Origin of the sequence: Pseudomaricurvus alkylphenolicus (genome assembly GCF_011683955.1) — a bacterium.
In the GTDB taxonomy this organism is placed as follows: Bacteria; Pseudomonadota; Gammaproteobacteria; order Pseudomonadales; family Cellvibrionaceae; genus Pseudomaricurvus; species Pseudomaricurvus alkylphenolicus.
The window spans coordinates 57,672-115,342 of sequence record NZ_JAAQPI010000018.1 but is presented as its reverse complement, the minus strand read 5'-3'; the positions used below and the strand labels follow the sequence as shown (position 1 = coordinate 115,342).

54 protein-coding genes are annotated in these 57,671 nt (G+C 51.1%); 17 read left to right on the top strand and 37 right to left on the bottom strand.

Translation table 11 applies throughout. The annotated features are described in order from the left end of the window. The first annotated feature begins 349 nt into the window (after nt 1–349). The 5 genes from HBA55_RS31320 to HBA55_RS31300 all read left to right on the top strand — a co-directional run bounded on the left by HBA55_RS31320 (nt 350) and on the right by HBA55_RS31300 (nt 5,025). On the top strand, nt 350–625 hold the full coding sequence (locus HBA55_RS31320) for a type II toxin-antitoxin system Phd/YefM family antitoxin (protein ID WP_166999682.1): 276 nt from the start codon (nt 350–352) through the stop codon (nt 623–625). Continuing rightward, a complete protein-coding gene (locus HBA55_RS31315) occupies nt 625–951 on the top strand; it encodes a type II toxin-antitoxin system RelE/ParE family toxin (RefSeq protein ID WP_166999681.1) in 327 nt (108 codons plus the stop codon). Before HBA55_RS31320 ends, HBA55_RS31315 begins: the two co-directional genes overlap by 1 nt. 82 nt (nt 952–1,033) lie before the next feature. After that, a complete protein-coding gene (locus HBA55_RS31310; RefSeq protein ID WP_166999680.1) occupies nt 1,034–2,119 on the top strand; it encodes an integrase core domain-containing protein in 1,086 nt (361 codons plus the stop codon). Nucleotides 2,120–2,148: 29 nt separating this feature from the next. After that, nucleotides 2,149–2,514, top strand: a complete 366-nt coding sequence (locus HBA55_RS31305) for an alpha/beta hydrolase (protein ID WP_166999679.1) — start codon at nt 2,149–2,151, stop codon at nt 2,512–2,514. Nucleotides 2,515–2,577: 63 nt separating this feature from the next. Continuing rightward, the gene (locus tag HBA55_RS31300; protein ID WP_166999678.1) at nt 2,578–5,025 is read left to right on the top strand and encodes a TonB-dependent receptor; all 2,448 of its coding nucleotides are present in this window, start codon (nt 2,578–2,580) and stop codon (nt 5,023–5,025) included. Nucleotides 5,026–5,161: 136 nt separating this feature from the next. Here the strand turns inward: HBA55_RS31300 and HBA55_RS31295 are convergent, their stop codons facing one another. After that, a complete protein-coding gene (locus tag HBA55_RS31295) occupies nt 5,162–5,926 on the bottom strand; it encodes a helix-turn-helix transcriptional regulator (RefSeq protein ID WP_166999677.1) in 765 nt (254 codons plus the stop codon). A 240-nt stretch (nt 5,927–6,166) separates the two neighbouring features. On the opposite strand from HBA55_RS31295, the gene HBA55_RS31290 reads away from it, so the two are divergent. Then, on the top strand, nt 6,167–7,189 hold the full coding sequence (locus HBA55_RS31290; RefSeq protein ID WP_166999676.1) for an AraC family transcriptional regulator: 1,023 nt from the start codon (nt 6,167–6,169) through the stop codon (nt 7,187–7,189). Nucleotides 7,190–7,474: 285 nt separating this feature from the next. Here HBA55_RS31290 and HBA55_RS31285 read toward each other — a convergent pair whose 3' ends face one another. The 3 genes from HBA55_RS31285 to HBA55_RS31275 all read right to left on the bottom strand — a co-directional run bounded on the left by HBA55_RS31285 (nt 7,475) and on the right by HBA55_RS31275 (nt 10,090). Further along, the gene (locus tag HBA55_RS31285) at nt 7,475–8,479 is read right to left on the bottom strand and encodes an IS5 family transposase (RefSeq protein WP_338109494.1); all 1,005 of its coding nucleotides are present in this window, start codon (nt 8,477–8,479) and stop codon (nt 7,475–7,477) included. 301 nt (nt 8,480–8,780) lie between these two features. Continuing rightward, entirely contained in the window at nt 8,781–9,320 is a 540-nt protein-coding gene (gene folE, locus HBA55_RS31280) for a GTP cyclohydrolase I FolE (protein ID WP_166999675.1), read from the bottom strand. Between the two features lie 59 nt (nt 9,321–9,379). After that, nucleotides 9,380–10,090: an SDR family oxidoreductase gene (locus HBA55_RS31275; protein WP_166999674.1), complete on the bottom strand. Its 711-nt coding sequence runs from the start codon at nt 10,088–10,090 to the stop codon at nt 9,380–9,382. A 482-nt stretch (nt 10,091–10,572) separates the two neighbouring features. Here HBA55_RS31275 and HBA55_RS31270 point away from each other — a divergent pair, with 482 nt between their 5' ends. After that, nucleotides 10,573–11,085, top strand: a complete 513-nt coding sequence (locus HBA55_RS31270; RefSeq protein ID WP_166999673.1) for a flavin reductase family protein — start codon at nt 10,573–10,575, stop codon at nt 11,083–11,085. Nucleotides 11,086–11,091: 6 nt separating this feature from the next. Here the strand turns inward: HBA55_RS31270 and HBA55_RS31265 are convergent, their stop codons facing one another. The 5 genes from HBA55_RS31265 to HBA55_RS31245 all read right to left on the bottom strand — a co-directional run bounded on the left by HBA55_RS31265 (nt 11,092) and on the right by HBA55_RS31245 (nt 16,935). Next, nucleotides 11,092–12,351: an MFS transporter gene (locus HBA55_RS31265; RefSeq protein WP_166999672.1), complete on the bottom strand. Its 1,260-nt coding sequence runs from the start codon at nt 12,349–12,351 to the stop codon at nt 11,092–11,094. Next, entirely contained in the window at nt 12,348–14,033 is a 1,686-nt protein-coding gene (locus HBA55_RS31260) for an FAD-dependent oxidoreductase (RefSeq protein ID WP_166999671.1), read from the bottom strand. Before HBA55_RS31260 ends, HBA55_RS31265 begins: the two co-directional genes overlap by 4 nt. Nucleotides 14,034–14,058: 25 nt before the next feature. Further along, nucleotides 14,059–14,748, bottom strand: a complete 690-nt coding sequence (locus tag HBA55_RS31255) for an SDR family NAD(P)-dependent oxidoreductase (RefSeq protein WP_166999670.1) — start codon at nt 14,746–14,748, stop codon at nt 14,059–14,061. 105 nt (nt 14,749–14,853) lie between these two features. Continuing rightward, nucleotides 14,854–15,465, bottom strand: a complete 612-nt coding sequence (locus HBA55_RS31250; protein ID WP_166999666.1) for a 3-phenylpropionate/cinnamic acid dioxygenase subunit beta — start codon at nt 15,463–15,465, stop codon at nt 14,854–14,856. 84 nt (nt 15,466–15,549) lie between these two features. Beyond that, nucleotides 15,550–16,935 carry an aromatic ring-hydroxylating dioxygenase subunit alpha gene (locus HBA55_RS31245; protein WP_166999664.1) on the bottom strand — a complete coding sequence of 462 codons (1,386 nt, stop codon included), beginning with the start codon at nt 16,933–16,935 and terminating at the stop codon, nt 15,550–15,552. Between the two features lie 336 nt (nt 16,936–17,271). On the opposite strand from HBA55_RS31245, the gene HBA55_RS31240 reads away from it, so the two are divergent. Then, the gene (locus tag HBA55_RS31240) at nt 17,272–18,102 is read left to right on the top strand and encodes an SDR family NAD(P)-dependent oxidoreductase (RefSeq protein ID WP_166999662.1); all 831 of its coding nucleotides are present in this window, start codon (nt 17,272–17,274) and stop codon (nt 18,100–18,102) included. A 96-nt stretch (nt 18,103–18,198) separates the two neighbouring features. Here the strand turns inward: HBA55_RS31240 and HBA55_RS31235 are convergent, their stop codons facing one another. From HBA55_RS31235 to HBA55_RS31200, 8 genes are all read right to left on the bottom strand, one after another. Next, the gene (locus HBA55_RS31235) at nt 18,199–19,011 is read right to left on the bottom strand and encodes an enoyl-CoA hydratase/isomerase family protein (protein ID WP_166999691.1); all 813 of its coding nucleotides are present in this window, start codon (nt 19,009–19,011) and stop codon (nt 18,199–18,201) included. Nucleotides 19,012–19,019: 8 nt separating this feature from the next. After that, nucleotides 19,020–19,982, bottom strand: coding sequence for a VOC family protein (locus tag HBA55_RS31230; protein WP_166999660.1), 963 nt, complete (start codon nt 19,980–19,982; stop codon nt 19,020–19,022). A 44-nt stretch (nt 19,983–20,026) separates the two neighbouring features. After that, nucleotides 20,027–20,872 carry an SDR family oxidoreductase gene (locus tag HBA55_RS31225; RefSeq protein WP_166999659.1) on the bottom strand — a complete coding sequence of 282 codons (846 nt, stop codon included), beginning with the start codon at nt 20,870–20,872 and terminating at the stop codon, nt 20,027–20,029. 105 nt (nt 20,873–20,977) lie between these two features. Then, nucleotides 20,978–22,153 carry an acetyl-CoA C-acyltransferase gene (locus tag HBA55_RS31220; RefSeq protein WP_166999657.1) on the bottom strand — a complete coding sequence of 392 codons (1,176 nt, stop codon included), beginning with the start codon at nt 22,151–22,153 and terminating at the stop codon, nt 20,978–20,980. After that, on the bottom strand, nt 22,150–23,055 hold the full coding sequence (locus HBA55_RS31215; protein ID WP_206020062.1) for a 3-hydroxyacyl-CoA dehydrogenase: 906 nt from the start codon (nt 23,053–23,055) through the stop codon (nt 22,150–22,152). The genes HBA55_RS31220 and HBA55_RS31215 overlap by 4 nt, the downstream gene beginning before the upstream one ends. 85 nt (nt 23,056–23,140) lie before the next feature. Then, on the bottom strand, nt 23,141–24,013 hold the full coding sequence (locus tag HBA55_RS31210) for a fumarylacetoacetate hydrolase family protein (RefSeq protein WP_166999655.1): 873 nt from the start codon (nt 24,011–24,013) through the stop codon (nt 23,141–23,143). A 2-nt stretch (nt 24,014–24,015) separates the two neighbouring features. Beyond that, complete coding sequence (locus tag HBA55_RS31205; protein WP_166999653.1) at nt 24,016–25,098, bottom strand: amidohydrolase family protein; 1,083 nt, start codon at nt 25,096–25,098, stop codon at nt 24,016–24,018. Nucleotides 25,099–25,231: 133 nt separating this feature from the next. Next, on the bottom strand, nt 25,232–26,056 hold the full coding sequence (locus HBA55_RS31200) for an SDR family NAD(P)-dependent oxidoreductase (RefSeq protein ID WP_166999651.1): 825 nt from the start codon (nt 26,054–26,056) through the stop codon (nt 25,232–25,234). Nucleotides 26,057–26,175: 119 nt separating this feature from the next. Here HBA55_RS31200 and HBA55_RS31195 point away from each other — a divergent pair, with 119 nt between their 5' ends. Beyond that, nucleotides 26,176–26,952: a hypothetical protein gene (locus HBA55_RS31195; RefSeq protein ID WP_166999650.1), complete on the top strand. Its 777-nt coding sequence runs from the start codon at nt 26,176–26,178 to the stop codon at nt 26,950–26,952. 77 nt (nt 26,953–27,029) lie between these two features. Here the strand turns inward: HBA55_RS31195 and HBA55_RS31190 are convergent, their stop codons facing one another. From HBA55_RS31190 to HBA55_RS31180, 3 genes are all read right to left on the bottom strand, one after another. Continuing rightward, complete coding sequence (locus HBA55_RS31190; RefSeq protein ID WP_166999648.1) at nt 27,030–27,581, bottom strand: aromatic-ring-hydroxylating dioxygenase subunit beta; 552 nt, start codon at nt 27,579–27,581, stop codon at nt 27,030–27,032. 65 nt (nt 27,582–27,646) lie between these two features. Next, the gene (locus HBA55_RS31185; RefSeq protein WP_166999646.1) at nt 27,647–29,047 is read right to left on the bottom strand and encodes an aromatic ring-hydroxylating dioxygenase subunit alpha; all 1,401 of its coding nucleotides are present in this window, start codon (nt 29,045–29,047) and stop codon (nt 27,647–27,649) included. A 110-nt stretch (nt 29,048–29,157) separates the two neighbouring features. Next, nucleotides 29,158–30,147, bottom strand: a complete 990-nt coding sequence (locus HBA55_RS31180; protein WP_166999644.1) for a fumarylacetoacetate hydrolase family protein — start codon at nt 30,145–30,147, stop codon at nt 29,158–29,160. Nucleotides 30,148–30,350: 203 nt separating this feature from the next. Here HBA55_RS31180 and HBA55_RS31175 point away from each other — a divergent pair, with 203 nt between their 5' ends. Genes HBA55_RS31175 through HBA55_RS31160 form a run of 4 tightly spaced genes read left to right on the top strand, consistent with a single transcriptional unit; the run spans nt 30,351 to nt 33,586 of the window. Then, complete coding sequence (locus tag HBA55_RS31175; protein WP_166999642.1) at nt 30,351–30,749, top strand: Zn-ribbon domain-containing OB-fold protein; 399 nt, start codon at nt 30,351–30,353, stop codon at nt 30,747–30,749. Further along, on the top strand, nt 30,746–31,942 hold the full coding sequence (locus HBA55_RS31170) for a thiolase family protein (protein WP_166999640.1): 1,197 nt from the start codon (nt 30,746–30,748) through the stop codon (nt 31,940–31,942). Before HBA55_RS31175 ends, HBA55_RS31170 begins: the two co-directional genes overlap by 4 nt. 18 nt (nt 31,943–31,960) lie before the next feature. Continuing rightward, nucleotides 31,961–32,803: an SDR family NAD(P)-dependent oxidoreductase gene (locus tag HBA55_RS31165; RefSeq protein WP_166999638.1), complete on the top strand. Its 843-nt coding sequence runs from the start codon at nt 31,961–31,963 to the stop codon at nt 32,801–32,803. A gap of 33 nt (nt 32,804–32,836) precedes the next feature. Next, a complete protein-coding gene (locus tag HBA55_RS31160; protein WP_166999636.1) occupies nt 32,837–33,586 on the top strand; it encodes an alpha/beta fold hydrolase in 750 nt (249 codons plus the stop codon). A gap of 60 nt (nt 33,587–33,646) precedes the next feature. On the opposite strand, the gene HBA55_RS31155 is transcribed toward HBA55_RS31160, so the two are convergent. Together HBA55_RS31155 and HBA55_RS31150 are read right to left on the bottom strand one after the other, a co-directional pair. Next, nucleotides 33,647–34,996, bottom strand: coding sequence for a phosphotransferase family protein (locus HBA55_RS31155; RefSeq protein ID WP_166999634.1), 1,350 nt, complete (start codon nt 34,994–34,996; stop codon nt 33,647–33,649). Between the two features lie 101 nt (nt 34,997–35,097). Next, complete coding sequence (locus HBA55_RS31150) at nt 35,098–37,458, bottom strand: TonB-dependent receptor (protein WP_166999632.1); 2,361 nt, start codon at nt 37,456–37,458, stop codon at nt 35,098–35,100. A 414-nt stretch (nt 37,459–37,872) separates the two neighbouring features. Here HBA55_RS31150 and HBA55_RS31145 point away from each other — a divergent pair, with 414 nt between their 5' ends. From HBA55_RS31145 to HBA55_RS31135, 3 genes are all read left to right on the top strand, one after another. Continuing rightward, on the top strand, nt 37,873–38,103 hold the full coding sequence (locus tag HBA55_RS31145; protein ID WP_166999630.1) for a ferredoxin: 231 nt from the start codon (nt 37,873–37,875) through the stop codon (nt 38,101–38,103). Nucleotides 38,104–38,168: 65 nt separating this feature from the next. Next, nucleotides 38,169–38,924, top strand: a complete 756-nt coding sequence (locus tag HBA55_RS31140; RefSeq protein ID WP_166999628.1) for an SDR family NAD(P)-dependent oxidoreductase — start codon at nt 38,169–38,171, stop codon at nt 38,922–38,924. Nucleotides 38,925–38,985: 61 nt separating this feature from the next. After that, a complete protein-coding gene (locus HBA55_RS31135) occupies nt 38,986–39,921 on the top strand; it encodes a VOC family protein (RefSeq protein WP_166999627.1) in 936 nt (311 codons plus the stop codon). Nucleotides 39,922–40,056: 135 nt separating this feature from the next. Here the strand turns inward: HBA55_RS31135 and HBA55_RS31130 are convergent, their stop codons facing one another. The 10 genes from HBA55_RS31130 to HBA55_RS31085 all read right to left on the bottom strand — a co-directional run bounded on the left by HBA55_RS31130 (nt 40,057) and on the right by HBA55_RS31085 (nt 50,265). Beyond that, entirely contained in the window at nt 40,057–41,181 is a 1,125-nt protein-coding gene (locus HBA55_RS31130; protein WP_166999625.1) for an acyl-CoA dehydrogenase family protein, read from the bottom strand. A 16-nt stretch (nt 41,182–41,197) separates the two neighbouring features. After that, on the bottom strand, nt 41,198–41,998 hold the full coding sequence (locus HBA55_RS31125) for a crotonase/enoyl-CoA hydratase family protein (protein ID WP_166999623.1): 801 nt from the start codon (nt 41,996–41,998) through the stop codon (nt 41,198–41,200). Continuing rightward, the gene (locus HBA55_RS31120; protein ID WP_166999621.1) at nt 41,995–43,050 is read right to left on the bottom strand and encodes an acyl-CoA dehydrogenase family protein; all 1,056 of its coding nucleotides are present in this window, start codon (nt 43,048–43,050) and stop codon (nt 41,995–41,997) included. The genes HBA55_RS31125 and HBA55_RS31120 overlap by 4 nt, the downstream gene beginning before the upstream one ends. A gap of 2 nt (nt 43,051–43,052) precedes the next feature. Beyond that, on the bottom strand, nt 43,053–44,198 hold the full coding sequence (locus HBA55_RS31115; protein ID WP_166999619.1) for an acyl-CoA dehydrogenase family protein: 1,146 nt from the start codon (nt 44,196–44,198) through the stop codon (nt 43,053–43,055). A gap of 69 nt (nt 44,199–44,267) precedes the next feature. After that, on the bottom strand, nt 44,268–45,575 hold the full coding sequence (locus HBA55_RS31110; RefSeq protein WP_166999616.1) for an amidohydrolase family protein: 1,308 nt from the start codon (nt 45,573–45,575) through the stop codon (nt 44,268–44,270). 153 nt (nt 45,576–45,728) lie between these two features. Next, nucleotides 45,729–47,006 (bottom strand): cytochrome P450, encoded by a 1,278-nt coding sequence (locus HBA55_RS31105; protein ID WP_166999614.1) that lies wholly within the window; start codon nt 47,004–47,006, stop codon nt 45,729–45,731. Then, a complete protein-coding gene (locus HBA55_RS31100) occupies nt 46,999–48,237 on the bottom strand; it encodes an MFS transporter (RefSeq protein ID WP_166999612.1) in 1,239 nt (412 codons plus the stop codon). The genes HBA55_RS31105 and HBA55_RS31100 overlap by 8 nt, the downstream gene beginning before the upstream one ends. Next, nucleotides 48,218–48,721, bottom strand: coding sequence for a carboxymuconolactone decarboxylase family protein (locus HBA55_RS31095; RefSeq protein WP_166999610.1), 504 nt, complete (start codon nt 48,719–48,721; stop codon nt 48,218–48,220). Before HBA55_RS31095 ends, HBA55_RS31100 begins: the two co-directional genes overlap by 20 nt. A 95-nt stretch (nt 48,722–48,816) precedes the next feature. Further along, on the bottom strand, nt 48,817–49,182 hold the full coding sequence (locus tag HBA55_RS31090; RefSeq protein ID WP_166999608.1) for a nuclear transport factor 2 family protein: 366 nt from the start codon (nt 49,180–49,182) through the stop codon (nt 48,817–48,819). 48 nt (nt 49,183–49,230) lie between these two features. Next, nucleotides 49,231–50,265, bottom strand: a complete 1,035-nt coding sequence (locus HBA55_RS31085; protein ID WP_166999606.1) for a hypothetical protein — start codon at nt 50,263–50,265, stop codon at nt 49,231–49,233. A gap of 396 nt (nt 50,266–50,661) precedes the next feature. On the opposite strand from HBA55_RS31085, the gene HBA55_RS31080 reads away from it, so the two are divergent. Beyond that, complete coding sequence (locus HBA55_RS31080) at nt 50,662–51,321, top strand: TetR/AcrR family transcriptional regulator (RefSeq protein ID WP_166999604.1); 660 nt, start codon at nt 50,662–50,664, stop codon at nt 51,319–51,321. A gap of 142 nt (nt 51,322–51,463) precedes the next feature. Here HBA55_RS31080 and HBA55_RS31075 read toward each other — a convergent pair whose 3' ends face one another. The 5 genes from HBA55_RS31075 to HBA55_RS31055 form a co-directional block, all read right to left on the bottom strand. Further along, the gene (locus tag HBA55_RS31075; RefSeq protein ID WP_166999601.1) at nt 51,464–53,050 is read right to left on the bottom strand and encodes a phytoene desaturase family protein; all 1,587 of its coding nucleotides are present in this window, start codon (nt 53,048–53,050) and stop codon (nt 51,464–51,466) included. A gap of 200 nt (nt 53,051–53,250) precedes the next feature. Further along, nucleotides 53,251–53,853 carry a TetR family transcriptional regulator gene (locus tag HBA55_RS31070; protein ID WP_166999599.1) on the bottom strand — a complete coding sequence of 201 codons (603 nt, stop codon included), beginning with the start codon at nt 53,851–53,853 and terminating at the stop codon, nt 53,251–53,253. A gap of 143 nt (nt 53,854–53,996) precedes the next feature. Further along, nucleotides 53,997–55,052 (bottom strand): aromatic ring-hydroxylating oxygenase subunit alpha, encoded by a 1,056-nt coding sequence (locus HBA55_RS31065; RefSeq protein ID WP_206020060.1) that lies wholly within the window; start codon nt 55,050–55,052, stop codon nt 53,997–53,999. Beyond that, nucleotides 55,046–56,011 (bottom strand): Rieske (2Fe-2S) protein, encoded by a 966-nt coding sequence (locus tag HBA55_RS31060; RefSeq protein ID WP_166999597.1) that lies wholly within the window; start codon nt 56,009–56,011, stop codon nt 55,046–55,048. The genes HBA55_RS31065 and HBA55_RS31060 overlap by 7 nt, the downstream gene beginning before the upstream one ends. Nucleotides 56,012–56,035: 24 nt before the next feature. Beyond that, on the bottom strand, nt 56,036–57,667 hold the full coding sequence (locus tag HBA55_RS31055) for an ATP-dependent acyl-CoA ligase (protein WP_166999595.1): 1,632 nt from the start codon (nt 57,665–57,667) through the stop codon (nt 56,036–56,038). Between the last annotated feature and the right edge of the window lie 4 nt (nt 57,668–57,671).

Genomic DNA, 57,671 nt, shown 5'->3' with positions numbered 1-57,671 from the left:
AACCCAGCACACCCCATAAACGAAAAAGGCCCCCTTGCATCGCAAGGGGGCCTTTTTCGTTTAGATGGCGCACTCGGAAGGATTCGAACCTTCGACCGCTCGGTTCGTAGCCAGACCCAGACTATATCAATCCTTTAATTTTCAATAACTTACGGCGTTTGCTCATTTAATACCGTACTTGAATTATCAATGACTTACAGTTCACTGATATCCTGATTTAGCACAAATCTAGCACAGTCCTGATTTCCCAACCCAGCCATTTCACCCTTGCACTATCGCCATACACATACCTTTGAGCTTGACTCAAGACCCGTATTCGGACTATATTTGGTCCCCTCGGGAGATGCTTATGAAACTATCAGATCACATTAAACCAATCAGTTACTTGAAGGCACACGCCGCAGAAGTCATACGCAACCTATCTGCTCAAATGGAGCCCATGGTCATCACCCAAAATGGCGAGGCCAAAGCTGTGATACAGGATGTTAAGAGCTACGAACAAACGCAGGAAACTATGGCGCTGCTGAAAATACTGGCGCTGGGCACACGCCAGATCGAAGAAGGTAAGGTTCAGCCTGCCCATGATGCTGTAGCGCGGCTTCGCAACCGTAGCAAAAAACGCTGATGAGTTACCAAGTATTTCTGACCGATGACGCCGCCTATGATCTAGAGGAGTTATACGACTATATCGAATACCATGACGCGACCGAAAAGGCGGATTACGTTCTCGACAAAATTGAGGAGGCCTTTTTGAGTCTGTCTGAAAATCCAGACCGAGGCGCTTTCCCCGAGGAACTCGTGGCAATTGGTTTACGTGAATACCGGGAGATCTATTTCAAACCCTACCGCATTATTTACCGTGTAATTACCGACAACGTTTATGTAATGGTGGTTGCCGATGGTCGCCGTGATATGCAAACACTGCTACAGCGCCGCTTGCTGAAAGCCTAAGCTTTGTAAACACTCAATAAGTCCCGTCCAGTGCGAAATCTAATGCGGAAGCAATATTTCTAACTCATGCCATAATTGTGATATGAGTGACTTAGCCCGACTCCTGTTTTACCTGATTAGATCTGTTGTTATTCTGCTGCGCCCGGGTGGACTGAAGTCGATTGCCGCCGAGAATCTTATGCTGAGACAGCAGCTCATCGTTATGACTCGCAGCCGTAAGCGATCGCCGACATTGACGGTTTCAGATCGCACTGCTTTCGCTGCGCTATCACAGTTGATATCGAGGCGCCGCTTCTCCAAACTGGCTATTGTTGTGCAGCCGGCCACCATTTTAAGATTTCACAAGGCCTTGGTTAAGAGAAAGTACCGAATACTCTTTTCCGCGAAATCAAGGAGCAAGCCAGGCCCAAAAGGACCGGACGACGAATTGATTCGCCTAGTCGTCGCTATCAAACAGAAGAACCCAAGAATGGGCTATGACCGAATTTCCATGCAAGTACTTCAAGCGTTCGGAATCAATATAGATAAGCATGTTATACGTCGAATTTTGGCCATATATTACAAGCCACCCTATAACGATGGTCCCTCGTGGCTCACTTTTCTAGCTCAGACCAAGGACAGCTTATGGAGCCTCGATCTCTTTCGCTGCGAATCCATTAATTTGAAATCTCATTGGGTAATGGTTGCGATAGATGTCCACACCAGACAGCTCATAGGATTTGCGATTCATATGGGAGATGTCGATGGCGCCACTGCATGTCGGATGTTTAAGAAGATACTGGGAAGTCATCCTCCACCCGCTAGGATCAGCACCGACCACGATCCGGTCTTCACTTATCGCCAATGGAGGGCGAACCTTCGGATTCTAGACATTGAGGAAGTAAAGACCGTCCCTTTTGAGCCAACTTCACATCCCTTTATTGAACGAGCTATTGGCACTATCAGGAGAGAGTTTCTCGACCACACACTGTTCTGGAATGCGAGGGATCTATCCCGAAAGCTCAAGCAGTACAAACGATACTTTAATGAAGTACGTGGTCACTTATCTCTCGACGGTGTGACTCCGTTGCAGAAGTCTGAGAAAACCCAAATACCAGAGACAGATATCCGCGATTATGAGTGGGTTACTCACTGCAACGGCCTATTTCAATTGCCAATAGCTTGCTGAATTACGAATTCGCACTCCACACGCCCAGCATGGTTGAATTCACACAGACCCCAATGTGGGATTCCGGCAATGCGTACCATAGCTGGAAGCACTATTTACTTGATGTTAATGAACAGGGTTCAGACGCTGTCCCAGCGACTGCCGCACCCGCACGCGCGCCTCTTGAACAGCTACGGGGCTTGCCGGCGACCTATCTATCTACCATGGCCCTTGATCCGCTTAGGGATGAAGGCATTTTATATGCCTATAAACTGATGCAAGCCGGCGTGCCCGTAGACCTGCGTAGCTATTCAGGCACTTTTCACGCATGCGCAATGTTAACAGATGGGCCACGCTCACGAGAAATTAAAAAGGACGATATGGAAGCACTGCGGCGCGGCCTAAAACTGAAGTAACAAAAAGCCATTTGATTCCGGCAGTAGCATAGCCAATACAATAACTAAAGGGTGAGAAAAACCATGTTAAAACGAAAGGTAATACAATCCGCAATTTTCACACATTTGTGTACGCTACCCCTGTATTCCAATACGACATTAGCTATAGAGCTAGAAGAAATAATAGTAACCGCCAATAAAAGATCAGAAAGTGCGAACGATGTAGGGCTATCCATTGCTGCTGTTTCAGGAGAAAAGCTCAAAGATCAAAAATTAGCATCACTGGAAGAGATCACCTCAGCGGTACCTGGGTTAGTGTTCGCCACCAGTACAGCAAACACACCGATTTTTACCCTTAGAGGAATTGGCTTTAATGAACAAACACTAGGGGCCTACCCAGCCACCAGCCTCTATTTAGATGAAGCGCCAATGCCATTTCCGGTGCTCGCCAGCCACGCGGCCTACGACCTGGAACGCATGGAGGTACTTAAAGGCCCCCAAGGGATATTATTTGGACAAAACTCGACCGGCGGAGCCATCAACTTTATTGCCGCCAAGCCAAGAGATGAGTTTGAAGCTGGTGGCGACGTGAGTTATGGCCGTTTCGACAAGGTAGAAGTGAACGGTTTTGTTAGTGGCCCGCTAACAGAAGCACTAGGCGCTCGCTTTTCATTTACCACTGCAAATGCCGACGAATGGCAGAAAAGCACCAGTTCAGATGATGAAAATGGTGCCGAGGAGTACCATGCTGAACGACTTATTTTGACCTATAACCCGACAGATACATCACGCTATCTGGTGAATATCAACGGCTGGAAAGATCAGTCCGATCCACAAGCGCAACAGTACATCGCTATTAACCCCCAAATACCCATCGACGCTGTCACAGGGCTTCCCCCGGAGAACCTGGGGACATTGCTTGCCGAACCTTTTGTCAGTGGTGGCAACCGTGATGCTGATTGGAGCAAGATTATCACAAATAGCCCCCGAGATGACGAAGCCAGCTCGCCGTTTGAGCCCTCCAGCGAACGCGATTTCTATCAAGTTGTTCTACGGGGTGACTGGGATCTAAACAACAACATCACCCTCACTGCATTGACCACTTATGCAGACTTTAAGCAACAACAACAGACCGACGGCGACGGTTCGGCTTTGGTTCTTTTTGACCTGGAAAGAACGGATGCAACCATCGACACCTGGATCACCGAGTTCCGGATCGCTGGCGAATTCGATCAGGCACGTTGGGTGGTCGGTATTAACCAGGAAAACAGTGACACCTTCGAAGAAAGCGAACTTCGGTATATCGATGGGACTAATTACACGCTATCCAACAATTATATCAACGGCAGCAGTATACGAATTGATCAAAGTATCGAGTCCTCTGCCCTATTCGCCAACCTGGACTACGATGTGACGGATGACCTGGTCTTTAAGCTGGGCGCACGCTACACCGAGTCGGAAATCGATGCCGTCAGTTGCAACCACTCTACCGGTGACGGTGCAGTTGCCGAGCTGTTCAATATGCTTGGCGCTGCCTTTGGGGGAGGAACGCTATTTACACCCATTGGCGAGTATCCCGATTGCTATTCGCTGAATTATCAAGGGCTACCGGGAGACCCCTTTGTCGACACCTTGGCCGAAGAGAACGTTTCGTGGCGCCTGGGTACAGACTTTCACTTAAATGACGAAACGCTCCTATACGCAAACATCTCCAAAGGGTATAAATCTGGAAGCTACCCCGCCATTGCAGCAGCCTTTTGGACGCAATTAGAGCCCGTTACGCAAGAATCCGTACTGTCCTATGAAGCCGGGTTTAAAACCTCCATGCTCGATAATAGAGTTCAATTAAATGGCGCTGCCTTTCGCTATGAGTACAAAGACAAACAGCTCAGAACTAAGGTACTCGACCCCGTTTTTGGTTTTTTGGATATTTTGGATAATGTTCCCGAAACTGAGATATCCGGTTTGGAGGCGGATATCACAGCATTGCTGAGTGAGTCGCTTACCTTTACGGCCTCGGTGACCTATTTGGATTCGAAAGTAACCGACTACAAAGGCGTGAGCTTTACCAGTGAAGCCCAGCGAAATAACAATGGCTTATTGGAGCTGATCGGCGGCACCGAAGACTTTGCAGGAGACCCTATTCCACTGACACCAGAGTGGACCTACAGCATGGATCTGGATTACCGTACTGCCTTGCAACATGGCGGAACTCTATTTGCTGGGGTTAACCTCTCCGGGCAATCGCAATCTGAAGCCGCATTTGGTGGCGGACGCCTGCGCTACAACGAATCACAACTGGCTCAGGGAGCAGCATCCATCACGCCATACTTTAATGAAATGGACGGTTACACCGTGTGGGGAGCACGTCTTGGCTATGAATCTCCAGAGGGTCACTGGAGAGTGATGCTTTGGGGTAAGAATCTGGCTGATGAATACTATGTGACCAATGTGATATCGTCCTCTGACACTTCGGGCAGACTAACAGGGCGCCCAAGAAGCTATGGAATAACGCTGGGCTATAATTATTAGATCGCAGATTCAAATCCGAAGTGTAGTTTAAGGAGAAACTCGTTATGTTTAGGTAATAGGCTCCTTTCGATGTGAAGCACCACCGGCCGGTGGTGCTTCACATCGTTCACCTAAAACATGAAAAACCGTTAAACCGTTAAAATTGGGCGTTATCGGGAATTGCCGCCCTAGATCGCTGACGAAATTTCAGCGGTGACACACCCACTATTTTGGAAAAATTTCTGGTTAAATGACTTTGATGGGAAAAACCCGATTCTTCTGCGATTGTCGCAATGCCTAAATCTGTATTAACCAATAGCTCTTGTGCCTTTTTTATACGTTGTAGCATTAAAAAATGGTGTGGCGTAATATCCAACTCCTGCTTGAAGCGTTTTGTCAAATAGGCATGGCAAACGCGTAGCTCTTTGGCAATCCCCTCAATACGCACTTCGTTAGCGAGGTCTTGTATTAAACGCTGCATAGCAAATATAACATGATGGGAGTGCAGTGGAATTTTAGGTAAAACACCTTTATCACCATTGCCCAGATAGTTCTGTGCATACAATTCAAGGGCCTTGAGATGAACATCTATATAGCCGACATCTATGGTCTCAGCCGACAACAACACATTGGTAAGATGATTGCAGCTGGCGTATAAATAGGCATCTGAAAATGAGCCGACGAAATCCTCATTGCCAAACTGCTGCGATATTCTGTCATAAGGATTTTGCAAAATACTGCATGTTTTTTCATTGGAGAATATAACAGAGATAACATCCTTTTCACCATTCACGTGCCAGCGCATAGCTTGATTTTGGGGGATTAAGGTAATATCACCAGGCATCGAGTAGTCGACAGAAAGCTCATTCTCATAACGCTCGCGTCTTATCCGGGCTTTGCCTCCTATCACCATAGCAATCATAGGATGTTGATGCTTAGGTATAACGTACTCGCCCAAATACCCTTGCCAGCGCTGTATAAGGCAGGCTCCCAAGCCATTACCTTCATGTTGAAGAACGGCTTTAAAACCGTGGGCAAGGTTAATAATCGCAGCTTGTTCTGATAGCTAATTGGTATTGTTGCAACTCAAAGTATCGCCACTCCTATTGACATTTTACGAAATGAATTTGATACTTTACGAAAAGCCCAAAAAGAATCCAACATGTATTTAGTCCGAAGCGGTGCTATTTCCGGGTTTGAAGCAGCTGCGCAAGTTCTAGGCGCAAATCCCGTCCAGCTAATTCGCGACGTCGGCTTAAGCTATGCCCAATTCCGGGACCCCAATAGTTATATATCCTATAGCAAAATGTCTGAGCTACTGGAGCGCTGCGCATTGCAATGTAGCGAGCCACTGTTCGGCTTGCTGCTGGCCGAGACTGAAAACCCCGGTGTGCTCGGTGATCTTCCCATAACAGTCTCCCAGGAACCAACGGTGAGCCAGGCGCTAACTGCCCTTGACCGCTATATTTACCTGTTTGCCAACGGTGTCCACATTACTCAGGTTCCTCTGGGGAGTAGCATACAGCTAGCGATGAAATTTGATTTTCAAACACCCTTGGGGCTCAATCAGCTAATACAATTTTCGGTGGCCAACCTGGCTAATATTACGGCCAGGTTGATGAACGCTGACCGGTATTCCCTACAGCTTAACTTAACACAAGCGGATCCTGCACAAGAACAACCCGCAAGGACACAACAAGGCTTTTACCCACAGACACAATTTTCCAGCAGTTTTGACGGTGTGCTGTTACCGGCCTCTGCATTAATGCAAAAAACCCATTTTGACGAAGCCGCCATACAGCACCATTTTCGCGAGCAATTAGGCCTTCTCCAACAACGCTACCCAAACAGCTTGCAAAACCAAGCCAGGGCGATCATCGGTCAACTGCTCCCTTCGGGTGAGTGCTGTATCGAAAAAGTCGCCGCTAATCTCGACATACACCACAGGATGCTACAACTTAAACTGCAAGAAGAAAATACAAACTACCAAACACTACTCAGGGATGTTCGCCAATCTATCGCCAAACAGCACCTGGAGCAAAGCCCTATATCCATCACCGATCTGGCCCTTAACCTGGGGTATGCAGACATTTCCGTATTCAGCCGCAACTTTAAAACCTGGACCGGATTTTCACCCAAGCAGTGGCGAAAAGACCAGTGCACAAAGTCCAATCAAGCAAATTAGGGTGACATGACCAGACTGAAGCCACCCCGCTAAGAAGGCAAGTCCTGCTTAGGGCTCCCTAGATGGAAATTTCACGAAAAAGAGGAGCGGGGTTGCATAAACCCTTATAATACTAGCAGCCTGTTGAAAAATACGGAAAATTACGAATTTTCGTAGTCCCCTTAGTGTAATCAAAAAAATTTTCAGCTTTGTCTTTGCCTAGTTTTTCGGTTACATTTCTGCAGATGATAGTAGCAATCATTCACTCTGCAGGATGTAGCCAAAACCAACTTTATCTCGCCCTTTTTAGGCAATTAACGTCTTCATTCGGGTGATATTGTAAGCGGCTGCCGTAAATCGGAATAACCAATCGACTTTTTCTATACCGCGATGACGAAGCTTATGCATGAGTCCATATGCTTTCATCCAGCCGAAACATTCTTCAACCCGTTTGCGTTTCCGTTGGCTTATCAAGTAGCCGTCAGTCGAGGTTGTTCTTCCATCAGCCTTGCTGCCTACAGTCTTCGCCGCTACATGTGGCGTCACCCTTAATTCGCGGCAACCTTCTACAAATTCGTTGGTGTCATATCCTTTATCTGCGCCCACCGTTTGCCCTGGTCGAGCGCTCTGATTTGCCAGCAAACTGATGCTCGAATCCCATTCTTTGGATGTTCCGGCCAGGCTGGCTTCTGCATCAACAATCAGGCCATTACGGTTCTCGGTGAGTAGATGCCCCATGAAGCACAGCTTGGCCTCTTTTCCTTTACCTTTGCGGAATAAGCGAGCCTCGGGGTCAGTAGTGGACTCGTGAGTCTCATTGCTGCGTTTCTCGCCGTGGAAGTTTTCTCCAGAGCTGCGGCTATCATCATCGTCAGAATGCTCTTCCTTCGGTTTGAATGATTTAATGCCGGCGCAGGCGTCGAGCAGTGTGCCATCGACGGTGAAATGATCACGAGACATTAACTTTTTTGCATAAGCTTGCTTTTTAACGGTATCAAAGAGCTTTTCGTCAACCTGATGAGCCATTAAGCGATCCCGGTTCTTTGAGAAGGTCGAATGATTCCATACTGCCTCATCAATCCCCAACCCGACAAACCAGCGAAATAGCAGGTCATAGTCGATACGCTCTACCAATTGGCGTTCTGATCGAATGGTAAAGAAGATCTGCAACAGAGAAGCCCGAATTAGCATCTCAGGAGGAATGGAGGGCCTACCACCAGTGGCATACATCTCGTCAAACCAGGGGGCCATCTCCACCAGCGCTTCATCCACAATGCGGCGTATTTTTCTGATCGGGTGCTGTTGTAGTATTCAACTTTCTAAGTCGATGTAGCTAAACATGGAGGACTGTGGATTAATGTCGCCGCGCATTTGCTTACTCACTGATTTTTTCGAAATTTTACCATATGCAGACTTTTTCAACACGCTGTTAGAGGAGAGTCTCGACAAGCCTTCTGACCAATGCCAACACCTCAGTGTAATAGCTATTGTCAGTGACAAAACCTGCGCCGAGAGAAAATCAACTCGCTTCCTCTTGAATAATTCATTGCGTGATCAACATCCCCTCGCCTTATTTCCTTTGGCGAGAAATTGGCATCGATCCATCTTTGTGTTAACGCATCAAGGCCAAGAATTCGTTTCGGGTCGATGGATCACTTCGAAACGTCCCGAGCATTGAAGAAGTTTTCATGGAAGAATTTTGCTTCTCCACTCCTCTCATCATCATGCACAAGTGTTTTGCCTCGATAATAACGCCAACTCCCTCCGCATTGATCACATTTTGAATAGATTCAGCTATCTGAACGGTTAGCTGCTCTTGAATTTGGAGTCTGCGGGCAAAGACATCGACAACTCGCGCTATTTTGGATAATCCGATGACTTTTCCAGTAGGGATATAGGCAACATGCGCCTTGCCGATGAAGGGCAACATATGATGTTCGCACATTGAATAGAGTTCAATGTCTTTTACGATAATCATCTCGCTGGAATCAGACGGAAAAAGGGCACCGTTTACAACCTCCTCAACGCTGTGCTGGTAGCCTTGAGTCAGGAAATCCATAGCTTTTGCAGCGCGTTGGGGCGTATCTTTCAGGCCCGGTCGTTCAATATTTTCTCCAATTTCACGAATTATCGCTTCATAGTGCTGTTTCATGGCTACCTCTTTATCTCTCTGATTTATGGTATGGCGTAGTATGTTTCAAACGCTGCTTGTTATAAGTCTCCAAGTTGTGGACGTATGATAATATCTTCAACAACCGTACGGGAGCTCGTGTCGAACGCGTCATAAACGATCTTTGCAATATCGGCAGGATCGATAAAGCGCTGATCGGGTATGTCCGCCTCTTCCCAGCAAGTCGTCAATGTCGGTCCGGGGATTACCGAAGATACTTTAATGCCATTGGGCTTCAACTCTTCCCGTAGATTTTTGGACATACCGTACATTGCGAATTTGCTGATTGAGTATGATGCCCCACTGTTATAGGCCATCAAAGACGCCGTAGAACAAATGTTGAAGACGTACCCCCTTTTGGCGACCGTCATAGTAGGAACCAAAGCCCGTATTAACCAATAAGCAGAAAGAAGATTGGTATCAATCAATTCCTCCAGCTGCCCTTCAGCTTCAGAAAGTACGCTTCCAGGCAAAAAACGCCCGCTATTATTGATTAGAGCTCCAATGGAATTACCCAGACTCAATACATGATCAGAAAACTGAAGAACCTGCTCTTTTTGAGACAAATCGGCAGTTTTCGCAGTGACCTGTACACCATAGGTTTTTTCAACCTCTTCTTTTAACGCCGCAAGTTCCACTGGGTTTCTGGCGCAGGTTGCTATATCAAAACCATGGGCAGCAAACTTATGAACCAGTGCTTTTCCGATACCTTTGGTACCCCCCGTTATGACGATCAATTCAGTCGATGGCATCGTACTTCACTCCGGTTCTCAGTATTACAACAAGTGCTGTTATTCCCTACGGCTGAAATAACACCTTCGATCAGCATCTAAATAGGGTAACAAGGCCATAATTTGAACATATTTGGTAATTATGTTCAATATAATACTTGGATTCGATGGGTATGAACTGCTGTCAGCGGAAGAATAGACGCTGGAACTAGGAATATGTCTGCCCCCAAACAGCCGCAAAGCAGGTTATAAAGTCACCCCGATGTGTAAACGTTTTACTCCAGGTCTAACAGAGTGAGATCGATGACCACTCCTGTCTCCGCCTAGTGCCGCAAGGCTTACCGGTCAATTCATTAATCGGGACTTTTACCATGGCGTACCATTGTGAGAGACAACAGCTTGATACCCGCTAAGGGCAATCAATAGAATGACATTTTAGTCATTATGATTTCTTCGCCACTTTCACTGCTGACGGAGAGAAACTCACCATTGGGAGACATAGGATGGAGCACAAAAAACGGTTGAGTGAAACCACCACGACAGAGTTACGCAGAGCTTTGGGGGCGTTCGCCACCGGAGTCACGGTCGTGACGACGATAGATGCGCAAGGACAGCCGGTGGGGCTGACCGCCAACTCGTTTACCTCGGTGTCAATGGAGCCACCTCTGGTGCTCTTTTGCCTTAAAAATGGTTCCGCGAGTCTCAAGGCCTTTACCAACGATACGGCCTTTGCCATCAATGTTCTTAGCCATGAGCAACGCCAGATATCGCAACGCTTTGCCAGCAAAGTAGACGACCGTTTCGCCATGACCCCCTGGGAAACCTGGAGTCTGGGCGTCCCCATACTGCAAGATACCGTTGCCAGTTTCGAGTGCGAAAGCTACGCAGTCTACGAGGGAGGAGACCACCAGATTATCGTCGGTCGTATTCGCCAGTCCTATTTCAACCCGCAGCGCCAACCTCTGATGTACGTCAAGGGAGGTTATCATACGCATCAGGAGGAGGTGGCGGCGTAGTGATGCTCAGTGCTCGTTGAGACTTTCCGGACTTAGTGTCCGCCCAGAAACAGCCCTGGGTGGGTGCTTTGACAAACTAAGAAAACAATAGAGCGCCGGTATTACGCCCAGTAACAACCAAAGAAATGCACTGGAATAACTACCACTGACATCGCGTAAATAGCCCGCCAGCAGCGCGCCGAAGACGGAAACGCCAGCGAATGCCTGGACGACTCCCATGACTCTTCCGAACGATGAAGTGGCCCAGAGGTCTGCCACTATCGTACCCACCAACGGCGCGATGGCACCCATTACCAAACCGATTAGGCATATGGAAAATAGCAAATCCACCAACCCTGAGGACTGGCTTATTGCCACCAGACCACCTGAAATCAACAACAAGCAGGAGGTGTAGAGCCAAGTGTAGCTAAACTTATCGCTAAGCGCGCCTGCTGCCACCTTCCCCACCCCCATCGCGATGGACGCCGCCGCCGTGACCATCGCAGCGCGTTGCTGATCGATGCCAAGATCTGCCGCCAAAGCGCCAATATTGTGAAGTACGGCGACAAACAGCAGACACGGCACCAAATAAGCAACGCCCAATTTGTGTACCGCGCTGGCGCTCATCGTTCCGGTACCTGAGTCGGGATGAATTGAGGGCTTCGTGCAATCCGATCGATCGGTCGGCGTAGCCCCCCCAACTCCGCGCAACACCACCATTGCTGGTAGCGAAACCAGCAGCACCACCAATGACGCCAATACCAGGAAGACCTGTTGCCATGGCAACTGTGACAACAAGCCAGTCACCAACACCGGTACAATCAAGCCACCAACATTGGTGCCGAGCGCGACCAAGCCCATAGCCACCCCGCGATGGCGAGTAAATAGTTTCCCAACAAGCGTCAGCGCCATCAGAGTACCAGAGAGACAAATGCCCAAAGGCAACACCAAGACGTACACCATCAAGGTCGTCAGATAGCTCGGAAATAAGCCTATCAGTACCAGACCAATAGCGAACAATACCGAGGTCGAAACCACCAATTTGCGGCTAGGGTGTTTATCGATCCAGGTGCCGCAAAGAGGAGCGATCAATGCCGCAACGATGGACGATCCGGTAATCACCAACATCAAAGCGCCCCGATCAAGCTCAAACGCTATCATCCATGGCATCACGAAAAACGCGAACGCGTATACACCAATACCGACTACCACCGCCTGCATCAACGCGGCGTAAGCAACGATCAACCAGGGATTGGGATGAGCAAGAGGAGATGTGGATAAATTCATGGCGTGGCCTGCGAGCGGGCATGAGTGGCCAGTGCCTTGGCAGCAACATAACCGAAGGTAAGACTGAGTGTGTTGTTGCCACCATGTGAGGGCGCCTTGCCACGCCAGAGTGAATTCATATCCAGACCGATAGCCTGCAGGCCGCCAATGGTTTCTCCATTTTCCCGCAAGACGCGGGCCTCCTCATCCACCTTGAGGCCGACGGTGGTGGTGGAGTCACCAGGAAAAATCTGCACTGCATAGAACGGCCCTTGGTTTATTGGCCCCAGACAGGGGTTGGGCTGGTGATTAATGTCCCCCAGGTTGAGATCATCGCTGTCCTTACCGCGATCAAAGTCCTCGTCCACTCCGCTCTCGGAAAATTGATTAAACCGCGCTACTGTCAGCGCCAAGTTGTCACCATGGATGCCGGCTTTTTCCGCAAGTGCCTGTAGGCTATCCCCTCGCAGAATATACCCTGCGCGCAGCAATTTTTTTAGGCCGATGGCCGCTGGTTTAACCATGCCCAGCCCGTATTTCTTAATGAATGTGTGATCGCAGATCAAATAGGCAGGCACCGCTTTACTATTGTGCATTGGCGTCACCAGATTAGTGGCGGACTCGTTACCAAAGCGCCGTCCGTTCAACCCCACCGCTATACAGCCGGGTTTGCCTCGATCTGAAAACAGGTGCGGAAATTTACGTATTCTCCCATCAGGGAGTTCCAATTTCGATACGATTAGCCAGCCCGCATTGCTGATGTTATCGCCATCGAAACAAGCTCCTAGCTCCAGTGCCTGACGTATACCCGTGCCATCGTTGCCTTCGCACACCATGGACAGGTGCTGGTCAGGAAACGGCATAAACTTTCTGCGTAACGCCGGATCCGCCGAAAACCCGCCGCCTGCGAGAATAACACCGTGCCGTGCCAACACCTTCACCGGCTGGCCGTTGTTGTCGACCACGGCGCCGATCACCCGCCCTCCTTCGGTAAGCAAGCGGCACATGGGCGCTGACGACCACAATTGCACACCTGAATCAACACAAGAGCGCAACAAGCGGGCCGCCAGTGCGTTGCCCATGGTCAAACGGGTGCCGCGCCGATGCCGAATTTTATCCCAACCAAAGCGCAGTACCAGCCCCAGGATATGGCGGAAAGACTGCCACGACTGCTTTACCTTGGCGATGTGAGGCATATCCCCAAAGCCAATCATCATGCCAGCCGGTGCGTTAAACTCCGTCAGTGGTGGACGCAGGCGCTGGAAATATTCCCCTAATGCCAGACCAGTATATTCCTGAGGGGCCAACAGCCGACCGGATAGAGTTGCCCCTGGCAAGTCCTGGTACCAGTCAGCAAAGCCTTCGTGCAAGGAAAACCTCACCGCGGACTGATACTGCAGAAAGTCCACCATCTTGGGCGCGGCCTGCAGGAACACCGATAGCAGGTCATCACGCAAGCTGGGACCGATGACCGATTGAATATATTGCTGTGCCTGGTCTTGGCAGTCCTTGTAACCCGCTTGGCGAGCCAGCGAATTACAGGGCACCCAGATCCCGCCACCGGACCAGGCAGTAGTGCCGCCAAACGTCGACGTTTTTTCAACCAGTAAGACATCGAGTCCGTCGCTTGCAGCGACGGTCGCGGCAGTCATACCCGCTCCCCCCGCGCCCACCACCAGTACGTCTTTGGTCAGGGTTTCCATACTACGGTTCCTAGGCCAATCGCACTTATACTCGTCCGACTACCGGCACCAGGGCACCGGTTACAGCGCTGGCCTGATCAGATGACAGGAAGAGTATTACCTGACCAAGCTCCTGAGGCTGTACCCACAAGCTGAAGTCCGCGTCAGGCATATCCCGGCGGTTGATCTCCGTGTCGATGATACTTGGCAGCACCGCATTGACCCGCACCCTACTCTTGTATTCATCCGCGAGCGATTCAGTAAGCTTCGCAACACCGGCCTTCGACGCGGTATAGGCAGCCACACCCATTTCAGATTTCTGCGCCGAGTTAGCGCCGATATTGACAATACTGCCAGCGGACTGCTGCAACAGATAAGGCATCGCGGCATGGGAAGCGATCACCGCTGTTTTGAGGTTGATATCAAACATCTTGACCCAGCTGTCGACCGCTCCCTCAGCAAACGTTTCCCAGGTGAACCCACCGGCTATGTTGATCAACCCATCGAGGCCACCCAAAGCGCTAACCGCCTGTTCAAACGCATGCGCAGCGGCGGACTCAGACGTCAAATCAACGCCTCCGAATGAATGGAGTTGCAACTCAGTAGCACCCGTGGGCGCTGGGGCATAATCTACTGCTGCCACTGCCGCACCAGCAGCAAGCGCCATATCAACCACCTGACGACCCAGTCCGCCGAAAGCCCCCGTAACAATGATGCGTTTTCCCACTAGATCCACGTTGAAACCCTCTTATCCGACTTTAATTAGACACATTCTACATATCTGTCACATAAAAAGCCAGAAACAAGAGACTACCGTAACGCCTGGAGGACTCGAGTGGACTTAAAGAAAAATACCGAGGTTAGGCGTGCCCACTACTACCTGATCCAGAAGGATTTCACGCCTAGCCAGTTTAAAACTCACTCCATCACGGCGCAGGATGTCATAACGCTCACAGGGAATCAGGTCGAAGTCATCAAAATCGAAACGACTGCGAGTGACCAATTCGTAACTACGCACCAAATACTCGTTCGCCTGTTCAGTACGATACGCCCTGATGTTGCTAATGAAGCGACGAGTCCGCGACGGCGGGTCTTCTCCCCAGGCACTGGTGGTATCTGCGACGCGCATAATTCGCAACTGCATGGAGCCAAAGTCTTCATGCAGATGCTGAACCGTGCGCACTACCGTTTGATCCTGTTGTCGGGTGGTACGAGTGCGTCGCAAGGGAGCATTGTATTCCAGATCTTCTGCCAAGGTGGCCCCCCAAGCCTTAAACTGGAGGTTATCAAGCATTTCGGCTTCATCGACCAGAAATTCCATGAGTTCAGTGTGTAGTGGATCAGCGGCAGAAATGCGTTTGCTGGTGTCCAGCATGGGTAAAGGTGTGGGTTCGAGCAACGTTTTCAATTCCGCCGCAGCCAGTGCCGTGGCGTTGTCATCGGCATGGGTCATAACACTCTCCAGTCAGTCTTCGCGCATCAGTCTACGCATTGCATTGATTCGGTGATTAGAACAGTGGACGATTCAAAGAATCGGTTAAGCAGTCATCAGCTCATACCAGTATTGCCACCACTGCCACTGGGTATCGTCTTTAGTAAAGCCATCTCCTACGTGGCCCGGACCAGGCCAGGATGGTGGCTTGGTTTCATAGCACGCCTGATATTTAAGAGTAATATCCGCACTCATCGCCCCTTTTGCGACAATGGTTTGATGTGGCCAGGTGTCCGAATCATCCTGTTCAACCATTCCCGACGTTCCCAACAGTTGTACCGATTGCCGCAACATTTTTGCTTTCAGTTCTGGTGGCGTGTCCTTTTCCGCCAAAATCCAGTTCACAAATTCCAGCTTGTCCGGGCCTTTTGGTATATAGGCATGCAATGCCATCGCGCCTACCACTGTGCCATCTGGCTGTGGCAAATAGATAAATTCGAACAAGCCGTTGGGGAAGAAATTGCCTACCTGAGGGGGCCGCCAGGACATCAGTTCCAACTGCTCATCACTAAAACGTTCAAGCAATTGTGGGACCATTTCCGGTGTGATTCCCGGTGGTGGCAATAGCTCCAATTTCTCACGTGCACTCAACGCACTGGGATCTTTACCGGTAATGCGCCGAATTTTACGGTCGAGATCGATACAACGCATCGTGTGGCCGTGGTCAGTCCAAACCTCACTACCGTACATTTCGGGACTTAAGTCTCCGCCTTTACCTTCTTCATCCGGCTTTTTGGCATAGGGTCCAACCTCTCCAAGCCAGCGGTGCAGCGTCATGGTATGAAATCCGTCTGAGGCCGATTGTTCACAGGCCGTTTTCCAGTTGGCACGGATGACAAAGCGCTGCGGAGGCCCAAGAACCTCCATACCCTCGATGGTTCGACACCACAGTGTGTCAAAGTACCATTTTGCATCGCCCAGAAACTCCTCAAAGCTCGGACCCTCAATATTCCAGGTAGCGAAAATCAATCCACCGTATTCTGCAACTCTGGCTTTCTTCAGCCCCAACTGCTGCTTGGTCATCATTTTGCCATGCATACACTCCTTATCAGCGGGCGCGCCCACGAAGTCACCGTTGGGCTTAAACGCCCAGCCGTGATAGATACAGGTATGAATGGGCGTATTACCGCTGTCATGAGTAGAAATCTTCATGCCACGATGAGGACAAACATTTAGGGCCACATGAATATCGCCGTCTTTGTCGCGAGTAACCAGCACTGAATCGGACCCCATGTCACGCACCAGAAAGTCACCGCTGTTGGGGATCTCTGTTTCGTGCCCCAGAAAGACCCAGGTTTTGGCGAATATCTTCTTCATTTCGACCTGGTAAATCTGCTCGTCTGACAGGGTGCGCATGGCAACCTCGCGAGTATCGTGATTGATCAGCTCTGACAGTGGAGTACCATCGTTCAGTATGGGGATATGAGGCATTATAGATTCCCTGTTATTGACTTCGGTTATCGATACACTTTCCCTAAAAGTGTTCATGTTGGTGAGATTATTGTCTTTTTTGAGCCCAACTGTGGTTGATGTAGATCAAATTCCCTGTTTCTTTGCGTTTCTGCATTTGTCTCGTGGTCAAACAATTACGCTAAGTATCCATTGCTGAAAAGCCCGAATTCTGGGGCTTGTAGCTCCTTCAAAGGAAATCCTGTAGAAATCTTGGAGAAACAGACGTTATATTTATACATTTTTTCTATATATGTATAATATCTGTATTGGGAGGCCGTGACGGCCGTACAGATAACAATGGGCAGGTATGATTTTATGAATTCAGGTAAATTAGCGGGCCGTGTTGCCGTCATAACTGGCGCTGCCGGTGGACTAGGCGCGGAAGCAGCGAGAGTTCTTGCCTCTCACGGAGCCAGTATCGTGGTGGTCGATCTCAATCAGAACGCCGCTCAACAAGTTGCTGTCGAACTGCGTGATAAAGGTGCTGATGCGATCGCCGTTGAGACAGATGTCTCCGATGAAGATTCCGTAAAGGCGATGGTTCAAATCGCGGTGGGAGAGTTTGGTCGTATAGATATACTTCACAACAACGCTGCTATCTTAAGTGAAGAACAGCGTAGCGGCGATCTGGATGTTGTCAATATGGACGTCGACGCCTGGGACCGGGCTATGGCGGTCAACCTTCGCGGTGCGATGCTGTGCAGCAAGCACTGCATTCCCGAAATGATAAAGCTGCAACGCGGGTCTGTGATCAACGCAACGTCAGGCCTTGGCACGATGGGTGACCTAACGCTGTCAGCCTACGCGGCCTCCAAAGCTGCCCTCATCATGTTGGCAAAGTCGATCGCCGCGCAATATGGAAAACAGGGGGTTCGGGCCAACGCACTGTTGATCGGTTTAGCGCCTGCGGAAAATGCCCACGCAACCATGCCGGAGAAGTTGCTGGATATTATCCGTGACAACCATCTCACCCCGAAGCTGGGCACTCCTCGTCAGATCGCCGATGCGGTGGCGTTCCTGGCCAGCGATGAAGCCTCGTTTGTAACCGGTTCAGTATTGAGTGTTGACGGAGGATTCTGCAGCCACACCCCATCACTGGCAGGCACGCGCGAGCTGTTCGCGGAACTCGGTTCTAACAAGATGTAAACAAGGATGGCATGCCAACAAAAAGGCGAGCTTCAACACTCGCCTTTTTGTGATACCGCTAAACTGGCGTCGATTAATACCAACGCCTGCCTGCGCTCAATTACCCGAAAAATTAGGTTCTCTCTTTTCCTTAAAGGCCAATGCGGCTTCTTTGGCATCGCTGGATGTTTTCAGAAACGCGAAAAGATCCAGTTCCAGGTCAAAACCCTTGCTCAATTCGAGATCGTTCGCCGCCGCTACAGCCCTTTTAACAAAGCGTGTCGCCACTGGCGGTCGTTGACCAATGACCTGCGCCAAGGCTCTTACATCGTCCAACAAGCTTGTATCAGACGTTGCCATACGGGTCACGAGGTCAATTGCCAATGCCTCTTTGGCGTTGAGCCGAGCACCCGTTAACATCATGTCCATGGCTTTTGCCTGCCCGACGGTTCGCGGCAGGCGTTGAGTTCCACCCCCTCCGGGAATCAGACCAAGCGCCGTTTCGGGTAGACTCATCACCGCGCCGGGTGCGGCCATGCGAATATCGCAGGCAAGTGCCAATTCCAGGCCGCCCCCCATGCAATATCCATGGATAGCGGCAATCACCGGCTTTTCAATACGATCAAGTGATTCGATCCAGCGGTTTGATCCCATTCTCTGTCGAGTTTCGATTGACGTTTCCGGCGGGCGAATCTCTTTAATATCGGCACCAGCACAGAAACCTCTCTCTCCCTGGCCTCGAATTACGATCACCCGTATCTCAGGATTACCGTCCAGTGTCTGTAACGCGTTCGGTACACCGGTCCGGATATCATCGTTGATCGCATTGATCTGATCCGGACGAGTCAGGACTACCCAGCCAATACTGCCTTCCACTTCAAGGCTAACCGAGTCATTGACGATTTCAGTTCGTACCGACTTCGACGTCATGTCCACCTTCAAACCTCCTCGAACTCGAACATCTGACCACGTAACTCAGACGGATCAACACGGATCAAAGATCCTCCACCGGCAGCTTCAGACTCATCAACCCAGCTAAATTTGACTCCTCGCTCCTTGAGCAAATCGGCTTTGGCTTTAAGGTCATTGACCGCAATACGAATATAATACAAACCAGGTCCCCAGTTATTCAGGTAGTGACCCGCATCGCTGTCCCAGTAGGTCGGTTCAATCAGATCCAGACTTGCGCTGTTGAGTGCGCGGAACGGCATACGCGCACGACGGTAGCCTTCGCCGTTGAGCTGAACCACTTCTTTGGGCTCCCAATCCAGATTGGTTGACAAGCGCCTGAGGGTATCGTCCAAATCCCTCACCAAAAATCCGCGAGCACTAACTCGAACCATATCCCCAGGATTTAGGTCGGTCGGCTGAACAGGTTCATCGGCAAAGACATCTTCCGGCATACACAGCGGTTCGGTTCCCATAACCTCAATACAGAGACCACCATCAACCTCGGGTGAATAAATCGGATTTTCCGGGCGGGTACCTAGCCACAGGCGATCAAACGGCATTTCCGGGGTACGCTGTGCCATCCGGAATGGAATGTCTCTGCGCATCAGCTTACTGATCAGTGCATCGAAATCGGGCTTGCTCAAGGAGACAACCACTGCATGGGTCATCATCGGGCGATGACGCCCCTGGTAATCCTTGAGACTCTCCAGAAAATCGTGAAACATCGGGTCACCCGGGTTGGGCTTGTCCAAGTGCCACTGTGGTTCGATACGGGTAGGAGATACTGCCAGCGATTTGTGCACTCGCAAAAAATGGGCGATATAGGGGTGATTGTCAAACGCCTGCCGCCAGCGTTTATGCTGGTAGATACCCAGCTTTTCGCTCAACAGCTCTGCCATACCGTCGGGATCTTCCAACATCATATCGGCACTCATCAATAAATCGAACATAACTTACTCCACATTGGTTCTTGGGATAGCGCTGTATTCCATCATCACGACTGCTTTGCCTGACGATCTTTAACCGCTAGCACGAAATCTTTTTTTAATGTCGGATAGTAGGCAATCTGCCCCTGCATACCTCCGGCAATGTCGATAGACGCTGCACTAATAAAGCTGGCGTATTCGCTGGCGAGAAAGACCGCCATACCAGCGATGTCTTCTGGCTTGCCGAATCTCCCTATAGGGACAACTTTAAGTACCATTTCATCGAACTCCTCTCGACTTACTCCGGGTCCCATCTCGGCGTAGTGACGATCCCATTGACCGGTGTCGATCCAGCCCATATTGAGAGAATTGACCAGAATATTATCCTTCGCCAGGTTCATTCCCAGGGTCTTTGACAGAGCCACGCAAGACGCCCGATTAATCACGGAGGGAATTCCTTCCGGTGTTGGAATAGTGCCTGCCAATGCATTAATTTCGATAATGCGCCCCCAACGTTGGGCGCGCATGTGGGGCACGACGGCTTTGGTAAAACGGAAGTGTCCCATCTGTAGAATATTGGCGTGGTCGAGAATATCCTCAGGATTCAAGCTCTCAAGATTTCCGCCTTTACCTTGCCCGGCGTTATTCACCAGCACATCAACTCCGCCCCAGGTATCCGCCACTTCTGCAACGAACGTCTCTACTGCGCGGCTATCAGTCACGTCCACAGACCTGGCTATCACCGCTCGTGCGCAGGCAGACAATTCCGTTCCCGTCACTTCAATTGCGTCTAGATTACGGGCACACACGGCGACACGCGCGCCTTCCTCAGCAAACGCCCTGGCGATAGCTTTGCCGATACCGCGGGAGGCACCAGTGATAATCACTCGCTTGTCTGTCAAATCTATATTCACAGAAACAGTCTCCGTCTAATTTGGGCCATGTTTGAGTATTCACCTGTCCGTCATGAGGATTCCCAGACCAACACTAAAGATTGGTCATCCACCCAGAATCTCCCGTTATAAACGTTCGATAACCGTCGCGGTACCCATACCGCCAGCACAACAAATGGCCTGCAAACCATAACGAGCGCCTCGCCGTTCCAGCTCGTTGAGCATCGACGTCATGATGCGTGCCCCACTGGCACCCAGCGGGTGTCCCAGCGCGATCGCCCCACCGTTAACATTGAGCTTTTCGGTCTCCACTCCCAATTCCTTCTGCCACACCAATGGCACCGAAGAAAAGGCTTCATTGACTTCAAACAGATCGATGTCATCAATGCTCAGACCAGACTTGGCTAGCACTGTTCGGGTGGCCGTAATCGGGCCGGTCAACATCAAGGTAGGGTCTGAGCCAACGGTAACAAAACTGACAACACGCGCACGAGGCCTTAGATCATAGCGCTCACAAGCGGCTTTTGAGGCCAATAACAACGCAGCCGCACCGTCCGATATCTGTGAGGAATTACCAGCGGTTAAGCAACCGTCCTCGCGGAAACTGGTTTGCAACGTAGCCAGTTTCTCGACATTGCTCCCGGGACGAATGGTCTCGTCTTCCGAAAAACTCTCAGGTGCGGGCTGATCCCAGCTCTTCTCCATTAAACTGGCGACGGGTACCGGTACTATTTCACTCTGGAAATAGCCGTTTTCCGCCGCCGCGGCAGCACGAGCGTGGCTGGCGACCGCGAACTGATCCAGCTGGGTACGAGTGAGTTGCCATTTGTCAGCCAGGCGTTCCGCCGCCTCGCCCTGACTGGTCAACTCGCACCGCTCACTGGCCAACCATCCGAAGGCCTCGCCGTATACATCCCGATTCCCCCCCATTCTGACACGGCTCATATTCTCGGCGCCGCCAGCAACAACCACAGAAGCTGAACCCGCAGCGATCAATCCGGCGCCCACATGCACCGCCACCTCACCGGAGCTACACTTGCGGTCAATAGTCAGGCCTGGAATGCTGTCTGGCCAGCCCGCGCCAAGCACCGAAGTGCGGGCAATATTGGCGGACTGTTCGCCTACCTGGGTCACACAGCCGAATACGACATCGTCCACATCTCCAACGTCTAAACCTCTGTTACGGACCAGCAGCGCGTCCAGTACGTGTGCACCTAGATGATCCGCGCGCACGCTGGCCAGGCTACCGCGATAACGCCCGATAGGGGTTCTGACCGCGTCGGTTATGTAGACCTCGCTCACAGCGCGCTGCCCTTAAGACCAGAGCCCGATATTCGCTTTCCAGTTTCATCGTACTGATAAACGCCGTGACCGGTTTTGCGGCCGTAGCGACCGGCCGCAACCATCTTAATAATCAGTGGGCAAGGGCGGAACTTTTCCCCCAAGGTTGAATGCAGGTATTGCAGCACTGAAAGTCGAGTATCCCAACCGGTCAAATCACCAAGCTCCAGGGGCCCCATGGGGTGATTGAAGCCCATCCTCAGCGCGATATCGATGTCCTCCGCGCTCGCGGTGCCTTCTTGCAACATCCACATGGCTTCGTTGCCCAGCATGGCGGACATGCGACTGGTGGTTAAACCGGGAGACTCGTTCACCAGAATAGACGTTTTCCCCAATGCCTCACACCAATCTCTGCTGGCGGCAATGGTCTCCTCGTTGGTCGCAATAGCCAGCACCAATTCCACCAATTTCATTTTGTGTACTGGGTTGAAAAAATGCATACCAATCACGCGCTCGGGCCGCTCCAATACACTTGCAATCTCAGTTACACTCAACGCCGATGTGTTGGTAGCAATAATGGTGTCTGCGTTCAATACACTTTCAGCGGCCTTGACGACTTTCTGCTTGATATTGAGCTTTTCCGATACTGTTTCCACCAACAACGATGTATCGGCAGGTGTCTGCGCCAAATCGGTGGCGGTAGACAGCAAGGCTTTGGCCTCGATGGCTTGAGTCTCTGACATTTTCCCCTTAACTACGCCACCATCGAGAATGTCGTAAATGCTTTTTTCTGCACGGGCTAGTGCTTCCGGGTTAGTATCGATCAGAAGCGTTGGATATCCGCTACTGGCAAAGGCGTGGGCGATACCCGTGCCCATCAGTCCAGAACCCACCACGGCGACTTTGTTTGTTTTTTCAATCATAATTTGGTCCGGATCGTTGATCCTTGGGCGGATCAATATGGGTGAAGATCAAACGCACTGGCTGCAGGGCGTTCGTGGCACCTTGTCAGGCGTTGGCTTTTTCGGCCACGGTATTGGCGAGCTTTCCTATGCCCTCAATGCTGGCTTCCACCAGCTCACCAGGGTTTAGGAACTTACCCGTTCCCTGACCAACACCGTCAGGCGAGCCCGTAAAAAGAATGTCGCCAGCACTGAAACTTGAACGCTGTTCGACAAAGCTAATCAGCTGCCCAACATCCCATGTCATGTCTGCCGTCGTGCCGTCCTGACGTAAGTCACCATCTACGGATAACTTCAGTGACAGCTCCGGACTGCCTTCCTCGAACTCATCGCGCGTCACAATCCAGGGGCCTACTCCGGTGGTACGGTCCTGGCTCTTGGCCGCAAACAGATCCATACCGATGCCCTTGGGTCCACTTCGCTGTAAGTCGCGCGCGCTAACATCATTGCCTACGGTATAACCCAACACGCTGCGAAGAGGGTTGTCCAAATCTATCGGCGTGAGGCCCACAGACACGACCAGTTCCACCTCGTGGTCGAGCTCCTCCGTTAAGGGCGGAAAGCGAATGTCGTCACGGGCTCCAATCAGGGCACCGTAGGCTTTCAGAAACGCGACCGGCTGTGGGGGCGCAGACAGGCCAAAATCTTCGGCCAAATGCTTGGCGTAATTCGCTCCAGCGACGACCACTCGATTGACAGGTTCTACCGGAGGCAGCAATTGCACTTCACTCAAGAATATCGGACCACCTTGTCGTACCAGCGCCGCCTCTCCCCTTTCGGCCTCGCCAGCATTGATAGCGGAGATCAATTGTGCGCTCCAATCCGAAAAGCTACCCACAATGGGTTGAACCGTGTTAGCCTCCACATCCACCAATCCCCAAAACACAGTTTGATTGGATTTACATCGAGCTAATCTCATGATTACTTACTCGTCGCCGGGCTGCCAATCTTTGCGGGGTCCAGGTGTAATAATTCGCACGCATTGCGCCAGCGAATTTTGTCCAGATCATCCTTGGACAACGTCAATCCATCGGTAAGATCGTGACGCACCGCATCACTGCCTCCGAAGTTGGAACCGTACAACACGCGGTCCGCTCCGATGATGTCCACCATTGCCTGGCGCATGGGAACCTCATGCAACTCGACGTCGAAATAGAAGTTATTCATGTAATCCAGAAATGGCTTTTTGTTGTGGAAGGTGTCCAGATTCGGGTTAGTTTGCGCAAAGCGGCCCAACTGAAAAGGAACGAAACCACCGCCATGGGTTATATAGACTTTCAAATCGGGAAAACGATCGAAAACGCCGCCGTTGATCAAATACCAAAAACACTTAGCTTCGTCATAGTTCATGCCGACGATGGCCGTTGTCTCATAGCGATCAGTATTGGCTTTATCACCCCACGTGACCGACTGGTTGTAGCCGTGAACAAACATGGGTAAATCCAGGTCGCAAAGCGCTTCCCAGACTGGGTCCATTTCCGGAGAGTCGAATTCCAAACCTCCAAAGTTCGAACCACCGGCAACCAAACCCTTAGCCCCGAGCTGAGTACAGGCTCGGCGAATTTCTTTTGCAGCTTCCTGGGGTACATTCAATGGGGCATGGGCCCAGTACATCAGTCTATCCGGAGCGGCGGAGCAGTATTCAGCCAACACATCATTGACTTTTCGGGCAAAGGGCACACCAAATTCAGCCTCAGCCCAATACATGTAGCAGTGACTGGGTACCGATACCACCTGCGCGTTCTGACCAGCTGCATCCATACCGGCCAGGCGGGTCTTGGGATCACGCCATCTTTCCATATACTCACTCACGTCGAGTGTCTTGCCTTCGGCGTGAGCTTTACGCAAAGCAGCTTTGCGTTCTGGTGCCCCCAACGTAAGCACCCAATCACCGACGCGCAATTTAACATCTCCATCGTCCTGCAACTCAAACGCTGGTCCCCAATGAGGGTGTTGATTGTAATAGTCCGGGTGTGGGGCATGAGCGTGAAGATCAATAAGCATGGTTCATTTCCTTTCGCTGGTGCTGACAAGACGGAGCTCGACAACGCAGAAGTTATTGCCGCCTGGATTGGCAGGCGTGGATGATCTGAATCTATAATTTAAACACTTTATTATTATCTGTGCAACTTAAGAGTTATGTACTCTTACTTCGTGATTGCGAGACATCAACGATAGGTATGCCCTCTGGACGGGAGTTGTATCCGGGCAGATGCAGGCCACCATCTACGTGTAAAGTCTCACCGGTGACGTATCGCGATAGATCACTGGCCAGAAACACCACCGCTGGCGCAACGTCTTCTTCTGGGTCACCACAACGTCCCATGGGCCGCATCGCGGCAGACTTTTCGGCAAAGCCGGGGTTGTCTGCGGCTAACTTATGAAACGTCGCCCCCATCGCTGTAGGTGCGACGGCGTTAACCGTAATATTAAAGCGCCCCCATTCCGCCGCGGCGCTGCGCGTTAGACCCACAATACCTGCTTTGGCTGTATTGTAATCCGCGTGCAGCCACGCACCGATGTCCACATCAATGGAGAAGAAATTCACGATTTTTCCACCTCCGCGTAACCGAAACAGCGGTAACGCCGCGCGCATAGCCCACCAACTCGCCTTGATGGTAGAGGTCAGCGTTTGCTCTAACATCTCGTCAGTTTTGTCTTCGAGTAATACATTGGGTGTAGGAACAAAAGCGTTGTTGATTAGTATATCCAAACCACCAAAGCACTCTACAGCGCTCCTTACTGCCGCCTCTACTGAGTCCTTGCTGGTTACATCGGTATGTACAAATACACCGCGCCCACCCAGTTGTTCCAGCTCTTTCGCTGTCTTGCGGCCACTTTTCTCATCGATTTCAGCGACCACTACTGCGGCGCCCTCCCGGGCAAAACGCCGCGCTACGCCACGACCAATGCCGCCACCAGCTCCTGTTACTACGGCAACCTTATTCTCTAGTAAACGCATCAACAAACCTCCTCACCGTTATAATTGAACAAATATGCTGCTACTGTATACATACGATTTAATCAGTATTTGGTTAGTGATCCAACGACCACTGCCTTCATTTGGAGTACTAAACAGTTATGACCAGCTTCTGGCGCACAATTGAAATCGTCATCCACGGCTCCACTGAGGACGGAGTGGCCAAGGTTGCTCTCGAAGACGACTACCATCACTTTCAAGTGTGTCTGCGTCTATGTAATCAGAAAGTCACCGCCACTTGTGCTAGGGCACTGCGTACACCTTATACTCTCTGTGCTAATGCCAGCGCTCAATTAAGCAAGCTGGAATATGTTCCAGTAATCAACACTGCGGCCGCCATCCATCGACACACTGACGCCCGACTGCAGTGTACCCATCAGCTGGACATGGCTGGATTGGCGTTAGCAGCTGCAGCCCGAGGAGATACCCGCCTGCGCTACTTCATGGAAGTACCACGACACCAACAGGGTCAGACCCACCCACGTCTCTGGCGAAATGACAAGTTAATTGTGGAGTGGTCCGTTTTGAACAACACTCTTTGTAGCCCGTTCCCTTACGAGGGCGTGCACCTCGGCAAGGGGTTTTCGCACTGGGCGATCAAGAATCTCGATGCGTATACGGCTGAAGCGGTTATTGTGTTACGCCGTAGCGCTATCATCGCTTTAGGTCGACTACGCGATCTCGACCTGGAAACCCACGCAGCAAAACTTGGCCACTGCTATGCACAACAACCAGAGCGTGCCACTGAAGCCCTGCGAGTCCTGGGTTCTACCAAAGATTTCAGCAGCGACCCGTACTCACTTTGTAGCACTGATAGAGACTGGCTACGCGATGACGCCTTCACAACGGCTGACAACTCCGACGGACTCCACCAATAATCAAAAATACCTTGGAGCTTTGATGGACGCCGTGCTTTAGCACGGCGCTTTCGATGGAACTTTCCACGTCACGCTTGTTAGAGAAAAATGGCCAAGTTAGGCGTACCCAATAACGCCTGATCCAAAATGACCTCTCGTTTGGCCAGCTTCAGTCCAGTTTCCGTTTTGCGTACCAAATCATGACGTTCACAGGGAATAAGGTCGAAGAAATCATCGTCAAACCGGTTGCGCGTGATCAAAAGATAACTCACCACCTCAAATTCATCGCTGTTTTCCCTCTTCGATACTTGTATGTTGGAAACGAAACGACGCACCCGAGAGGGAGGATCTTCGGCCCAGGCACTCTTTCCGCTCAAGCGGAGGATTCGTCCCATAATGGAGCGATAGTCGTCATGGTAGTGTTGAACTGATCGTACGACGGTTGCATCCGTGTCTTTAACCATACGGGTCTGACGAATTGGCACCCCGTACTTCAAGTCTTCTGCCAACATCTGCCCCCATTCTTCGAGACGGATATTATCTAACAAAGAGGCTTCGGTGTAATAAAACTGAAGCATCTCATTATAGGTTTCCGAGCCAATGGCAATCGGTACCGATTGTTCATCGGTGGTGATGTTATGAGCGCTCATCATTAACTCCTACGATATTTTTTCACTGTCGGGATTGGCGGAACCTTTCAAGTGGCCGCAATGTTTCAAGATTCGCTTGTCATCAACTCATGCCAGTACAACCACCAGTGCCATTGTGTATCGTCTTTGGTAAAACCTTCATTGACAATACCCGGCCCGGGCCACCCCTCCGGCTTTCCAGTCTCATACATTGCTTGATATTTAAGGGTCAGTTTCTTACCCTGCGCGCCTTTGGCAGAAAGCGTCATGTGAGGCCAGGTGTCAGAGTCATCCTGCTCAACCATGCCGGAGGTACCCAAGAGCTGGGTTGTCTGCATGATCATATTTTCCTTCAGTTCTGGTGGCGTCCCCTTTTCAACCAATATCCAATTGGTGAATTCAAGCTTATCCGGCCCCTTAGGCACATAGGTGTGCAATGCCAAGGAACCTACTACGGTGCCGTCTGGTTGGGGGATATAGAGAAACGCGAAGATGATGTTCGGAAACATACCGCCCACTTGAGGAGGCATCCACGCCATTACTTCCAGCTGTTCATCACTGAAATGATTCTTGAGCTGATCCACCATTTCCGCAGTCATACCAGGAGGGGGCAACGTTCTCAACCGCTCCTCCACGCTTAACTCCGAAGGATCTTTACCGGTTAAGCGGCGTATCTTACGGCTCAAATCAATACAACGTAAGGCATGACCGTGAGGCGAACTGACTTCCGCCCCAAACATTTCTTCGGTCAGGTCACTGCCCTTGCCCTCACCTTCGCCTTTTTTGGAATAGTTACCTACCTCACCTAACCAACGATGCAACGTCAAGGTATGGAATCCATCGGCCGCCGATTGCTCTCCAGCGGTTTTCCAGTTCGCACGTACGATAAAACGTTGAGGCGGGCCAGCGACTTCAAGGCCTGCGTCGGTACGGCAGAACAACATGTCATAGTACCACTTGGCATCACCGAGAAAATCTTCAAAGGAAGGACCGTCTATATTCCATGTGGCAAATATCAAGCCACCGTATAGAGTCACGCGCGCCTTGGTCAGGCCAAGTTCTTCCTTACTTTTTATTTTTCCGTGCATGCACTGATCGGCAACAGGCGACCCCAGAAACTGACCGTCCGATTTGAATGCCCACCCATGATAAATGCAGGTATGCACCTGTGTATTACCAGATTCGCTGGTAGTGATCTTCATGCCACGGTGCGGACATACGTTGAGTGACACGTGAACTTCGCCATCTTTGGCCCGAGCCACCAATACAGAATCATCACCCATATACCGCTGAATGAAATCACCCGCATTCGGAATTTCGGTTTCATGACCCAACAGCAGCCAGGTTTTACCGAACAACCGCTCTTGTTCCAAATCGTAGATTTCCCTGTCTGCCAAGGTGCGCAATTGCACTTCCCGGGTCTCCAGATCGATTAAATCGGAAATCATTGTTCCATCGGACAATTGATTCTGCGCCTTTTTTGTCATCGCAATACTCCTCTGTATACAAGGCCGTCAATTCTTTACGGCACTCAAGTTGTGCTTCTTTGTACGGTTTATAAATTACCGCAGAACCGAATGGTGACGACGCTAGTCGATCAACTTTCGGGCTTTACAATTCTTGTGGCGAGTGTACCGATTTGTTCAATCTCAAGTTCCACAACATCATTGGGCTTGAGGTAGCGCAGCTGCTCCAGACCGCAACCGTTGCCAACGGTTCCAGACCCCAATACTTCACCGGGATAAAGCGTCTCAGAACGGGAAATATGTGCAATCACGTCCTCAAAGCGCCAGAGCATATCGCGGGTATTGCCACGCCCCCACTCCTCGCCGTTGACTCGCGCAATCATAGTCAGATCATAGGGATCTTCTATTTCGTCCATAGTGACCAAGCATGGCCCCATAACATTACCGGTATCGAAATCCTTTCCTTTGGCAGGACCCAGTTTTCCCGGCATTTCCCGTCCCTGTTCATCGCGAGCACTCATGTCGTTGAAAATAGTAAATCCAACAATGTGCTCACGTGCCTTGTCGCGACTGATGTCTCGACCTTGTTTGCCGATATAGCAAGCGAGCTCCAATTCGAAGTCCATCAATCGACTGTAGCTAGGCCAAAGTACATCATCGTCTGGTCCAACCACGGCAAAACGGTTGCACTTGTAGTAGATGGGCTGACGTCGAAACGCTTCGATGACCTTGTCGTCTTCACTGGTATCCATTTCACGAAGCGCCGCAGCGGGGTCTGCAGATCTCGCCGCCTTTGCACGACGGGCCGCTTCATAACACTGTTGCAAATGGAGTTCGAAACAAGAACAGTCACGCATCTGTGGAGGCGGCTGGATTGGCGCCTTCAACCGAACATCGTCTCGCACCAGCACAGCATCGGTGGGCGCTTGACGAACCAGCGCCGCCGCTGCTTGCAAAGCTTCATCACCCGTTTCGACTAACGTCAGCACGCTTGAAAACGCCAAATGCGGCTGACCGGCTGACAATGCTGCCTGCTGCAAATCGACCACCAGAGAATCGCTTTCTATCAGCGCACCCGCTTTATCCAATCCTTGCTCATTACTGAAAGTTACTAATCTCACCAAGGTGCCTCATCTAGGTTAATGGTGCGTGAATTGGTTATGAAGGCACGAACTTAGAGCTCTTCCCTAACAAAGAACATCTGCCTGAATTTATATGCTTTCATGGGGGCTACAAGAGAAATATTAAACACTTTTCTTCAATGTGTACAGTTTTTAAGTTAGAATCGACCGTATTCCAGGTATCACAACGACGTTGGCCTATTATGAGTAGAAAACTACCCGCCCTTACGGCAGATACTTGTCACTTCTGGCAAGGAGGCGCTGAGGGGCAACTGTTGATTCACTTCTGTCCTGACTGCCAGCGCTACTTTCATCCACCGAGTCCCGTATGCCCCAGTTGTTGTAGCAACAGAGTCGGGCCCAAAGCTGTCAGCGGCCACGGCCAAATTGTCAGCTATACCATCAACTATCAGCAATGGAACCCGACGTTAGACATTCCCTATGTTGTCGCCATCGTCGAGCTCGATGAACAGCCAGGATTAAGACTGTTAAGCAACATCGTTAATTGCCCAACCGAGCAGGTCAGCATTGGTTTGCAGGTACGAGTGTGCTTCGAACGATATGAAGACATCTGGCTCCCCCTGTTCGAGGTGCAGACATGAATATTGAACGCATAGGAGAGAAGCAGGTCGCGATCACTGGCATCGGACAATCTGAGGTAGGCCGTCCGTCGGCACTGTCGGCGATGCAACTCACCGTGGACGCAGCCTTGGAAGCCATAGAAGACGCTGGACTGAAAAAATCCGACATCGACGGGGTAGCCTGCTGGCCAGGAGACAACAACAACGGCTCAGCATTTTCCCCCGTTGGCCCCAATGCACTGATCTCCACCCTTGGTCTGAATGTAAACTGGTTCGGCGGAGGGTATGAGGGGCCGGGTCCACTAGCAGGTGTCATCAACGGCGCCATGGCTATAGCAGCCGGTTTGTGCGATCACGTGCTGGTATTCCGTACCATCACTGAAGCCACTCAGCGCCAAACGGACAAGACAGCAACCGCACTAAGCAATAAGACGGTAGGCCGAGACACCAGCTTCTTCTGGCAATGGTACACGCCTTACAATGTACAGTCGGCCATTAATCTGGCCGCCCTCTATGCACAACGGCATAGCTACGAATACGGTACCAGGTCCGAACAACTGGGGCAGATTGCCCTGACCTGCCGAGCCAATGCAGCGCTCAACCCAAAAGCCGTTTTCCGCGAGCCGCTGAGTATGGAAGACTACCTGTCATCGCGGCTCATTTCGACGCCATTGCGCCTGTTCGACTGTGATGTTCACTGCGATGCATCTACCGCTATCGTATTGTCTCGTAAAGACATCGCTAAAGATTGTCGCAATCCACCAATCACGCTTGAAGCTATTGGCTCCGCACTCAACCAACCCTGGTCCTGGGAACAAATCGACCTTACCGGTATGGCCGCCATCGACGCCGCTTCGATGATGTGGGCTAGAACCGATTTGGGTCCTGCTGATGTTGGCTCTGCTCAGCTCTACGATGGCTTCTCAATTTTCACCATGATCTGGCTGGAGGCGCTGGGGCTTTGCGGTCGAGGCGAAAGTGGAGAATTTGTCGAAGGAGGCTCCCGCATTGCACTCAATGGACAACTGCCCATCAACACCAATGGTGGGCAACTCTCCGGTGGTCGCACCCACGGGCTCGGATACGTACATGAAGCCTGCGCACAGTTATGGGGGCGCGCTGGAGCTCGCCAATCACACGCTCACGATGTGGCGATTGCCGCTTCTGGAGGCGGTCCCCTGGCCGGAAGTCTATTGCTGGTCAAAAATCGATAACCATCAATGGGAAAGCTTATGAAGATTTCTATCAACACCTCTTTCGACACGACGACGTTACTGGAAAGGTATGGGCCATGGGCACTGATTATTGGGGCCTCGCATGGAACTGGTTCGGCGGCTGCACACCAGCTGGCGGCGGAGGGAATCAACTGCGTATTATTAGCTCGCAATGAGAGCGCACTGGACGAACTGAGCCAGGAATTGCAACAGCGCTATGGCATCGATACCCGTTGCATTGTTGCCGATTTGAGCCAACCGGATTCAACCAACGAGGCCCTCACTCGCGTTGAGGATCTGGATATAGGTTTGCTGATCTATAACGCGGGCGCCCCCGCCTACGCTAGTGACTTCATCAAGGCTCCGTTGGAAACCTGGCAAAATCTAATTGCTTTAGGTGCCACCAGCCTAACCACCATCTGTTATCACATCGCGCAGAAAATGGTTGAACGCGGGCGAGGAGGCATTCTGTTGATGGGCTCGCATGCTGCCCTGGGCGGTAATAAAAAGTACGCACTCTACACCGCCTCCAAAGGATTCATGCTTAACTTTGGCGAATCTTTATGGATGGAACTCAAAGATATGGGGGTCGATGTGCTAAATTTTCTAATTTTGGTAGTCGACACGCCAACACTCCGCAAACAAATGAGAAAATCGAATGTCGATGGCTGGGACAACGACCGAATACCCGGAGTCTACAGTCCCCACGATGTCATGCAGAAGGCTCTTCAGGAGCTGCCGAATGGTCCTACCTTTTTGCACCCCGACGATGATGAACATGAATCCGATTTTGGTTCAGAGCGCAGAGCGGCACTGATCGAGCGCTGGAGCCACACCGAACCCTATGTCGGAGATGACTGATATATCGAAATACACCAGGAGCGAGAATAAACCATGCCTACAACAACCATCGCCATGATTCATGGAGGTCAGCATACCAGTCATTGCTGGACCCCAACGCTGCATGCGATTCGTCAATTCAAAGGAGATTTTCACCCCCTCGCGGTTGACCTCCCAGGGCGCAAGACCCAGTCAGGTGACCTTGCCTTCCTCACCGTTGAGCAAGCTGTGAACTCGGTTTGCCGGCAAATTCTTGACACTGAACCTGAGCATGTAATTCTGGTAGGGCATTCAATGGCTGGAATTGTACTGCCCGGGGTAGCCGTCAAGCTCGGATCGACGTTGGTACGGCGCGTAGTATTTCTCGCCAGCTGTGTGCCTCCCGAAGGAATGTCTATTGTCGATACCTTGCGTCCCCCCATCAGCTGGGTCACACGCTGGTTAATGCGCAATAAGAATGTCACCAAACCTATGCCTGCACCAGTGGCCAAATGGCTGTTCACCAATGGCGCCACTGCCGAGCAACATCAAATCATGCTCGATAGTCTGTGTGATGAATCTGCCAACTTGGCCCGCCAACCAGTCGAGAGAAGGGGCTTTCGTAGTTTTACCCGCCAATGGATTCTGACCTGTCGCGACCGCTCTCTTCGGCCCGCGCAACAACGCCGTTTTATCGCCAATCTGGGGGGCGTAGATTCACTGGTGGAAATTGATGCCTGCCACAACGCTATGATTACCCATCCAAATACCCTCGCCAGAATTTTGGTCGACGAAGGAGGTGGCTTCCAAGAATCTGGTGACTAGACCATCAGTGTAACTTTACAGCCAATGGAGGAGCTAAGGGGCTCACGCTGACAACCGATACTAACTCAGAATATCCTCTTGAATATGAAGAGCGGATTGACCGATGCCAATATCCGTGCAAGCCTCAATGCGACGTTGATGCTGGCGATAAAAGTACTGCAACAGTTCGCCATACTGCGTCGATTCTACCTTTTGTACAAAGCTCTCCATCTTCTCTTCCATCTCACTGATCGATTCACAACGTCCAACAAATGTCTCCGCTTCAGTCAATGCCCTTTGTTCGAGCTCCTCACCATGGAGATTCATCACGCCACTGTAGTCCAGCAAGCGCTCAAGCGCCAAGATCAGGTCTCGCCGATCTGTCTCACTACTGACGTCTTCGATCTTGTCCGCAATCATGTACCGCAGCGCCCGATCCTTTGGTTGTCGCTGCTGTAACGAGGCGGGTTCCTGAAGCTCGACTCCGAGGTTATGAGACAGTGCATTCAACAAGGTTTTGCGTAACGCCAGATCCCATTCCAGATAGACATCGTGAGGATCCCCAGCCTTCGGAGTTTTGAGCGCTGCGGAAAATTGCATGCACGCCACGGTGGCAAACAAGGCATGGTGATATCGAACCGCATTAATATCCACCGGTTTTCCTGTGATCTGACCGTAATAATCACAAAGCGCCCCGATTGAATCTCCCGTTGGCTCGTAGGAGTCTCGCATCGCCATGGTAGCGATATCGGTTAGTGGATCACCAATCATGGCAAATTCAAAATCGTAGAGCGCTGTCACCCTACCCTTATCGAACAGAAACTGCCCGGCGTCAAACGCGATAAAGCTTGCGACGGTGGCAGTGTCAGGCACATTCTGTCGCAACCAGCGCATGGAAAATTCCAATAGAGGATCGGGCCTGGTTTTGTGTTCGAGATAGAGCGGAAGGTAGGCGTTAAGGCCAGCCAACGCGATCTCTTCAGTCCCGTTTGGTAAGGCCACTCCAATGTCAACAAAAGGCTCCAATGGCAATGCGTGCATCGCGGCCAGGGCGTCTATGTATTGCCGTGCTATAGCCCGGCGTTCTTCGTCAGAAGAGACATTGAATACATCTCTGGTCCCAGCCGAAGCTTCCATGATAATTGCCACCGGGTCGTGGCACATGCCATATACTCTGGGCACAGGAATCCCCTGCTCTGCGAGTATCTGGAGAATTTTGGCCTCACGCTCCAGCTCCGGGAAAGGTACGACGTCGCTTTGACGGTCACCTCGAATATACAGCTTTAGCAATTCACCATCACGTTTGAGATCCACAAACCAAGAGGGACGCCAGCGTTCCTGCCGCTCCATCGCGACGACTTCACCTCCCAGTAAGGATTGAATGATGACGTTCAGCTTGCTTTCGTCACTGTCTATCTGATTGTCGTTCAATGTTACTTCCTCAAATTACTTTTGGGATAATCACGGGCACAAAAAAGCCGCCTACTGACCGATCAGCAGGCGGCTAAACACGCATTCAGTTAGGACGTTGATCAGAAGCTATAGCGTGCTTCAAGTCCCCAAAGGCGTGGAGGCCCATAGACCAGAGCGTCCAAGCCAAGTGCTCGAGTACTGATGGACGAAGAAATCGCGTACTCTTCATCAAACACGTTGTTCACAAACAGAGAAACGTCAAAGGCGCTACCAGCAACACCGTACAGATCTGCTCGCAAATTGGTTAAATCGTAGCTGGGAATCTCGGTATCCCCTTTTACCGCGGCTGACGTATTGTAGTAGTTAGCGTTGATTACCAATTCCTCAGCGAAGTCACCCAAGTTTACCGCGTAACTCAAATTAGATTGAAATACTGAGTTGGTGAAGTACAGAAAGGGAATGGCACCAGAGATACGACTTTCAATAAAGGCGTTGGGCTGTTCGTAGATCTTATCGATATCGGCGTCTTGTATGGTCGCGTTAAAGCTCACCGTAAGACGTTCAGTAAGACGAGCCACCAATTCCAGATCCACACCTTCAACGCTAGTGTCCCCCACGTTAAGCACCAAAGCGCCTCCTGTTGGATCATCAATAGCGTTGCAGTCTCCATCAGGCGTAAGGGTGACTCCCTCGGTACATGAGCTGGGCGTAGTGATCCCTCCAGCCAAATCGCCCTGAGCTTTCTCATATTTCCCTTTGAAATAGGAAATATTTGTGCGCACCGGCATACCTGCCAGTTGCCAATCCATCTTTAAGCCCAACTCCAGATCATCCACTTCTTCAGGTTCGAAGGTCTGATAGCTTTCCAAGGTACCACCAAAAATGGGACCGTTGGCGCCACCAGCACGGTAGCCGTGGCGAAGAACCGCGTATGCAAACACCTCTTCAGTGGCCTGCCAGTTCACACCCAACGACCAGGTCGTGGCGTTTGAACTTTGCTCTACCACCGCAGAGTTCACGATCAAGCTGGTGTCGTTATTGCGACAAGCGGATTCTGAAAAGAAACCTGGGTCGCTATCAAGCCAGGTGGGAATCGCATCTGATCCCAGACAAAGCTCGAAGTCATCCTCGGTGTAACGGATACCCAATTCAACTGAAATCGCATCGGTCAGATCGTATTCTCCGTGCACGAACACCGCCTTGGATTCGTCGGTCAGGAAGAAATGCTGGCCGCCACCGTCGGTGAAGAACGTCTCCATTCCAGGAATCAGCGTCTCTACTTTGGTCTGGGCTACAGAAGTCGTGTTGATCTGGCCAACACCGTCCGGTTCGCTCTTCAGGTAGAATGCACCTACGATCCAGTCGAGGCGACTATCAAATGAAGAGCCCCGCAATTGAATCTCATTGCTAAACTGCTTGGTTTGATCGATCAGTCGCGCTTTGACAACTGACGTTTCGGCACTGACGATTAAGGATTCCGGAATGCCGGCGGCAACCAAACCTGCTTTCACTACCGGGCTCTCGTAGGTACGGATTCCATCGATGTTAGGCGCGTAGTCCAAATCCGTAGTCTGGTAGCCAAATATGTTCAATATACTGAGATTGTCGTCGATTTCGAATTCAGTTCGGTTAATCACCGTCAGGCGCTCGTTTTCCTCCCGCTGATCAAACGAGGAATTGTTGGTGTCTTTTCCGTACCCTTGCAGAAGATCAACATCGGCTTTGACCTGATCGATAATACCCAGAGCGTTTAGAGCGGAGGGCTCATAAACCGTTGTGGGAAAAACATTGAAACCGTCGTTATCACTTTTAAAGGAATCGATGATCAGCGTATTGCTAAAGCCACCGAACTCGGTCAACAATGAGATCCGGAAGAGCTCGGTATCGATTGCATCAAGATCGCCGCCGACTCCGATATTGTCGGTGTAGCCATCGCGCTGATGAATATCACCCGCCACCCGCAGAGCTACCTTATCCTCAACCAGGGGGATATTGAGCGCGCCCTGAACTCGCTGCTGGCTGTGAGCCCCCAACGTGGCGCCTAAATAGCCACTGAGCTCGTAATCAGGAGCTGTCGGTGCATAGAGAATAGCCCCACCGGTAGTATTGCGACCAAATAGCGTTCCCTGTGGTCCTTTAAGAACCTGAATACTGTCCATATCAAATTGCGGTACCGCGCTGCCCCAGGCCGGTTGTGGCACTTCCGCAAAGTAACTGACCACAGCGGGAGAGGTTGTGCCGATCAATCCCTTCGATTGGCCTCGAATCACATACAGGGGGTTCTGTGGTCCACCACTGCCGCCGAGAAAGATACCGGGTACATTCTGCTGAATGTCAGTGGTCGAGGTAATGGTTGCCTCTCTTAGAGCGTCAGAGTCCAATGCGGTCACGGTAACCGGCACTGACTGCAGGCTCTCTTCCACCCTGCGGGCATTTACTACAATCTCTTCAAGAAAGAAGACCTCATCTTCAGACGTCATCGTCTGATCACTGGCGTTAGCTATTGATACAGCAATGCTGCCCGCTAAGACTTGGACACAGAATGTTTTATAAGTTTTTGGAATAAACATACTCTCAGATCCTCTGGCTATTTTTTATGGGTGCACATGTAACATTATTATGTAGATTCAACGTACAGCCTTTATCTGTGATGTTTAAGGATCGGTACAGATTTTTGTTTGACTTGCAGTCAACTAATGTCTGTCCATTCACGTTGATGCTTGTGGAGTCACATACATCCGCGACGACCCTCTTTAGTTACTTTCAATCTTGGGTTTACCTTGATCGTATTAGTGACACATTTGAATATTCTGTGTAACATCGATCGTAAATCTAATTTAAACAGATTTATGAATTGTGTACCACTTTAATTTGAAAAATGAGGTTAGCCTGAGATGTCAAATACAGAATCAACTCAAAAATTCTATAAAGTGACCGTTGATATTCCTAACTGCTGCGGATACGGACTGTGCGCCACCTTGTGTCCGGAAATCTATAAGCTCGACGATGGTGGTATTGTCTTCTTGGAAGGAGACAGCATACCGGAAGAACATATCGATGCCGCCACTGAAGGGGCTGAAGCGTGCCCCGCACAAGTGATTCAAATTGAAACGGTTGAAGTCTAGTGCTGTTCAATAGAATTCGCCAACCAATATAACGCCAACCAATAAAGAAGCGAGTACTAATTACCATGAAGCTTAACGGTAAAGTTGCACTTATCACCGGCACCGGTGGTGGTCAAGGTCGATCGGCAGCTCTTGCCTTTGCTCGTGAAGGGGCAATTGTTTGCGGTTGCGACTTCAATATCGAAGCCCAGCTCGAAACTGCAAGCCTAATGACGTCTAGCGGTTTGGAGTTTTTCAACGGTGGTCAGGTGGATTTGGGTGATAGCGAGCAGGCCAAGCATTGGATTGAATCGGTTAGACGAGAATACGGAAAGATCGATATCCTTTATAACAATGCCTCAGCTGCTAGGTTTGGTTCTATTGAATCCTTTAGGGACGAGGATTGGCACTTTACTGTTCGCAATGAGCTGGACTTGGTTTTCTACACAACCAAATACGCCTGGTCAGAACTCGCCAAGGCCGGAGGCGTCATTATCAATACGGGTTCAACCGCCGCCTGGGTTGGTTCCAGTGTCGCCGGGAAAGTCGCTCACTCGGCCACTAAAGGCGCGGTGGTATCTATGACCCGGCAATTGGCCGTGGAAGGTGCCCAGCACGGAATTCGAGCCGTCAGTATCAGTCCAGGCTTTATCAAAACACCGGGAACCGAGGCATTTGTGCAAGACCCCGATATTAGGCAGCGTCTATTACAAGGCGTACTGCTCGGTCGTGCGGGCGAGCCAGACGATGTGATTGCCCTGGCCGTGTTTCTCGCCTCGGACGAAGCTGCTTATATCACCGGAACAGATATCGTCGTTGATGGCGGGCTGTTAGCAACCTGACTGAACCGAAATAACACTGTAAAACAACGTCAATCAATTACTATTAACAAGGGGAATATCATTGGACATAATCGGCATTGGTTATCTCGGATTTGAAACAACCCAACTCGATCAGTGGCGGGAGTATGGCCCTGGCATTATGGGGTTTCAAACCGTTTCTGCGCCTGCAACTGATCCGGAATCTCTGTACTTTAAGGTCGACGACCGTCGTAATCGTATGGCGTTTCATTCCGGCAGCATTGATCGAGTCACTTATATCGGCTGGGAAGCCCAAAATCGGTTGGCGTTTCTGGACGCCGTGGAGACCTTTAAGAACAATGGTGTCAACATTACCTTTGGCGACGCCGAGCTGTGTGAGCTACGAGGCGTAAAGGAGCTGATCCGGTTTCGAGATCCAGTCGGTTATCAGCACGAACTGTTCTACGCGCAAAAATGGACACCTCGATCATTCCTTCCAGGTCGTCCACATGGCGGCTTTATTTGTGATGACCGGGGTCTCGGCCATATCGTTCTGATGATTCCGGCAAAAAACCCCGAGCTTGACCATTTTCTACTCAACATTATGGGGTTTCAGTGGTACGGCTCCGGTGCGGGGAAGGGGCAAACCAGCTTTTACCGATCCAAACTCAATAATGCAACCAGTCATGACATCGCCTTTGGTGTTGCTCCCGGACGAATGGGTATTCAGCATATTGGGCTATTTGTCGACAGCGTTCGAGATGTTGGGGAAACCTATGATTTGGTCAAAAAACACGACCATCCCCTGATGATGACGCTGGGGCAACACACCCAGGACCCACATATGTCCTTCTACCATTTCAACCCTTCCGGTTTTGCCTTCGAAACCATCACGGAGCTGGAGCCCTGGCAGGGTGATCACTTTGAGCTTAATCCCGAGATCATGAGTACCTGGGGTCACGAGATTGTCGGGCCCATCGTTGGACCCAGTGTGGGCATGGCGGAAGACCTCTACCCGGAACTGTTTTCCTCGTCCTGATTAATCACCACGTCCAGGCAGTTTGCCCATCTCGGGTTCTCAAGACAAAAAAGGCGCGATTAAGTACTCTTAATCGCGCCTTTTTTTGCTCTTTAAATACTGCAATTGTCAATCTGTATCAACCACCACTAGCTACTATAGCTTGCGCGAGATAATCTCTTTCATAATTTCTGAAGTACCGCCGTATATCCGGGCTACTCTGGCATCAACCCAAGCCCGGCTCACACGGTATTCACTCATAAAACCATAACCACCATGCAGCTGCAGGAATTCATCCAGTAGCTTCCCCTGCATTTCCGCACCGACCAACTTCGCCATAGCCGCTTCTTCGGGGCTCAGTTCTCCTGCCATTACTTTCTTCAGACAATCGTCCACAAAGGCACGTAACATACTCGCCTGGGCTTTTCCTTCCGCCAGCTTGAATTTGGTGTTTTGAAAATCGAAAACCGTTTTTCCAAAAACCTTTCTATCCTTAACGTATTGAATCGTCTCTTCCAACATGGATTCAATGCATTGTGCTGCTCGAATCGCAATGATCAATCTCTCCCAGGCCAATTGGTGAAAAAGGTAGCTCGCACCTTTATTCTCCTCACCCAATCGATGATCGACCGGCACCCGAACATCGTCAAAAAACAACTCAGATGTATCTTGGCCCTTAAGACCAATCTTCTCCAACAATTTTCCTTTAGCGAATCCCGCTCGACTCGTCTCCACACAGACCAGGCTCAAATGTTTGTCTTTAGAGTCAAGTTTGCCCCCTGTCACCACCAGATCAGCGTTACCCCCATTAGTGATGAATGTCTTTTGCCCATTGATCACATAGTGGTCGCCGTCTCGTTTGATCGTGGTTGACATAGAACGAAGATCACTGCCAATACCAGGTTCGCTCAAACCCAGCACACCAATAATTTCACCGGAGACCATTCCGGGCAACCATTGCTGTTTTTGTTCCTCAGTGCCATAGGCAACAATATAATTGGCGACGATTTCGGAGTGAGTGGTAAACCCAACGGCAGTGGCATTAACCCGGGCCAATTCTTCGATCATCACCGCAGAATGACCGTAGTCTCCACCGGGGCCGCCGTACTCTTCTGGCACACAACAGCAGAGCAAGCCCGCCTGCCCCGCCTTTAGCCACAATTCTTTCGGCACAATGCCGTCTTTTTCCCACTGTTCCAAATGGGGCTCGATTTCACGCTCGACAAAACGTCGAGCCTGATCACGAAACATCTCGTGATCTTCGCGAAAAACACTGCGCATAGGATTCTCCTGCGGATTAGCAATCTTTAAAATCAGGACTGCGTTTTTCAATAAACGCCGAGACAGCTTCCAAGTGATCTTCAGCGTTGTGCGCTAAAGACTGGAACGCCGCTGACAACTCCAACAGCGAGTCAAGCCGCATATGTTGCCCCTCGCGTAACAGTTTTTTGGTCAGGCGCAAGCCATGAGCGGGATTGGCAGCCATACGCTGCGCCATCTCCATCGCTTTCGGCAATAGTTCCTCTGGCTCAACCACATCCGTCACCAAATCCCAGCTCAGGGCCTGAGCCGGGTCAATGGTATCGCCAGTAAGCGCCATAATACTCGCTTTGGGGAGACCGATAATACGAGGTAGTAGCCAGGCACCACCATCGCCGGGAACAATTCCAAGCTTGATAAAACTCTCAGCAAACTTTGCCTTACTGGAGGCGATACGAACGTCGCACATACAGGTCAGATCCAGACCGGCTCCGATAGCGGGGCCATTGATTGCAGCAATCACCGGCACCTCCAAGTTGTAAAGCGACAACGGAATCCGTTGAATTCCATTGCGGTAATTGTTACGCAGTTCGTGCGGAGCGCCTCCGAAGATACCTCCTCGAGTGTGCATGTCTTTGATGTTGCCACCCGCGCAAAAGGCTGAACCATTGCCGGTCAACACCAGCGCCTTGACGCTGTTATCAAGATTAACCGCCTGACAAAGATCAACGAATTCTTGCATCTGTCCCGGGTCAGATAACGCATTGCGAGTTTCTGGCGCGTTCATCCGCACCACCAGCACTGCGCCTTCGCGCTCTGTTTGTAAAAATTGATTCATATTGAAGATTCCTGCGTACTGTCAGAGCTAGCGTTGACAATCCTGGCCCAGAGTTTATCCGATCCAGCTGCGCAGACCTTGCTACCCAAGCGCTGTGACCAGTAGCTCAGGGAACCGTATTCGCTGCGCCATGACCACAAACGCCGAGTACTGAGCTGTAGAGGGTACTCCTGGGTGAAACCAATGGCTCCGTGTACCGCGTGGGTAATCGCTGCGCCCGCTGCTGCCGCTTCGGCGCTACTGATCTTGGCTACCATCGTCGATACTTCTGAGCCATTATCAAACTGAGCGCAAGCGAGCTCAGCACTGACAACTGTTGCTGCCGTCTGTTCCGCGCAAATCGCCAGCTGATGCTGAACCGCCTGGAAACGTGCAATCGGACGGCCAAACTGGACTCGATCGTTGACATACTCCGCTGCCAGCGCCAATACTCCCTGCATAGCCCCCGCAATTTGTGCCGAACGCAGCATGGCGCCGCCAAGTTTGAGAACGTCTTTATTCATCGATGCAGCTAATGGCGCAACGGCGAGTGGGGTTACGCCATCGAAGTACAATTCATCTCGGGGTTCTCCAGCAATGTTAGTTGTTCTGTTGACCTGCGCTGCATCGGCACGGGACATAAGGACAACCATGGGGTTCGACGTTCCCACAAGACCAATCACATGGTCCACATCCCCCCCCCAGGGGATATCCCGCAGCGAGCCTTTGACAGTGCTCCCCTCAAGACACAGATCGCCATCGACGCCAAAGGACAAACTCCCGCTCATGGCCTCCAACCCGGACCGAGTCAGCAAATAATTAGCGAACATTGCCTCCGGCAACGGCAGCGGAAGGCTGTATTGACCGCAGATCATCAGCACACCGCACAAATCGCCCCAGCTGGCGCCGCTTTCTCCCGACTCATCAACGGCAAGCGCCTGGCTGAACCCGCTGGATTCAAAAAGCTCCCATAGTGCCGGTGACCAACCTTTTTCCTCTGCTGCACTGACCCGTTCGATGGGCACGTGGTCTTCACAAATACGTCTTACTGTGGATTCAAATAACTCTCTCATAGCTAGCGCAACCCTAAGCCTTTCGCAATAATGCCACGTAATACTTCCCGCGTGCCGCCACGCAGTGAGAACGATGGCGCCTGTTGTGTCAGATGGGCCAGCACCATGGCATGATCGCAGCCACCACTAGACGCTGGGGGTATGTCGCACAATAGCTGCGCCAATTCAGGCAAATCCTGTTCGAATACGGCCCCCAGGTCCTTGACACAAGCAGCCGCTACCGCGGGCTGCTCACCAGCCGCTAACTGCTCGGTCACCGTCAACGACATCTGCCGCAACGTAATTAAACGTGCAGCCAAATGACCTATTTCCTTCGCCTGTAGCGCGTTAGGCTCGGTACCAATGGCATCGATCAATGTGTTCAGCAATGCCATGGAGCTGAGAAACCGTTCGGGGCCACTACGTTCCATCGACAGCTCGCTGGTCACTTGCTTCCAGCCATCTCCTTCTGCTCCCAACAATGCATGGGAATCCAGGTGTACGTCGTCAAAGAACACTTCATTAAAATGCTCGCTACCGGTTAAGTCCTTAATCGGTAGCACAGTGATGCCTGGTAGAGACAGATCCACGATAAACTGTGACATTCCGCCATGACGACTTTCCGAATCGCTGGTTCGAACCAGCGCAATCATATAGTGAGATCGATGCGCGTTGGTGGTCCAGACTTTCTGACCGTTAAGAATCCAGCCATTGTCCGTAGGCGTTGCTTTGGTCTTTATCGAGGCCAAATCCGATCCGGAATTGGGCTCACTCATGCCGATGCAGAAAAAGCTCTCGCCACGACAGATGGCGGGAAGATGATGCTCTTTTTGATATTCAGTGCCAAACCTAAGAATCTGCTGGCCACTTTGACGATCGGAGAACCAGTGCGCAGACACAGGAGCACCAGCGGCCAGCAACTCCTCAACAATAACGTAACGGGTAAAAGCCCCAGCATCTGCTCCGCCGTACTCGGTTGGCAGTGATAGGCCAATCCAGCCTCTCTGTCCCAATTTCCTACTGAATTCGGCGTCGAATCCCATCCAGGAATCCGCTCGCTTGGACGCGGGAAAATCACGCAGGTTGTCCCGCAGAAATTCTCGTACTTCCGACCTGACAGCCTCGGCTTCGGCCGGAATTCGAGTGTACTTGAACTGCTCAGTAAACATGGAAAACTCGGTTTATCTTAACAGGAAGGGAAGAAATGCGGACCCGGAATCAGATCCGCAAACGAGAAGTTACAGAGCAGTTTGTGCATCCGCACTTTCAAACATGTTGTTGATGTCGCCGGATGTTACAGGCTTGTCCAGGTCACGCTTAGGCGCCGCTCCACCCATCCCCTGAGAAGGCGATACGTCCACATCAGTAGACATGGCACGCAAGGCCCCAACGGTGCAATTCTCTTTACCCAGGATCGAAAATGGATCATAGGAAAATTCACGCATGGTATTGAGGTGCGATATTTTGTCGATAACATCAGCGGGCAGGTGTTTAGCCTGTTCCCAGAAGATGTCGGCGGAGTTTGGCCAGGTGCAATCTGAATGGGGGTAGTCACACTCCCAGGTCACCATGTCCGCGTTAATTGCATCAAGATTTTGCAAACCAAAAGCATCTTCGATGTAGCAGGTAATAAAGTGCTTGTGAAAGATATCGCTCGGTTGCTGGCCGTTAAAGTTAGAATTCGTCCAGGCATTATGATGATTGTGGGTGAAGTTCGCACGTTCCAGGAAATAGGGAATCCAGCCGATGCCCCCTTCCGACAGTGCCATTCTCAGGTTAGGGTGCTTCTTCCACATCGGCGCCCACAACCAGTCAGCCGCTGAGTTAGCGATAGAGATCGGCATAGAAGTGATCCAGGCATCGATCGGCGATTCATCGGATGCGTGCTCTGCCTTGGCACCTGTACCGATATGGCAGCAAATAACCACGTTGTTGTCTTCGCAGGCTTTCCAGATCGGATTCCAGTGGTCATTGTGAATCGATGGGTAACCATGGACGGTGGGGTTATCCGAGAACGACATTGCGTGCACACCGCGATCGGCCATGCGCTTGATTTCAATCGCTGCCGCATTGGCATCCCACCAGGGGATTAACATCAGGGGAATGAAACGGCCAGGGGCCGCGTTACACCAGTCCTCCAGATGCCAATCATTGTAGGCTTGAATGGCCGCCAGGCTAACGGCCTTATCGGGCATGTTCTGAAAACGTTGCCCGGCGAATCCGGGGAAGGTAGGGAAACACAGTGAACCCAAGACTCCATTGGCGTTCATATCCGCGACACGGGCCTGAACGTCCCATGTGCCTCGGCGCATATGTTCATAGCCCAACGGCTCCATTCCAAACTCTTCTTTTGGGCGGCCGACCACTGAGTTCAAACCCATGTATCCAGTTGCTTGACCTTCAAATACCCAAACATCACGGCCTTTATGCTGTTCTACTTTTGGTTCTCTGCCTTTGAATTTTTCTGGCATATGTGCGGTGAAAGCATTCGGTGGCTCAATCGCATGATCATCAACGCTAACTAAAACTACATCTTCTAAATTCATTCTAAGTTCCCCTGTACCTGTGGAGATAAAAAGACCACGGCTCATTCACCGGAAGTCTGTTTGTGGAAGAAACCACTTCATATTATACACTTTCTTAAAATATGTCTAACTTTGATGTTGATCTACAGGACTGCCGCTGTACCCCCAGTCAAATCAATTGTCCCAGACCACTGGTAATTGATGAGGCCCTCTCAATTGCGCACCAGTGATCTTGGGGTGTGGCTGCTGTGGGTCCAATCGTAGATTGGGAAAGAGATCCAAGATTGCATTGAGTGCCACAGACAGCTCGGTCTTTGCAATGAATTGACCAATACACATATGCGGCCCAAAGCCAAACCCAAAAGAGGGCCGGACCTTTCGATCAATATCGAACTCCGAGCCGCGATCAAACGCCTCCTCGTCCCGATTGGCAGAAGAAACAATACACTGAACCATCGACCCCTTTGGGATTTTGACGCCCGACAACTCTACATCCCGCGACGCTTGTCGTACTTTGAACGTTGCAACAGGCTCATAGCGAACCGCTTCATCAATGGCGGACGCAACCAGTTTGCGATCATTTCTAATTCGCTCAAGCAGTTCGGGTCGTTCCAATAGCAGCACCATCAAACTGCCAAAGGTTCGGGTTGTGGTTTCACCTGCTGCGGGCAGTAATGAACGAATGAACGTGGTAATTTCGTGGTCATCCAATGCCCGCCCTTCGAACTCTGCATGAATCAGACGGCTAATCAGATCATTGCCGTTTGAACCTGAGGCCCGCACCTCAACCACACTTTTCTTGACCGCGTGATAGAGCGCTTCTGAGGCCTCCATTGCCGCCTTTCTAGCTTGCTGGGCTTTTTCCGGGTCAACTTGTGGACCCGCCAATATGGCCAACGCCCAAGCTGCATACTGCTTTATTTGATCCGGCTTATCGTCGGGAAATCCAATCAAGGAATAAATCAACCTAACCGGGAAGTAGAGAGCGAAATCCATCAAATCTGCCTTGCCTTCTGCCACCAGGGGTTTCAAGAACTCTTCACGCACGATCGGATCCATTTTGGTATCGCGCCATGAATTCACCACGTTGGGCATAAAAATGGGTTGCAGCAGCGAACGCATCTTCTTGTGTTGCTCTCCATCCATACCTGTGAGAATCAAACCGTCAAAAAACGAACCCAGCCCTTCTGCGATGAAACCGCTAGTGAAGCTTTCCGCGTCTTTCATGACCGTCATTACGTCCTTGTATTTAAACGCCGTAAACGTCTTACGGTTCGGATCTGGAACAGCAATATTGGGTACACCCAGTTTACTCATGAAGTCCTCCTCAATGATGGGGGACTTTTCGCGCATTTCCTTGTAAATAGGGTAAAGGTCTACTTCTCGACCGCTGTAATTGTCGGCCACACCGGCGAACGCAGATTCCAGCGCCTGATTGACGTCGTTAGACATTTGATTTCTCCAAAGAAGGTGGTTTGGTGAGTTCGGCGGCGAGGGAAGAATTAGCTGAGAATCTAGTCGCGAGCCATGCCCCCCCGATCAAGGCAGTAGCCATCAACCAAAACATGATCGCCGAACCCGCGTAGGCTCCCAAAAGCCCGTAACACAACGGTAAACACGTCAACGCTCCCTGTGTCAGCATAGAGCGCAGAGCCAGGGCCTCCCCATGTCTGCCCTGAGGGGAAACGTCGTGCAAGATTGTCATGATGGTGGGCTGGACCATACCCAGAGCACAGCCGATGACCCCGGCACCCACCATCAACATCCACACATCCGACATCAAGGGGTAGAAGGTGAAAACGCTTGCGACGACCAGCAGAGACGAAACCAGCAACGAGCGTTGCGGGAGGTAATCAACCACGAAGGGTAATATCATACGAACCGCAATGGTTGCCGCTGCGTAAGCGGCAAAGACTGCTCCAATCTCGGCCGCGCTAAAGCTCCGACTGTGCCCGAGTATTGGCAGTGCGAAGTTGTGAACATCCCAACTGGCGATCACAAATAGATTAATCAACAAAATGTGTCTCAGACCGGTTTCTTTTAGCATTGCCAAAGAAGACTGTCCTGACCGTTTACGGCAGCCCTTTGGGACCGTGTTACCGCCCACTTCATGTGGTACCTGGGTAGTACTTAACAAGGTCAGCATAGGAAAAATCGTCAGTAGTCCGAAGGCAACGGCAAAGCCGTAACCATCAATCGATATTCCCGTTACAACCGGGCCAATAAGTCCACCAATAGCCGGTGCCAAGGCGATCCAACTGAATACCTTCAAACGCGTAGCGGCGTCATCACAGAGGCGACTGCCCGTGCGCTGCACCGCGATCATGCCAAAACCCGCTCCTGCACCACAGCAGGATGCACCCACAATCAATGCCAGCACTGATGTGAAACTCATCGACGCAAAGGCGCCAAGTACCGACAGCCCAGCAGCGATTCGCATCGGCCGGTGAAACCCGCAACGATCAGTGAATCGGCCAAAGTGCAACGCTAACACGGCCGGGACAATGGAAAAGCAGGCCACCAGCAGTCCAATAACGAATACACTTAACTCGGCACTCAAAGCCTTAAGTGGTATGGCGATTCGCATACCCGCCATACACGCGTGTAGGCCTATCTGGCAAGCAACCAAGGCAACGATGCCGCGGCTCACCGTTGCCTCTCGATCAATAAGCTTGCTGAACATAGGTCATACGGCCGCCCGCGAGCATCAGGGCACAAAACAGATTCAACTCCACGACTTCTGCTTCACTAAAGACCAGGCGCAACTGCACGAAATCCGCGTCGCCTACTCCCGTGTGATCAGTCGTAAACTGTTCCGCGAAACTCAAAGCGGCCCGCTCTCTGGCGCTGAAGCGGGCGTTATTCGTGTCCAGGCAGGCAATGTCTTCGTCGCTGACAGCATCAGACTTGCGCGCCACTTGACAAGCCTTGCACTGTGTGACGGCCGAGATTCTGAGACGCACAAGCTCCCGCTCACGGTCGGACAGCAGAGCAGTATCGTGCAGTGCCTGTAAGGTACTAAGCCATGCCTTAGCGACTGCCGGGCGGTGGGACCATACCTGAACCGGGAGACTGGTGCTGAGGACTCCAGTCGCGAGTCCACGGTCAACGGCATCGGCAAGGTCATTTGGCAGTTCGGGCTTCGGTATCGGTGTCACTCTGGGCATGGGAAGACGGCTAATCTGAAAAGTGAAACGCCAGACTAGCAAATTTAGACACTTTTCGCAAATATGTTCAGTTAATGACAGGGCCGATCATCGAATTACTCCCCCGGTTGCTGGATGAAATACCGTACTTGCATCGCTCCCTTGTCGTCGAAGAGATAATGTTCGATGGTTTCGATCACCAAATCGGTGCCGTTAACGCTGTTGCGGTTGTGAGCTACCGCCTCATTTCCGGTCACGATCAGCGCCACTTCCTCGATGGTGATCTTCGGCCGCTGCTCGCTCCACATCCCCTCAAGGATTGGCCAACCGTCACCTTTTGGGTTACCGACGTATTCAATCTGCAACCCCGATGGAGCAATCTCCTGATAAGCATTGAAAAAGCCGTTTTTGTCACCACTGTTCCAACACGCCACCTGAGTGTGCATAAAGCTCTCGATAGTCGCCTGATCCACAATTACCATTAACCGTACCTCTCTTGAATATTTGTCCTTGCTTTGCCGTTAGCAGACTTACTTAATTTCACTGCCAAAAACATTGCGAGCGCTGCCATTACGACGATCCGATTCTCCCCATGCGACCCAGCGATCCGGTTCGCGGGTATCCCCAACCCGGCGCCAACGACCCTCCTGCTGTGCGGTAACTGGAAAACCTCCGACGAAGTCAACCATACGCCCCTTGGGGTCCGGCAGAAATTCCCATTCCTCATCGCCGTCTACCAGAATTTTTGCGCTCTCAGCAAAGTAGCTGCCATCGGGGTGCTTAACCTGCCCTTCAATGTTGGTAGAACAACGGATCTCTCCCCGCTCGTTCTGAAAAATGGCATAACCAAGATTTTCGTGTCCCACCATGAATGATCCGGAGTCCCAGCTGCCATCTTTATAGATGGTGGCGAATGTCCACCAAGCTACGTGCATCTTGTTGTTGACTACAATATCTTTTTCGAAGTGAATCGCTCCGCCCTCGGGCAACCACACCTGATCCAAACAAATGATTCCTTTTACTGCACGTCCTTCACAAGTGCCCGTCACATCGTAGAGTTGTGACACATAGAATGTCCCCCATTCCTCACCCGGAACGTACCACTGTGTGCCAGTGCCAATCAGACTGCCTTGCAGATCCAACAATCCTTCTTCTCGCCAAGTGAAGGATGAACCCGACGCTGACATTTTCCATGGCTGCCCAGCCTCATCTTCCAGACTCGACCAATAAGCAGTGTCATTTTCCAACCAGCGTTTGGGAAACAACGTCGCCGCCCGAGGTTCAATTATCTCGGGATTCAAGCGCAGGGTTTCGTTATCTACCCTTGTTGACAGATAGAGAAACTTGGTCGGATTGGGGCTGCTGCCAGGACCGTTCACAGCTCGCACCAGAGAATACATATGGCCTTCTTCATCGCGCAACGTACCGAACGGCATATGTTTGGTAAACTTAAGTCCGTAGTGGTCGCGCAGGTCGGCAATCTTACTACCGCTCACCTGCATTGGAGCCACCAGGCATTGATAGTTGAAGTCACCCCTCGGCATTGATCTGGAGAAATTTCGCATGCTGGTTTCCTGAATTATTGTAAGTTGAGTATTCACCCAAGTGTTGGATTTCACTACGCACCTTGTTCAACGGCTCTTTACGCAACGTTCACGCAAAAACCAAGACACCGAGCTCAACACAGCGCTGGCGCCACGCTGCTACTTTCATTTTGCCTAGTGTATACTTGAGGTCTGCCTTCTGCCTGCCTACAATTTTACCGGGGGTCCAATACTCCATTGAGAACATTGCACTGCTTTCCCAATCAGGGGTTGTCGTTGGGGTGTGTATAGTGGTAAGAGTAGTCATTAGTAGGAGTGGACAAAGCGTTGTGGCAAAAGTGGCGTGACGCTAACTTATAACAAGAGTGAATAAATCACTGCAGCCGTAGTGACTAGTCCAACTTAAAAGGCACTGAATTGAAAAACTCAAATACAACGACCTCAAAAAATAAAGGCACAGGTGTCAACAGTAAAGTAGAGACCATCAAGAATATTCTTCAGGCCGCACGCCACGAATTTGCCTACAAAGGGCTAGAGAAAGCCAACGTACAGCACATTGCCGAAAATGCAGGTGTCACCAAGCAGCTTATTTATCACTACTACAAGAACAAGGAGCAGCTATTTGCCTGTGTGCTGGACGAATATTCAAATCAGGCCATGTCTGAGACCGTTGCCCTGGAGCTTGATCACATTCCTCCCAGGGATGCACTCAGAACCATGATTCTGCACATGTTTGACCAATACCACGGCGATCACGAATTGGCCTCGTTGGCGACAGAGGGAATTCGCTATCACGCTTCCCACACAACTCCCGGCAATCGTTTTATTGATTTTGGCCCGCGTCTCACACAAAAAATGCGGAAAATCATCGAACGGGGAGTACGAACGGGCGTGTTCTCAACCGACCTTAATCCTGATCTGGTTTTTACCACCGCTGCGCTGATGGTTGCTAACGCATTCACCAGCCGCTATGTCATCTCTGTCTTGAGTGGCCTGGATACCGGCGAAGCTGATGCCATGGAAACATGGCGAAACCACACCGTCGAATTAATTTTGGCGGCTGTCGTTAAAACGTGAGCTAAAACGTGCCCCACCCGTTCTACCGCCGATAAGCGAGCCTGGCACATATGAGCGTGCCGGGTCACGTCGAATCCAATATGGACTTATACGCTAAAGTTCAACGTATGCCTCACACAAACAGGCCCCTGAAATCTCTCCCTTAGCTGATTTTCTTTAAGAATCGCTTAACTCTTCCAGCGGCAATTCGCCCTGGCATACCATTGACCCCTCCGCCAGGGTGACTGCCTGCACCACCGAGAAATAATCCACTGACCGGCAGAGTATCACCACCGAGACCCGATGCAGGGCGCATGGTGCCGGAGCGCGTGGTTGCGGTATCAATGTGTACCACACAGCCGTTGTGTACGCTCAGTCGACTGGCCAAATCCGGAGCCGCTTCAATGCGCCTGCCAATCTCATACTTCTTGAGACCATTCATGTACTCAGCGGCTTGATCAATCACTTGCTGCGCCACCGTTGCGCGGATCTGATCCCACCCTTCTTTGGGTTTTACCGGCATCGCCACCGGATACAGATACGCTACGTCTTGTCCCTCTGGCGCTTGGCTTGGATCCATGGCCGTTGGCGCGGTCATCCACAGATAGGGCTTCGGGGAAACCTCCCCCCGTGCCGCACAGCGAAAATTGTCCAAGACCCCTTCGACCGTACCGATCAACAGTACTGACCTGCGCAAACTCAGGTTGTCTGGGCGCTGCTCTTCCAGCTTTCGGTAATCCACCTGGCCGCTGAGTGCAAGGTCCACCTTCAGAGGGGAAGCGCCGTGGGCATTGGCGGGAGCCAAGGCAACTTTAGTGAGAGTACCCCTGTCGAGTTCTCCAGTACTCACCATCTCCAAGGCGTGTTTTGGATGAATCGAGGAAATCACTGCCTTAGCCTTCAACAGGCTGCCATCCGCCAAGCGTACACCTCGAATCGTTTTGTTGTGTGAAACGATTTCTTCAACCCGGGTGGACACGCGTACTTCTCCGCCCAGCTCCTTCAACCGCGCTTCCAGAGCATCGGCTATCGATTGCATTCCTCCGATAGCACGCCCGATACCATACTTATGCAGAAATCCCAGCAGCGCAAAATAGACACCCGTTGCTTCAGCGGTAATGGGGCCTGCGGCGCCCAGTAAAGCGCAGAGTGCCGATTGAATAACCGGGTGTTCAAATCGCTCCATGATCGAGCTATACGCGGGGCTACTGATCAACGCCATAATTTCGGGCTTGAGGTGGCGGTTCTTCAGTAAAACCGCTAATGACTTCAGCTTGGCTCCCAGGTTGAAACACGCAGGGTCGACTCGCATCTGCGGTACGGCCATATCAATAAACGCATAGACTGCTTTCATCAACTGTAAGAACGCATCGGCATCGCTATCGGAGTAACGGCGAATCTCCTTTGCGGTCTGCTCCGGTGAGCGACCAAACACCAGCGTATTGCCATCCGGGTGGCAATACACATAACCTGGATTTACTTCTTCCTGGCGGAAACCATGGCGCTGCAGCTGTAATTCCTGCGGCATCATTGGGTGCACTCGCAATGACATCAGATCTAACGAACAAGGGTGGATAGTGTGCTCCGGCGCCTCAGGAATGAACGCCCCAGATGAGCACATACCGCCAAGACTCTCCAGCGCCTCGACCACAATAACTCTTTTACCCTCTGCCGCAAGATAGCACGCAGAGGTCAAACCGTTATGACCTCCGCCCACTATAACGACATCGTATTCTGCTTCGTATGCCATAGGCTATTTCCTAGGTTGCTTTCTTCATCACGTAAGAAACCTATTAAAACACGGCTGTTGATACGGTTTGAATTAGCTGTTTGACGGAGAGTCAAACAGCTGAAAGGAAATAGAGATGCCGATCAAGTATTTCAAAGGAGCTACAGCAAAGGCTCAACGACAAGCCCGGAAGCTGGAGTGCATATCATTTAGAGCGTGAATTAAACGGAAACAGATCGGACCAAACGCTTGATACGACTCGGCAAGGCACGTCGCTCCTGCTCGTTGGCTGGTACCAATTGATGGCTGATAATGTAACGAAGAATCATCTCACACACGAGCTCACGGTCGATTGCTACGCCGCTGCGCTCCTCCCATGCATCAAAGACAACGCTGAGTTCCTGTTCAAACCGGTTGATGGAATCATGAAATATCCGCTGATACCATCCAATTGAATAGGCTGGCGCCACAATCAACATTTGCCGAGGCTCACCTCTTTGCAGAAAGGCATCAAGGAAATTAACGAATGCATCGAAACGTTCATCAGGGTCAGTATAGGGCTCAAGTGCTTCGACTAGCTTAGTGTGGAATTGATTACGTCGATAGCGCGAGAAGGCGTCCAGCAGCTCGTCCTGAGATGAATAGTATCGATAAAAAGTCCCTCGGGATATTCTCGCCTCTTTACACACATCTAAAATCGAAACCCGATCTACACCGGTCTTGAGGATAACCCTCTCCGTTGCCGCCAAAATAACGTTTTTGGTGTTTTCGGAGCGCTTATTGCGTCGTTTGGGCTTGGAAACTGCCGTATTTATACTGTTCACTCAATAACTCTGCCTGTTGATCGATATTGAAACACCCGCCCAACGAGGCTTTACCTCAGGACTCCATACTAAGTACATGATAATCGTTCTTGCATTATTGAGCAAAAGATCTTTTTTTGTTCAGTTTAATTTTCCGTTCGGCCCTACTCAACTCTATTTTCCATCCCCAGTAAGGTTGTAATGTCTCCACCTGGGTCAGAATCGGCCAAATAGCTGAAATCGCCTTCCGCCTGACGCTGCCAGAGCTTCTTCATCAAATGGCGATAGCGCACCCCCGGTGCGTCGAACCGGGAGTGAAAATCCGTCTGACTCTCACCCTCCAGGTACCTGGGATTCTGGGGTCGAACGGCGTAGTTGTCTTGCGGCCCGATGGTATAGGCCATACGCGGCATAACCTGCCGAAATGGCGTGGGCGCAGCATTAAGGTTGAATATCTGATTGACCAGCGAACGATAGCTTCCGTTGGGAATAAACGGCTGAGCATTGGGAATATCAAAACCGGGTCGGAACCGTGGGTAGGAAATGCACATATTATTGCGCAAATGTACATGAAGTGTTGAACGAAACTCTTGATACTTGGTTCGCACTCCACCGACCCAGCGCATAATCGGTGACACCGGCTTACCCACTACCCATCGCGTTCGCGTGAGAGTCTCGGAAGTACACTCAAAGGTAACTTCATCGGAGTCCGCTTCACCTTCTCCGCCAATAACTTCACCGTGCAGGAAGTCGGCGTGAGTGAGGTCGAGTAGATTCTCCACCGACAAACTGGAACAACCATCAAATCGTACGGTGGTGTGCATATAACCGGGGATACCTCGGCCATCTCGTGGCAAAAAAGGTATATCGGGAATCAAATCGACATCCGCAACATCCGGATTGCCGTACCAAGCCCACACATAACCAAAGCGCTCGACCACGGGATAGTAACCGCTGCCGGCAGTAAATTCGGTGTACGTACCGGAAGCTGTCGGTCTCTGAGGGTGAAACTCCGCGGCTTGCAGATGACCGTTGTCGCGCCAGATAAAGTAGGGCTGCGAGTGAACAATTCGCCGTAAAGGCCGTGTGCCTACCGCCACGGAATGAGCAATCGCAAACCAGGTATCACGCAATTCATAGCAGGTGGGTACCCACTCATGAGGATCACTGGCGCCCACGATAGCACTATGCTTTTTGGACTTTTGCGCTACCGTTAGCATGACAGCTCTCCTCCGCTCTCTACTTGCTTGTGTTGATCCATCACATGTAGTTCCAAATGCCTTGAAGGCCCCTTCAGCAAACCCGCGATGCCGTCTCCGGGAATGCTGGTGTAGACATCTACCGCTGATAGCCCCAGCAGCTGGAATAACCGTAGCCATACCGGTGCGTTGTGGCGCCAGGCCGGAAATTGGCGGTAGCGCCAACATAAGGTGGTGGTGGAGCGCATCCCCGAAGAAAAGCCCATGGTAACCACAGCCAGAGGCTCCTCATCGGCATTCAACAGCCATACCTTCGCCGCGCACTTGTGGCGCTCTATTTCCACCCGCAGAATCAATGGACGACTAATCGCCTTTATGCCGGGGGGTTTCGAACCACGATCCCAGCTTGCTTCTCGATCACAGACCAGCCAGTTTCCGCGATAAACGGGATCCCCGAGGAAAAAGTCAGAAACCCCAACCCCCCCAAACCTCAGCAACGTCTCAGGGCCATCCAATAGAGCTGCCACATATTCTGTCACTGGCATGGCAATGCAACTGTTGCCGTAGAGCTCATTGAGTTCGGATGGAGGATTATTCTCCACATCTACCCCCGGGGGCTCACTCTTTTCACTCGACGGTGCCACGAACACAAAACCGTCCCGCTCGCAGGTCTGAAAGGTCTTCACCCGATAACGAGGAGATATTCTTTCTCCGCGATCCAGATTGGGAATATCAACACATGCACCTGTAGAACCATCGAACGACCAGCCATGATACGCACAACGAATACGGCCCTCACAAACCGTGCCCAATGACAAGGGCACTCGACGATGTGGACAACGATCTTCCAACACTCTAACGCATTGGTTCTGATCACGAAAAAGCACCAACTCTATGCCGTGAACCACAATGCCGATGGGCTTATCGCCTTTGATATATTCGCTGGTCGCAACTGCAGTCCAGTATTGTTTGTTATCCATTGCTTCCCTTTTTTTCAGCAGAATCTATCGCTTACTCACCTTGATATCGGTATCTTCCAGGTCCCAGGTATCAGCCGTCTTACCTTCGTCGCGCAACAGGTACTTGAGCACCCTTCCCTGAGGGTTTTTGGGAAGCTCCTGACGAAATTCGATATAGCGCGGCAGAGCATAGTAGGGCACCACATCGACAGCCCAATAAAACAGTGCCTCTGCCGTCAGATCACTTCCGTGATTGAGAATTGCAGTGACTTTGACATCATCTTCACCCTTGTCCGAGGGCACCGCATGCACAGCTACTTCTTCAATATCGCTATGACCCGCAAAGGCGGACTCCATCTCAAAACTGGAGACATTCTCACCTCGGCGACGCAAATAGTCCTTTTTTCGGTCAACAAAATAGAAAAAACCATCATCGTCAAATTTCCCGATGTCACCGGTGTGAAACCACATATTGCGCATCAGTTTCAGGGTTTCTTCCGGGCGATTCCAGTACCCCATAAACATGATATCCGGATGGTTTGGCCGTACCACGACTTCTCCGGCCGTGTTGGTGGGCAATTCTCGATCCAGGTCATCGACAATGCGCACATCGTACTCGGGGATACGTTTACCTGAGGAGCCCGGAGCCGCGTACTCTCCACCGGGTAGCGAGGTGATAACACAGGCTTCCGTCAAACCATAGCCGTTACCACCGACCTGACGGGCACCGAAACGCTGACGCCAGATCATTTTTGACTCTTCCGTGAACGGGTTTCCCCGCACCGTGTGGATTTGTCCATGACAGGCTTTCATATCCACGTTGTCATCGGCCTGAGCGAGCAAGCCGCCCATACTGCCGAGAATCGAGGCGATAGTCGCTCCAGAACGACGGACTTCCGGCCAGAATTTTGATACTGAAAAACGCGGCACAATGGCTACCCGCGCGCCCACCATAATGTTTGAGAGTATACCGACACAAAGCGCATTCATGTGAAACAATGGCAAGGGCGTAATGGTCACGTCATCAGCGGTGGCAGGTCCTGCCCTTAGCTGCAGGCGTGCCAGACTGCACATGAAGTTGTAACTGAGCATACAACCTTTGGAAGGACCCGTGGTACCGGAGGTATAGATAATACAAGCGAGATCGGAGGGCTCGGGTTTTTCCATCAATGGAGTTGCATCCTGTCCTCGATGCTCGTCCAGTGGCACCAGCGGAATCTCACTACCAGGCACGACGTCAAGACTATCGCGATAAAGCACGCGCTTGAGGGTCGCCAGTTGCGGCGTCAATTGTGCGACTCGGTCGACATATGCCGCTTCACAGATAACAATTTCAGTGGCCGCATCTGAAATTTGATGCTGTAAAAATTGACCTCGCAGCGCTGTGTTAATGGGAACGCTGATGGCGCACAATTTGTTGACTGCCAACCAACTCACAACAGCGTCAATATTGTTGTCAAGCATGGTGACAACCGTCTGTCCCTTACTAACGCCAAGCGCCCTGAGGGCGTTCGCCAGTTTAGTCGCGAGAGTATCAACCTCTTTATAGGTATACAAATCACCACTAAAGTCCAACAGAACCCGATCCGGATGCGCGGCGACGGCTCGATCCAGGGCCGCGATGACCGTGTCCTGTTCACCCAATGACCACGTTTCTGGGTTTCCCATACCTGTCATAGAT

Excerpts from the sequence above, each read along its gene's own strand:
- HBA55_RS31320 (WP_166999682.1), top strand. The coding sequence starts at position 350 with ATGAAACTATCAGATCACATTAAACCAATCAGTTACTTGAAGGCACAC.
- HBA55_RS31315 (WP_166999681.1), top strand. The coding sequence starts at position 625 with ATGAGTTACCAAGTATTTCTGACCGATGACGCCGCCTATGATCTAGAG.
- HBA55_RS31310 (WP_166999680.1), top strand. The coding sequence starts at position 1,034 with ATGAGTGACTTAGCCCGACTCCTGTTTTACCTGATTAGATCTGTTGTT.
- HBA55_RS31305 (WP_166999679.1), top strand. The coding sequence starts at position 2,149 with ATGGTTGAATTCACACAGACCCCAATGTGGGATTCCGGCAATGCGTAC.
- HBA55_RS31300 (WP_166999678.1), top strand. The coding sequence starts at position 2,578 with ATGTTAAAACGAAAGGTAATACAATCCGCAATTTTCACACATTTGTGT.
- HBA55_RS31295 (WP_166999677.1), bottom strand. The coding sequence starts at position 5,926 with ATGATTGCTATGGTGATAGGAGGCAAAGCCCGGATAAGACGCGAGCGT.
- HBA55_RS31290 (WP_166999676.1), top strand. The coding sequence starts at position 6,167 with ATGTATTTAGTCCGAAGCGGTGCTATTTCCGGGTTTGAAGCAGCTGCG.
- folE (WP_166999675.1), bottom strand. The coding sequence starts at position 9,320 with ATGAAACAGCACTATGAAGCGATAATTCGTGAAATTGGAGAAAATATT.
- HBA55_RS31275 (WP_166999674.1), bottom strand. The coding sequence starts at position 10,090 with ATGCCATCGACTGAATTGATCGTCATAACGGGGGGTACCAAAGGTATC.
- HBA55_RS31270 (WP_166999673.1), top strand. The coding sequence starts at position 10,573 with ATGGAGCACAAAAAACGGTTGAGTGAAACCACCACGACAGAGTTACGC.
- HBA55_RS31265 (WP_166999672.1), bottom strand. The coding sequence starts at position 12,351 with ATGAATTTATCCACATCTCCTCTTGCTCATCCCAATCCCTGGTTGATC.
- HBA55_RS31260 (WP_166999671.1), bottom strand. The coding sequence starts at position 14,033 with ATGGAAACCCTGACCAAAGACGTACTGGTGGTGGGCGCGGGGGGAGCG.
- HBA55_RS31250 (WP_166999666.1), bottom strand. The coding sequence starts at position 15,465 with ATGACCCATGCCGATGACAACGCCACGGCACTGGCTGCGGCGGAATTG.
- HBA55_RS31245 (WP_166999664.1), bottom strand. The coding sequence starts at position 16,935 with ATGCCTCATATCCCCATACTGAACGATGGTACTCCACTGTCAGAGCTG.
- HBA55_RS31240 (WP_166999662.1), top strand. The coding sequence starts at position 17,272 with ATGAATTCAGGTAAATTAGCGGGCCGTGTTGCCGTCATAACTGGCGCT.
- HBA55_RS31235 (WP_166999691.1), bottom strand. The coding sequence starts at position 19,011 with ATGACGTCGAAGTCGGTACGAACTGAAATCGTCAATGACTCGGTTAGC.
- HBA55_RS31230 (WP_166999660.1), bottom strand. The coding sequence starts at position 19,982 with ATGTTCGATTTATTGATGAGTGCCGATATGATGTTGGAAGATCCCGAC.
- HBA55_RS31215 (WP_206020062.1), bottom strand. The coding sequence starts at position 23,055 with ATGATTGAAAAAACAAACAAAGTCGCCGTGGTGGGTTCTGGACTGATG.
- HBA55_RS31210 (WP_166999655.1), bottom strand. The coding sequence starts at position 24,013 with ATGAGATTAGCTCGATGTAAATCCAATCAAACTGTGTTTTGGGGATTG.
- HBA55_RS31205 (WP_166999653.1), bottom strand. The coding sequence starts at position 25,098 with ATGCTTATTGATCTTCACGCTCATGCCCCACACCCGGACTATTACAAT.
- HBA55_RS31200 (WP_166999651.1), bottom strand. The coding sequence starts at position 26,056 with ATGCGTTTACTAGAGAATAAGGTTGCCGTAGTAACAGGAGCTGGTGGC.
- HBA55_RS31195 (WP_166999650.1), top strand. The coding sequence starts at position 26,176 with ATGACCAGCTTCTGGCGCACAATTGAAATCGTCATCCACGGCTCCACT.
- HBA55_RS31190 (WP_166999648.1), bottom strand. The coding sequence starts at position 27,581 with ATGAGCGCTCATAACATCACCACCGATGAACAATCGGTACCGATTGCC.
- HBA55_RS31185 (WP_166999646.1), bottom strand. The coding sequence starts at position 29,047 with ATGACAAAAAAGGCGCAGAATCAATTGTCCGATGGAACAATGATTTCC.
- HBA55_RS31175 (WP_166999642.1), top strand. The coding sequence starts at position 30,351 with ATGAGTAGAAAACTACCCGCCCTTACGGCAGATACTTGTCACTTCTGG.
- HBA55_RS31170 (WP_166999640.1), top strand. The coding sequence starts at position 30,746 with ATGAATATTGAACGCATAGGAGAGAAGCAGGTCGCGATCACTGGCATC.
- HBA55_RS31165 (WP_166999638.1), top strand. The coding sequence starts at position 31,961 with ATGAAGATTTCTATCAACACCTCTTTCGACACGACGACGTTACTGGAA.
- HBA55_RS31160 (WP_166999636.1), top strand. The coding sequence starts at position 32,837 with ATGCCTACAACAACCATCGCCATGATTCATGGAGGTCAGCATACCAGT.
- HBA55_RS31150 (WP_166999632.1), bottom strand. The coding sequence starts at position 37,458 with ATGACGTCTGAAGATGAGGTCTTCTTTCTTGAAGAGATTGTAGTAAAT.
- HBA55_RS31145 (WP_166999630.1), top strand. The coding sequence starts at position 37,873 with ATGTCAAATACAGAATCAACTCAAAAATTCTATAAAGTGACCGTTGAT.
- HBA55_RS31140 (WP_166999628.1), top strand. The coding sequence starts at position 38,169 with ATGAAGCTTAACGGTAAAGTTGCACTTATCACCGGCACCGGTGGTGGT.
- HBA55_RS31130 (WP_166999625.1), bottom strand. The coding sequence starts at position 41,181 with ATGCGCAGTGTTTTTCGCGAAGATCACGAGATGTTTCGTGATCAGGCT.
- HBA55_RS31125 (WP_166999623.1), bottom strand. The coding sequence starts at position 41,998 with ATGAATCAATTTTTACAAACAGAGCGCGAAGGCGCAGTGCTGGTGGTG.
- HBA55_RS31120 (WP_166999621.1), bottom strand. The coding sequence starts at position 43,050 with ATGAGAGAGTTATTTGAATCCACAGTAAGACGTATTTGTGAAGACCAC.
- HBA55_RS31115 (WP_166999619.1), bottom strand. The coding sequence starts at position 44,198 with ATGTTTACTGAGCAGTTCAAGTACACTCGAATTCCGGCCGAAGCCGAG.
- HBA55_RS31110 (WP_166999616.1), bottom strand. The coding sequence starts at position 45,575 with ATGAATTTAGAAGATGTAGTTTTAGTTAGCGTTGATGATCATGCGATT.
- HBA55_RS31105 (WP_166999614.1), bottom strand. The coding sequence starts at position 47,006 with ATGTCTAACGACGTCAATCAGGCGCTGGAATCTGCGTTCGCCGGTGTG.
- HBA55_RS31100 (WP_166999612.1), bottom strand. The coding sequence starts at position 48,237 with ATGTTCAGCAAGCTTATTGATCGAGAGGCAACGGTGAGCCGCGGCATC.
- HBA55_RS31095 (WP_166999610.1), bottom strand. The coding sequence starts at position 48,721 with ATGCCCAGAGTGACACCGATACCGAAGCCCGAACTGCCAAATGACCTT.
- HBA55_RS31090 (WP_166999608.1), bottom strand. The coding sequence starts at position 49,182 with ATGGTAATTGTGGATCAGGCGACTATCGAGAGCTTTATGCACACTCAG.
- HBA55_RS31085 (WP_166999606.1), bottom strand. The coding sequence starts at position 50,265 with ATGCGAAATTTCTCCAGATCAATGCCGAGGGGTGACTTCAACTATCAA.
- HBA55_RS31075 (WP_166999601.1), bottom strand. The coding sequence starts at position 53,050 with ATGGCATACGAAGCAGAATACGATGTCGTTATAGTGGGCGGAGGTCAT.
- HBA55_RS31065 (WP_206020060.1), bottom strand. The coding sequence starts at position 55,052 with ATGCTAACGGTAGCGCAAAAGTCCAAAAAGCATAGTGCTATCGTGGGC.
- HBA55_RS31060 (WP_166999597.1), bottom strand. The coding sequence starts at position 56,011 with ATGGATAACAAACAATACTGGACTGCAGTTGCGACCAGCGAATATATC.
- HBA55_RS31055 (WP_166999595.1), bottom strand. The coding sequence starts at position 57,667 with ATGACAGGTATGGGAAACCCAGAAACGTGGTCATTGGGTGAACAGGAC.